The sequence below is a fragment of the Pseudomonas sp. VS40 genome (assembly GCF_018587885.1).
Lineage (GTDB): Bacteria > Pseudomonadota > Gammaproteobacteria > Pseudomonadales > Pseudomonadaceae > Aquipseudomonas > Aquipseudomonas pergaminensis.
On the sequence record NZ_JAGYWD010000007.1, the window covers coordinates 286,863 to 343,916 of the forward strand.

Annotated in this window: 50 protein-coding genes (2 of these 50 running past the window's edge); 20 read left to right on the forward strand and 30 right to left on the reverse strand. The window is 62.3% G+C overall.

What is annotated here, in order from left to right; translation table 11 throughout:
- From purH to KHP07_RS22085, 10 genes are all read right to left on the reverse strand, one after another.
- On the reverse strand, positions 1-582 hold the 5' portion of the coding sequence (gene purH / locus KHP07_RS22040) for a bifunctional phosphoribosylaminoimidazolecarboxamide formyltransferase/IMP cyclohydrolase (RefSeq protein ID WP_214498018.1). The gene continues 1,026 nt to the left of window position 1, outside the view; 582 of the gene's 1,608 nt are visible here — the first part of the coding sequence; the start codon lies at positions 580-582; the stop codon falls past the left edge of the window.
- Positions 583-663: 81 nt separating this feature from the next.
- On the reverse strand, positions 664-984 hold the full coding sequence (gene fis, locus KHP07_RS22045; protein ID WP_003221275.1) for a DNA-binding transcriptional regulator Fis: 321 nt from the start codon (positions 982-984) through the stop codon (positions 664-666).
- The gene (dusB, locus tag KHP07_RS22050) at positions 981-1,994 is read right to left on the reverse strand and encodes a tRNA dihydrouridine synthase DusB (RefSeq protein WP_099493459.1); all 1,014 of its coding nucleotides are present in this window, start codon (positions 1,992-1,994) and stop codon (positions 981-983) included. Before dusB ends, fis begins: the two co-directional genes overlap by 4 nt.
- Before the next feature lie 185 nt (positions 1,995-2,179).
- Positions 2,180-3,412 carry a DUF3426 domain-containing protein gene (locus tag KHP07_RS22055; RefSeq protein WP_214498019.1) on the reverse strand — a complete coding sequence of 411 codons (1,233 nt, stop codon included), beginning with the start codon at positions 3,410-3,412 and terminating at the stop codon, positions 2,180-2,182.
- Between the two features lie 30 nt (positions 3,413-3,442).
- Positions 3,443-4,321 (reverse strand): 50S ribosomal protein L11 methyltransferase, encoded by an 879-nt coding sequence (gene prmA / locus KHP07_RS22060; protein ID WP_099493457.1) that lies wholly within the window; start codon positions 4,319-4,321, stop codon positions 3,443-3,445.
- A gap of 264 nt (positions 4,322-4,585) precedes the next feature.
- Positions 4,586-5,947: an acetyl-CoA carboxylase biotin carboxylase subunit gene (accC, locus tag KHP07_RS22065; protein ID WP_025857634.1), complete on the reverse strand. Its 1,362-nt coding sequence runs from the start codon at positions 5,945-5,947 to the stop codon at positions 4,586-4,588.
- A gap of 17 nt (positions 5,948-5,964) precedes the next feature.
- Complete coding sequence (accB, locus tag KHP07_RS22070) at positions 5,965-6,429, reverse strand: acetyl-CoA carboxylase biotin carboxyl carrier protein (RefSeq protein WP_010213489.1); 465 nt, start codon at positions 6,427-6,429, stop codon at positions 5,965-5,967.
- Positions 6,430-6,453: 24 nt separating this feature from the next.
- Entirely contained in the window at positions 6,454-6,909 is a 456-nt protein-coding gene (gene aroQ / locus KHP07_RS22075; RefSeq protein WP_003171482.1) for a type II 3-dehydroquinate dehydratase, read from the reverse strand.
- Positions 6,910-7,181: 272 nt separating this feature from the next.
- Positions 7,182-9,143 carry a methyl-accepting chemotaxis protein gene (locus KHP07_RS22080; protein WP_099493456.1) on the reverse strand — a complete coding sequence of 654 codons (1,962 nt, stop codon included), beginning with the start codon at positions 9,141-9,143 and terminating at the stop codon, positions 7,182-7,184.
- A 53-nt stretch (positions 9,144-9,196) separates the two neighbouring features.
- Complete coding sequence (locus tag KHP07_RS22085; RefSeq protein WP_214498020.1) at positions 9,197-10,867, reverse strand: response regulator; 1,671 nt, start codon at positions 10,865-10,867, stop codon at positions 9,197-9,199.
- A gap of 388 nt (positions 10,868-11,255) precedes the next feature.
- On the opposite strand from KHP07_RS22085, the gene KHP07_RS22090 reads away from it, so the two are divergent.
- The 5 genes from KHP07_RS22090 to KHP07_RS22110 all read left to right on the forward strand — a co-directional run bounded on the left by KHP07_RS22090 (position 11,256) and on the right by KHP07_RS22110 (position 16,374).
- Complete coding sequence (locus KHP07_RS22090; RefSeq protein WP_371322043.1) at positions 11,256-12,233, forward strand: DUF2333 family protein; 978 nt, start codon at positions 11,256-11,258, stop codon at positions 12,231-12,233.
- A 2-nt stretch (positions 12,234-12,235) separates the two neighbouring features.
- Positions 12,236-12,772, forward strand: a complete 537-nt coding sequence (locus KHP07_RS22095; protein ID WP_099493455.1) for an NUDIX hydrolase — start codon at positions 12,236-12,238, stop codon at positions 12,770-12,772.
- A 181-nt stretch (positions 12,773-12,953) separates the two neighbouring features.
- Positions 12,954-13,325 carry a translation initiation factor Sui1 gene (locus KHP07_RS22100; protein WP_025857628.1) on the forward strand — a complete coding sequence of 124 codons (372 nt, stop codon included), beginning with the start codon at positions 12,954-12,956 and terminating at the stop codon, positions 13,323-13,325.
- 143 nt (positions 13,326-13,468) lie between these two features.
- A complete protein-coding gene (speA, locus tag KHP07_RS22105; RefSeq protein WP_078046681.1) occupies positions 13,469-15,382 on the forward strand; it encodes an arginine decarboxylase in 1,914 nt (637 codons plus the stop codon).
- A 98-nt stretch (positions 15,383-15,480) separates the two neighbouring features.
- Positions 15,481-16,374 carry an alpha/beta hydrolase gene (locus KHP07_RS22110; protein WP_214498021.1) on the forward strand — a complete coding sequence of 298 codons (894 nt, stop codon included), beginning with the start codon at positions 15,481-15,483 and terminating at the stop codon, positions 16,372-16,374.
- On the opposite strand, the gene KHP07_RS22115 is transcribed toward KHP07_RS22110, so the two are convergent.
- Positions 16,319-17,656 (reverse strand): MATE family efflux transporter, encoded by a 1,338-nt coding sequence (locus KHP07_RS22115; protein ID WP_214498022.1) that lies wholly within the window; start codon positions 17,654-17,656, stop codon positions 16,319-16,321. The two genes, KHP07_RS22110 and KHP07_RS22115, sit on opposite strands and share 56 nt — an antisense overlap.
- Positions 17,657-17,906: 250 nt before the next feature.
- Here KHP07_RS22115 and KHP07_RS22120 point away from each other — a divergent pair, with 250 nt between their 5' ends.
- Entirely contained in the window at positions 17,907-22,805 is a 4,899-nt protein-coding gene (locus tag KHP07_RS22120; RefSeq protein WP_214498040.1) for an alpha-2-macroglobulin, read from the forward strand.
- 138 nt (positions 22,806-22,943) lie between these two features.
- Here the strand turns inward: KHP07_RS22120 and KHP07_RS22125 are convergent, their stop codons facing one another.
- Positions 22,944-23,237 (reverse strand): hypothetical protein, encoded by a 294-nt coding sequence (locus KHP07_RS22125; protein ID WP_078046684.1) that lies wholly within the window; start codon positions 23,235-23,237, stop codon positions 22,944-22,946.
- Between the two features lie 218 nt (positions 23,238-23,455).
- On the opposite strand from KHP07_RS22125, the gene pbpC reads away from it, so the two are divergent.
- The 6 genes from pbpC to KHP07_RS22155 all read left to right on the forward strand — a co-directional run bounded on the left by pbpC (position 23,456) and on the right by KHP07_RS22155 (position 30,846).
- The gene (pbpC, locus tag KHP07_RS22130; RefSeq protein WP_078046685.1) at positions 23,456-25,768 is read left to right on the forward strand and encodes a peptidoglycan glycosyltransferase PbpC; all 2,313 of its coding nucleotides are present in this window, start codon (positions 23,456-23,458) and stop codon (positions 25,766-25,768) included.
- 141 nt (positions 25,769-25,909) lie between these two features.
- Entirely contained in the window at positions 25,910-26,218 is a 309-nt protein-coding gene (locus tag KHP07_RS22135; RefSeq protein WP_025857622.1) for a MazG-like family protein, read from the forward strand.
- Positions 26,211-26,960: a methyltransferase gene (locus KHP07_RS22140; RefSeq protein ID WP_214498023.1), complete on the forward strand. Its 750-nt coding sequence runs from the start codon at positions 26,211-26,213 to the stop codon at positions 26,958-26,960. Before KHP07_RS22135 ends, KHP07_RS22140 begins: the two co-directional genes overlap by 8 nt.
- 24 nt (positions 26,961-26,984) lie before the next feature.
- On the forward strand, positions 26,985-27,587 hold the full coding sequence (locus KHP07_RS22145) for a DUF4136 domain-containing protein (protein WP_078046687.1): 603 nt from the start codon (positions 26,985-26,987) through the stop codon (positions 27,585-27,587).
- Between the two features lie 45 nt (positions 27,588-27,632).
- On the forward strand, positions 27,633-28,190 hold the full coding sequence (locus KHP07_RS22150; protein WP_078046688.1) for a DUF4136 domain-containing protein: 558 nt from the start codon (positions 27,633-27,635) through the stop codon (positions 28,188-28,190).
- A 697-nt stretch (positions 28,191-28,887) separates the two neighbouring features.
- Complete coding sequence (locus tag KHP07_RS22155; RefSeq protein WP_214498024.1) at positions 28,888-30,846, forward strand: pilus assembly protein TadG-related protein; 1,959 nt, start codon at positions 28,888-28,890, stop codon at positions 30,844-30,846.
- On the opposite strand, the gene KHP07_RS22160 is transcribed toward KHP07_RS22155, so the two are convergent.
- Both KHP07_RS22160 and KHP07_RS22165 read right to left on the reverse strand, forming a co-directional pair.
- The gene (locus KHP07_RS22160) at positions 30,843-33,569 is read right to left on the reverse strand and encodes a PAS domain-containing sensor histidine kinase (protein ID WP_214498025.1); all 2,727 of its coding nucleotides are present in this window, start codon (positions 33,567-33,569) and stop codon (positions 30,843-30,845) included. The two genes, KHP07_RS22155 and KHP07_RS22160, sit on opposite strands and share 4 nt — an antisense overlap.
- Positions 33,566-34,009 carry a TadE/TadG family type IV pilus assembly protein gene (locus tag KHP07_RS22165; RefSeq protein WP_214498026.1) on the reverse strand — a complete coding sequence of 148 codons (444 nt, stop codon included), beginning with the start codon at positions 34,007-34,009 and terminating at the stop codon, positions 33,566-33,568. Before KHP07_RS22165 ends, KHP07_RS22160 begins: the two co-directional genes overlap by 4 nt.
- Positions 34,010-34,081: 72 nt before the next feature.
- On the opposite strand from KHP07_RS22165, the gene KHP07_RS22170 reads away from it, so the two are divergent.
- Together KHP07_RS22170 and KHP07_RS22175 are read left to right on the forward strand one after the other, a co-directional pair.
- On the forward strand, positions 34,082-34,531 hold the full coding sequence (locus KHP07_RS22170) for a prepilin peptidase (RefSeq protein WP_099493366.1): 450 nt from the start codon (positions 34,082-34,084) through the stop codon (positions 34,529-34,531).
- A gap of 126 nt (positions 34,532-34,657) precedes the next feature.
- A complete protein-coding gene (locus tag KHP07_RS22175) occupies positions 34,658-35,446 on the forward strand; it encodes a response regulator transcription factor (RefSeq protein ID WP_100491579.1) in 789 nt (262 codons plus the stop codon).
- Positions 35,447-35,457: 11 nt separating this feature from the next.
- Here KHP07_RS22175 and KHP07_RS22180 read toward each other — a convergent pair whose 3' ends face one another.
- From KHP07_RS22180 to cpaB, 8 genes are read right to left on the reverse strand one after another with little or no spacing between them, the layout of a single operon-like run.
- A complete protein-coding gene (locus KHP07_RS22180) occupies positions 35,458-35,727 on the reverse strand; it encodes a DUF3613 domain-containing protein (RefSeq protein ID WP_099493364.1) in 270 nt (89 codons plus the stop codon).
- Positions 35,728-35,730: 3 nt separating this feature from the next.
- Positions 35,731-36,447 (reverse strand): tetratricopeptide repeat protein, encoded by a 717-nt coding sequence (locus KHP07_RS22185; protein ID WP_078046695.1) that lies wholly within the window; start codon positions 36,445-36,447, stop codon positions 35,731-35,733.
- A gap of 10 nt (positions 36,448-36,457) precedes the next feature.
- Positions 36,458-37,345, reverse strand: a complete 888-nt coding sequence (locus KHP07_RS22190) for a type II secretion system F family protein (protein WP_099493363.1) — start codon at positions 37,343-37,345, stop codon at positions 36,458-36,460.
- A gap of 1 nt (position 37,346) precedes the next feature.
- Complete coding sequence (locus KHP07_RS22195; protein ID WP_078046697.1) at positions 37,347-38,228, reverse strand: type II secretion system F family protein; 882 nt, start codon at positions 38,226-38,228, stop codon at positions 37,347-37,349.
- A gap of 10 nt (positions 38,229-38,238) precedes the next feature.
- Positions 38,239-39,510: a TadA family conjugal transfer-associated ATPase gene (locus KHP07_RS22200; RefSeq protein WP_078046698.1), complete on the reverse strand. Its 1,272-nt coding sequence runs from the start codon at positions 39,508-39,510 to the stop codon at positions 38,239-38,241.
- Positions 39,507-40,700 carry a CpaE/TadZ family protein gene (locus tag KHP07_RS22205; protein ID WP_078046699.1) on the reverse strand — a complete coding sequence of 398 codons (1,194 nt, stop codon included), beginning with the start codon at positions 40,698-40,700 and terminating at the stop codon, positions 39,507-39,509. Before KHP07_RS22205 ends, KHP07_RS22200 begins: the two co-directional genes overlap by 4 nt.
- Positions 40,697-41,914 carry a type II and III secretion system protein family protein gene (locus KHP07_RS22210; RefSeq protein ID WP_078046700.1) on the reverse strand — a complete coding sequence of 406 codons (1,218 nt, stop codon included), beginning with the start codon at positions 41,912-41,914 and terminating at the stop codon, positions 40,697-40,699. Before KHP07_RS22210 ends, KHP07_RS22205 begins: the two co-directional genes overlap by 4 nt.
- A gap of 19 nt (positions 41,915-41,933) precedes the next feature.
- Positions 41,934-42,881: a Flp pilus assembly protein CpaB gene (gene cpaB / locus KHP07_RS22215; protein ID WP_214498027.1), complete on the reverse strand. Its 948-nt coding sequence runs from the start codon at positions 42,879-42,881 to the stop codon at positions 41,934-41,936.
- A gap of 331 nt (positions 42,882-43,212) precedes the next feature.
- Between cpaB and KHP07_RS22220 the strand changes: the two genes are divergently transcribed.
- Positions 43,213-43,410, forward strand: coding sequence for a Flp family type IVb pilin (locus tag KHP07_RS22220; protein WP_214498028.1), 198 nt, complete (start codon positions 43,213-43,215; stop codon positions 43,408-43,410).
- Between the two features lie 46 nt (positions 43,411-43,456).
- A complete protein-coding gene (locus tag KHP07_RS22225; protein ID WP_078046703.1) occupies positions 43,457-43,858 on the forward strand; it encodes a response regulator in 402 nt (133 codons plus the stop codon).
- Positions 43,859-43,886: 28 nt separating this feature from the next.
- Here KHP07_RS22225 and KHP07_RS22230 read toward each other — a convergent pair whose 3' ends face one another.
- The 4 genes from KHP07_RS22230 to KHP07_RS22245 all read right to left on the reverse strand — a co-directional run bounded on the left by KHP07_RS22230 (position 43,887) and on the right by KHP07_RS22245 (position 49,805).
- Positions 43,887-45,569: a ShlB/FhaC/HecB family hemolysin secretion/activation protein gene (locus KHP07_RS22230; RefSeq protein ID WP_099493357.1), complete on the reverse strand. Its 1,683-nt coding sequence runs from the start codon at positions 45,567-45,569 to the stop codon at positions 43,887-43,889.
- A 186-nt stretch (positions 45,570-45,755) separates the two neighbouring features.
- The gene (locus KHP07_RS22235) at positions 45,756-47,309 is read right to left on the reverse strand and encodes a collagen-like triple helix repeat-containing protein (protein WP_214498029.1); all 1,554 of its coding nucleotides are present in this window, start codon (positions 47,307-47,309) and stop codon (positions 45,756-45,758) included.
- A gap of 301 nt (positions 47,310-47,610) precedes the next feature.
- Positions 47,611-48,459 (reverse strand): MaoC family dehydratase, encoded by an 849-nt coding sequence (locus KHP07_RS22240; protein ID WP_078046706.1) that lies wholly within the window; start codon positions 48,457-48,459, stop codon positions 47,611-47,613.
- Positions 48,460-48,461: 2 nt separating this feature from the next.
- Positions 48,462-49,805, reverse strand: a complete 1,344-nt coding sequence (locus KHP07_RS22245; protein ID WP_214498030.1) for a 3-oxoacyl-ACP reductase — start codon at positions 49,803-49,805, stop codon at positions 48,462-48,464.
- Between the two features lie 114 nt (positions 49,806-49,919).
- On the opposite strand from KHP07_RS22245, the gene KHP07_RS22250 reads away from it, so the two are divergent.
- Positions 49,920-51,197, forward strand: a complete 1,278-nt coding sequence (locus KHP07_RS22250) for an acetyl-CoA C-acetyltransferase (RefSeq protein ID WP_214498031.1) — start codon at positions 49,920-49,922, stop codon at positions 51,195-51,197.
- Positions 51,198-51,321: 124 nt separating this feature from the next.
- Complete coding sequence (locus KHP07_RS22255; RefSeq protein WP_014716761.1) at positions 51,322-52,221, forward strand: PA4780 family RIO1-like protein kinase; 900 nt, start codon at positions 51,322-51,324, stop codon at positions 52,219-52,221.
- Between the two features lie 146 nt (positions 52,222-52,367).
- Here the strand turns inward: KHP07_RS22255 and cueR are convergent, their stop codons facing one another.
- The 3 genes from cueR to KHP07_RS22270 all read right to left on the reverse strand — a co-directional run bounded on the left by cueR (position 52,368) and on the right by KHP07_RS22270 (position 55,414).
- A complete protein-coding gene (cueR, locus tag KHP07_RS22260; RefSeq protein WP_078046709.1) occupies positions 52,368-52,769 on the reverse strand; it encodes a Cu(I)-responsive transcriptional regulator in 402 nt (133 codons plus the stop codon).
- Positions 52,766-54,967, reverse strand: coding sequence for a heavy metal translocating P-type ATPase (locus KHP07_RS22265; RefSeq protein WP_214498032.1), 2,202 nt, complete (start codon positions 54,965-54,967; stop codon positions 52,766-52,768). The genes cueR and KHP07_RS22265 overlap by 4 nt, the downstream gene beginning before the upstream one ends.
- Before the next feature lie 66 nt (positions 54,968-55,033).
- A complete protein-coding gene (locus tag KHP07_RS22270; RefSeq protein ID WP_078046711.1) occupies positions 55,034-55,414 on the reverse strand; it encodes a hypothetical protein in 381 nt (126 codons plus the stop codon).
- Positions 55,415-55,561: 147 nt separating this feature from the next.
- Between KHP07_RS22270 and KHP07_RS22275 the strand changes: the two genes are divergently transcribed.
- Positions 55,562-55,759, forward strand: a complete 198-nt coding sequence (locus tag KHP07_RS22275; RefSeq protein WP_078046712.1) for a heavy-metal-associated domain-containing protein — start codon at positions 55,562-55,564, stop codon at positions 55,757-55,759.
- An 85-nt stretch (positions 55,760-55,844) separates the two neighbouring features.
- Positions 55,845-57,038 carry a Bcr/CflA family multidrug efflux MFS transporter gene (locus tag KHP07_RS22280; protein WP_214498033.1) on the forward strand — a complete coding sequence of 398 codons (1,194 nt, stop codon included), beginning with the start codon at positions 55,845-55,847 and terminating at the stop codon, positions 57,036-57,038.
- Between the two features lie 8 nt (positions 57,039-57,046).
- Here KHP07_RS22280 and KHP07_RS22285 read toward each other — a convergent pair whose 3' ends face one another.
- Positions 57,047-57,054, reverse strand: the final stretch of a protein-coding gene (locus tag KHP07_RS22285) for a hypothetical protein (protein WP_100491570.1). It continues 175 nt past the right edge of the window; the window shows 8 of its 183 coding nt (coding positions 176-183); the start codon falls outside the window, past its right edge; its stop codon occupies positions 57,047-57,049.

Sequence of the window (57,054 nt, forward strand, 5' to 3'; positions counted from 1 at the left end):
GTAGTTGGCGATCATGCCGTCGTAGGCGGCGGTGTGTTCGAACGCCTTGAGCATCAGGTCGAAACGCTGGGCGTAGGTCAGGCCACCGGCCTTCAGGTTTTCGAGCACTTGGGCGTAATCGCTGGCGTTGACCACGATGGCCACGTCTTTGTGGTTCTTGGCTGCCGAGCGCACCATGGTCGGGCCGCCGATATCGATGTTTTCGATGGCGGTCGGCAGGTCGCAGCCTGGCTTGTTGATGGTGGCTTCGAACGGGTAGAGGTTAACGGCCACCAGGTCGATCGGCTTGATGCCGTGCTCGGTCATGATAGCGTCGTCGATACCGCGACGGCCAAGGATGCCGCCGTGGATTTTCGGGTGCAGGGTCTTGACCCGACCGTCCATCATTTCTGCGAAACCGGTGTAGTCCGCCACTTCCACTGCGGCCACGCCGTTGTCCTGCAGCAGTTTGAAGGTCCCGCCCGTGGAGAGGATTTCCACGCCCAGGGCTTCCAGCTCCCGGGCAAATTCGAGGATCCCGGTCTTGTCGGAAACACTGATCAAGGCGCGGCGGATCGGCAGGCGGGTAGTCTGGTCGGTCATTTCAATTTCCATCAAAAGCAAAGGAGTCAGCAAAAAAGGCGACCGTTTTTACGCGGGCGCCTTTCTGGTTTGATTGAATGCTTACAGCAAATCGTATTGCTTGAGCTTTTTGCGCAAGGTGCCACGGTTGAGGCCCAGCAGCTCACTGGCTTTGGTCTGGTTGCCCTTGACGTAGTTCATCACGCTTTCGAGCAAGGGCGCCTCGACTTCGGAGAGCACCAGGTTGTACACGTCCGTGACGGAAGCGCCCTCAAGGTGGGCGAAATAATTGTGCAGCGCCTTCTCGACACTCCCGCGAAGGGTCTGGCCTTCTTCGCTCGGCGTGTTGAGGTGCTGTTTCAAATTGACGTTGTCGCTCACGGGTGCTGTTCCACTCACTAAAGTCTCGGTCATCATCGTCATGCGGCCACCCCCTCTCCGTCCCCTGTCCTCAGGCTCTTGTAACGCTCGCTGAAGAACTCACGAACGTTGGCGCACTGTGCTTCCGTATCATCCAAACGATTGAAGTGGGCGCGAAACTCCCTGGCGCCCGGCAGGGTTGCGAGATACCAGCCGACATGCTTGCGAGCAATGCGTACTCCCATCACGTCTCCATAGAAGGCGTGCAGGGCGGCCAGATGCTCTAGCAGAATACGTTCCACCTCGACCAACTCCGGTGCCGGCAACACTTCACCGGTACGCAGAAAATGCTCGATCTCACGGAAAATCCACGGCCGCCCCTGGGCAGCCCGGCCAATCAACAAGCCATCGGCGCCAGTGGCGTGCAGCACGCGCCGGGCTTTCTCGGCTGAATCGATGTCGCCATTGGCAAACACCGGCATCGACACCGCCTGCTTGATCGCAGCGATGGTGTCGTACTCGGCTTCACCCGTGTAAAGGTCGGCGCGGGTGCGGCCATGCACCGCCAGCGCTGTAATTCCTGCCTGTTCGGCGATCTTCGCCACCGTCAGGCCGTTCTTGTTGTCCCGGTCCCAGCCGGTACGGATCTTCAGGGTGACCGGCACATCGACTGCGGCGACAACGGCCTGCAGGATCTCGGCAACCAACTGCTCATCTTTCAACAGCGCGGAACCGGCGGCCTTGTTGCAGACCTTCTTGGCCGGGCAGCCCATGTTGATGTCGATGATCTGCGCCCCCAACTCCACGTTGGCCCGGGCCGCATCCGCCAGCATCTGTGCATCACCACCGGCGATCTGTACCGAGCGGGGCTCGGGATCACCTTCGTGGATCATGCGCATCCGCGACTTGCGGGTGTTCCACAAGCTCATGTCGCTGGTGACCATTTCCGAGACTACTAGACCCGCGCCCAAACGCTTGCACAGCTGACGAAAGGGCTGGTCGGTGACGCCCGCCATGGGGGCGAGAATCAAGCCGTTCTGCAATGTGTATGGGCCGATGCGTACCGCCGACATAGGACTTCCCTGTTGTGGGGCCGGATCATTAGAGTTCGAAAAAGGGTTGGCATGATACCCGCTCTCGATGACTGGATAAAGGCTGAATTGGATAAAATCTGAACAGTTATTTCTTTATCGCCGTCGGTTTGGTTGCGCGGGGCTTAGTCAATAACCCGCCGTCAAACCTCAGTGCGTGAACCGATTCACTCGGGCGAGTGAAAGCTCAGGCTGTAATTCACGGCTTTATTGCCCGGATCGAGGATATCCAGGGAGATATGGATCGGGGTCTGCGATGGCATTTCGCTTACTCCGGCCAACTCACCGCTGAGGTATTCGGCGGGTTTGAAGCGACGGCTGGCAATCAGGCTGCCATTCAGGTCGGCGAAACGCAGCTCCAGCAGTGGGAAGGGCTGGGAGAAGGTCGCACGGTTGTAGATGATCGCGTCCACCACCAGCGCCCCGGCGAAATCCGGATGGCTGCGCACCACCAGGTTGCTGCTCTTGATGTGCGCGATATCGACCCGCGACGGCACCGTGCAGCCCAGTGTGGGGCACAGTTGCTGGAACCAGGGGCGATAGGCGTCCTGGCGGGCCAGGTCGTCGAATTGGTAGGCAATGTACTGGCCTGCCAGGCCTGCGGCGGCGATCAGGACCAGCAACAGCCAGATCAGGCGACGGCCCCAGCCCGACGGACGTTTTTGCGCGTAGAGATGCAGCGGGTCGTCTTCCAGGTCCTGCAGCACATCGTCATGGACGCTGGCTTCAGGGCGTGGGCGTTTGCGCCGCAAGGGCGGGCGCTCGTCGGGGTCGGCGGCTTCCGCGGCTTTGGTCAGCGGCGTGAACGGCGGGTCGATGTGGTCATCGTCTGGCGTGGAGCGCAGTGGCGGTTCGTCGTCGAGATCGTCAACGTGCAGCGACATCGACGGCTCGGTGCGCTGCCGGGTCGCCGGCGTATGCGGCGGCTCGGTTTCAGTGGCCGGGGGGCGCTCTTCGGGCGGCTCGCTGAACAGGCTGGCGGCCCATTTTTCCTCTTCGGCCTTGACCGTGTCACGGCTGGCACTGAGGGACTCTTCCTTTTGGCGACGATCGGCGCCCGCCTGGCGGCGTTCCGCACTGACGGGCAGTGTGTGTTGAATCTCGCGGCGTTCCAGCTTGGCCAGTTCTTCGTCCAGGTCCAGGTTATCCAGGTCCAGCTCTTCGGCCGTCCACTGTTTCTGGCTGATTGCCCGCGGCGGTTCCGGCTCCGGCTCGGTCGCCGCCGGCAGCTCAGGCGCGGCGGTGCCGGCTGCGCGCTGCTCCAGCAATTGGCGAGCGGCGTTGAACACTTGCAGGCACGAGCCGCAGCGAACCACGCCACGGGCCACGCTCAATTGAGCGTGACTGACGCGAAAACGCGATTGGCAATGCGGGCACTGGGTGACGAAACTGTCGGTCATGCGGCCATCCGATTCAGGCAAGCGCTCATTCTAGCGCCGACGACCGCTGATGCGTACCCAGCCATCACGGTTGGCGATCGGATCCAGCTCGAAATCCTTCGCGTAGGCGGCGGCAACGTCTTCGCCTTGCTCGGCCAGGATGCCCGACAGCGCCAGGCGGCCACCCGGCTTGACCAGGCTCGACAGCTGCGGTGCCAGTGACACCAGCGGGCCGGCGAGGATGTTGGCCACCAGCACGTCGGCCTGCACCTGGGGCAATTGCTCCGGCAGGTAAAGTGGGAATTTGCCTTCCGGGATGTTGTTGCGCCCGGCGTTGTCGCGGGAGGCTTCCAGGGCTTGCACGTCGATATCGGTGCCCACGGCTTCCTTGGCGCCCAGCAGCAGGGCGGCAATCGCCAGGATCCCCGAGCCGCAGCCGAAGTCCAGCACGTGGCTGTCGGTCAGGTCCTGGCCATCCAGCCATTCCAGGCACAGCGCGGTGGTCGGGTGGGTGCCGGTGCCGAACGCCAGGCCCGGATCCAGCAGCAGGTTGACGGCATCCGGCTCAGGCGCGGCGTGCCAGCTTGGCACGATCCACAGGCGCTGGCCGAAACGCATCGGCTGGAAGTTATCCATCCAACTGCGTTCCCAGTCCTGGTCTTCGATGACTTCACTGTGATGCTCGGGCAGCGGGCTGCCGGTGAGCAATTCCATATGGGCCAGCACGGCGGCGGCATCGGTGCCGTCTTCGAACAGGGCCAGCAAATGGGTGTGCGACCACAGCGGGGTGGTGTTCAGTTCCGGCTCGAAGATCGGTTGGTCTTCGGCGTCCATGAACGTGACTGAGACAGCGCCTACTTCGAGGAAAGCGTCTTCATAGGTTTCGGCTTGTTCTGGGCTGATGGCGAGACGGACTTGCAGCCAAGGCATGGCGGGCACCTTTGAAAAAAATGAGTGTGCAGCGGGGTGGGGCTGCGAAAGGGCGCAAGTTTACGCGAGCGGCGGGAGGGGTGTACACATAACAAATGTGGGAGCGGGCTTGCTCGCGAATGCGGTGAGTCAGTGAAGAGTATTTTAGCTGATGCACCGCATTCGCGAGCAAGCCCGCTCCCACAGGGTGATGTATCCATCCAGCAAAACCCAGGGCCCAGAAACAACAAAGCCGCCCGAAGGCGGCCTTGTTGGGTGGAGCACTTACTGGTTAGCCAGCTTGTGTTCCAGGTAGTGAATGTTCACACCACCTTCGCAGAAGCCTTCATCACGCACCAGGTCCCGATGCAGCGGGATGTTGGTCTTGATGCCGTCCACCACGATTTCGTCCAGGGCGTTGCGCATACGGGCCATGGCCTCGTCGCGGGTGGCGCCCCAGGTGATCAGCTTGCCGATCAGCGAGTCGTAGTTGGACGGAACCTTGTAGCCGCTGTACAGGTGCGAATCGACGCGAACGCCGTTGCCGCCGGGTGCATGGAAATGCTTGACCAGGCCTGGACTTGGGATAAAGGTTTTCGGGTCTTCGGCGTTGATGCGGCACTCCAGGGAGTGGCCGTGCATCTTCACGTCGTCCTGGGTGAAGGACAGCGGGTTGCCGGCGGCGATGCTCAGCATCTCCTTGACGATGTCGATACCGGTGACCATCTCCGAAACCGGATGCTCTACCTGCACGCGAGTGTTCATCTCGATGAAGTAGAAACGACCGTTCTCGTAGAGGAACTCAAAGGTACCGGCGCCACGGTAGTTGATGTCGATGCACGCCTTGACGCAGCGAGCCAGGACTTCCTGGCGAGCCTTTTCATCCAGGCCCGGTGCCGGCGCTTCTTCCAACACCTTCTGGTGACGGCGCTGCAGCGAGCAGTCACGGTCGCCCAGGTGGATGGCGTGGCCCTGGCCGTCGGACAGCACCTGCACTTCCACGTGACGTGGGTTGGTGAGGTACTTCTCCAGGTAGACCATCGGGTTGCCGAACCAGGCGCCCGCTTCGGAGCGAGTCTGCTTGGCGGCTTCGATCAGGTCTTCTTCCTTGTGCACCACGCGCATGCCGCGACCACCACCGCCACCGGCGGCCTTGATGATCACCGGGTAACCGACTTCGCGACCAATGCGCAGGGCGGTTGCCTCGTCTTCAGGCAGTGGGCCGTCGGAACCAGGAACGGTAGGTACACCGGCGGCGATCATGGCGTCCTTGGCCGAGACCTTGTCGCCCATCAGGCGAATGGTTTCGGCTTTCGGGCCGATGAAGGCAAACCCGGATTTTTCCACCTGCTCGGCGAAATCGGCGTTTTCCGCGAGGAAGCCGTAGCCCGGGTGGATGCCATCAGCGCCGGTCACTTCAGCGGCAGCGATGATGTTCGAGACTTTCAGGTACGAGTTCGTGGCCAGTGGCGGGCCGATGCAGATGCTTTCGTCCGCCAGTTTCACGTGCATCAATTCGGTATCGGCCGTCGAGTAAACAGCGACGGTCTTGATGCCCTCTTCCTTACAGGCGCGCAGGATACGCAGCGCGATCTCGCCGCGGTTGGCGATCAGGACTTTTTGCAGTTTCTTCGCAGGTTTCAACATCGAAGGCGCTCCGCGGTTCAAACGATGGTGAACAGCGGCTGGTCGTACTCAACCGGCTGACCGTTTTCTACCAGGATGGATTCGATGACGCCGGCTTTTTCAGCCGTGATGTGGTTCATCATCTTCATCGCTTCAACGATGCAGATGGTGTCGCCCACTTTCACGGTTGCGCCGACTTCAACGAAGGCTGGCGAGGTCGGTGCCGGGGTGCGGTAGAAGGTACCGACCATTGGCGACTTGACCACGAAGCCGTTCAGCGCAGGTGCAGCCGGGGCGGCAGGTGCAGCGGCAGCAGCAGGGGCGGCGGCCGGTGCAGCAGCGGCTGGAGCCGGCGCTTGCATCTGTGGCGCGTAGAACTGTTGGGCCGGGGTCTTGCTGTGACGGCTGATCCGTACGGACTCTTCGCCTTCCTTGATTTCCAGCTCGTCGATACCGGATTCTTCCAGCAGTTCGATCAGTTTCTTAACTTTACGGATATCCATGAATCATCAACTCCCAAGGGTCGGTCAGGGGCGCTTGGCCTGTTCTTCAAGCTGTTCCAGGGCGGCCTCCAGGGCCAGTCGGTAACCGCTGGCGCCAAGGCCGCAGATCACTCCTACCGCTACGTCGGAGAAGTAAGAGTGATGGCGGAAAGGTTCGCGTTTGTGCACGTTCGACAAATGCACTTCGATGAATGGGATGCTCACCGCCAGCAGCGCGTCACGTAATGCAACACTTGTGTGCGTAAAAGCGGCGGGATTGATCAGGATAAAGTCCACGCCTTCGCCGCGCGCGGCATGGATACGATCAATCAATTCGTACTCGGCATTGCTTTGCAGGTAGAGCAGATGGTGGCCGGCTTCACGCGCCCTGCGTTCAAGATCGAGGTTGATCTGGTCCAGGGTGACTGCCCCGTAGACGCCCGGTTCGCGGGTGCCGAGCAGGTTCAGGTTGGGTCCGTGAAGAACCAGTAAGGTCGCCATCGGCTGTTCCTTGTTATTGATGTGGGTACGGCAGAACCCGGCGACTATGCCGCAAAGCCTTTGTGACTGTCCAGTTCTATGCAGTAGCCAGCACGATTACCGAGGATAGCGCGAAATTTGTGACTGTGGCCGGTGATCCGGTCATGGGTAATACGCTCGTGAATGCCATGAAGGTCAAATGTGGGAGGGGGCTTGCCCCCGATGGCGGTGGATCCGTTACAGATGCTGAGCAATTGCTCCCACATTTGATCTCTATAAGGCTGAAGATCGTGTCAGACGCGGAAGGCTTGGACGGCCGTGTTGAGTTGCCCACCCAGCACCAGCAAGTGCTCACCCTGGCTGCGGCCCTGCCCAATCCGTAGCAAGTTGTCCTCGCCCAACTGGTGAATCCGCTCACTGTTGTCGCGAATTTCACTGACGGCACCACTTTGCTGCGCGGTCACATCGGCGATGCGCACGGCGGTGTCGGAAATGGTCTGGATCGCGCCGACAATTTCATCCAGCGCGCCGTCCGCCGCCTGCGCCTGCTGGGCGGTGGCTTCGGCATGTTCGACTTGGGCTCGCATGCCTTGCACGGATTGGTGGGCGGCGTTTTGCAGGCCGGCGATCAAGGTCTGGATTTCTGCCGTGGCCCCGGCGGTACGCTGGGCCAGCGAACGGACCTCGTCGGCGACCACGGCAAAACCACGGCCGGCCTCACCGGCGCGCGCGGCCTCGATGGCCGCGTTGAGGGCCAGCAAGTTGGTCTGGTCGGCAATGGCGCGAATCACGGTCAGCACCCCGCCGATGGTGGCGGATTCTTCAGCGAGTTTTTCGATCATCTGCGCGTTTTGCTGCACTTCGCCCACCAGGGCGTGCAGCCCGGTCAGGCTCAGGCCGATCACGCGCTGGCCTTGCTCCACCGCCTGGCCAGCGCTTCGGCTGGCGCCCGCCGCCTGGCTGGCATCGCCGGCGACTTGCTGGATGGTCGCTTCCAGTTCGCCCAGCGAATCGCGGATCTGCGCGGTATCCCCGGCCTGGCGCTCGGCGCCGTCGTGCAGGCCGCTGCTCAGTTCGGCGAGGGCGCGGCTGCTGCCGGCGACTTCCTCGGCATTGCCGCGAATGGTACCAACCAGATCAACCAAGTAGGCCCGCAGGCGGTTCAACGAGGCTTCGATATCGTGCAACTCGCGGTTGGTCTTGCCCAGGGCAATCGGCCGGCTGAAGTCACCTTCGGCCCAAGTCGACAAGGCCGGCGCCAGGTTGGTCAGCACCCGCGCCAGGCGGCGTTGCAGCGTGTCGATCAGCAGTGCGATCAGCAGGATCAGGCCGATCATCACGCCTTGCATCAGGCGCACTTCGCCCTGGATCTTGCCGTGCTGCGCGCGCACCACCGGTTCCAGGCCGGCGATCGCTTGCTGCACGGCATTGATTTTCAGGTGGGTGCTGGCGGCCAGGTCGGCGCGTTGTTGGATCTGTTCACGGGTGCGCTTGAGTTCGGCGGGGTAGCGGGTCAACAGGCTGTTGAGTTCGCGCTTGAGGTCGACGCCGGTGTCCTGGGCTTCGGTTTTTTCGGTGTTTTCCAAGCCCATCAGCGCAGAAAAATCATCGGTGTTGGAGTCGGCGCTGGCCTTCACCCCAAGCAACGGCAATTGTTCCAACACATCAGCCTGGCTGCGGATGTTGCCGACTTCACGCTCCACATCATCGGCCAGCTCCGCGCGACCACTGCTCACCAACTTGTCGCGGGCCAGGGACAGTTTGCCCAGGTGCTGTGCGGCAGCCAGCAGGGGGGGCAGATAGCGTGCAGCTTCGGGGGAATTCACGCCGATAGCGTACTGGCTCAGTTGTTCCAGGTTCGCGCCCAACTCGCGCTCGGCCTGCAGCAGCAAGGCTTGTGGGTCGCCAGCCAGCTTGCCGGCAGCCAGCAAGTCGGTCTTGCTGAATGTGTCCAGGTCTACCAGGCTCGGGCGCAGGTTTTGCGCGAGGTCCGCCGGCAGTTCATCCAGATGCTGCAACACGCCTTCGAGGCTCTGGCTGGCACTGCTCAAGCGCAGCGCATCACCGCTGGCCAGGTAGTCGTCGATATTGCGCGCGGCTTGGTTCTGGAAGGTCTGCGACAGGCTCAGGTAGCGCTCCATCAGCAGGTAAGGCCGTTCCAGCGCCCGTTGCGACCACCACAGCGTCGCCCCGAGCGCCAGGCATACGGCCACTAGAAGAAGGGTATTGAGATTGGTCAGCAGCTTCAGGCGCATGCGTGGTTTCAACCGACGGCAAAAGATAAGTGCCTGAAGTTATTGCGTTTTCATTACAAGGTTATGACCGAATCAGTTGATTCTGGTGAAAAGGTGGCACTTTGCTTTGATGTGCGTGCGGCCTGTACGCGGTTACGCCCGGCATCCTTGGCGCGGTACAGCGCCTCGTCCGCCTGGGCGGCCATCATCAGGCTGTCGGAGCCGTCGCACAGCTCCACCAGTCCGGCGCTGAAGGTGCACCACAAATCCTGGGGCTGGGCCGGGTAATGGATCTCGGCAAAACGCCCGCGAATCTCATCCAGCACCCGGCACGCCGATTCCAGATCGGTATCGGGCATCACGATGGCGAACTCCTCACCGCCGTAGCGCCCGATGTAGTCGGTCTTGCGCAGGCGCTGCTTGAGAAACAGCGCCAGGCTCTTGATCACGCGGTCGCCCATGGGGTGGCCGTGGCTGTCATTGACCCGTTTGAAGTGGTCGATGTCGAGCATGGCAAAGCTCAGTGGCTTGTTCTCGCGGCGTGCGCGGAAGCTGCAGTCTTCGAGCAGTTGCAGGATGTGAGTGTGGTTGTACAACCCCGTCAGGCTGTCGCGCACCATCCGCGCCTTGAGGTTGCGCGCGCGGGCCGCACGGTTGCGCACGGTGGTGATCAGGTGGCGCGGCTTGATCGGTTTGGTGAGGAAGTCGTCGCCGCCTTCGCTCATGGCATCCAGTTGCTTGTCCAGGTCGTCTTCGGCCGACAGGTAGATGATCGGCACACTGACGTAGCGGTCGTTATGGCGGATCACCTTGGCCAGTTCCGTACCGGTGCAGGCAGGCATGTACATGTCGAGGATGATCAGGTCGGGCTGGAAGTCCGCCAGCTCGGCCATGGCCTGGATCGGTTCGATCAACGTGCGGGTGACGATGCCGGCACTGTTGAGCAGCCGCTCAGTGTGCAGCGCCTGGGCCCGCGAGTCGTCGATGATCAACACCTTATAGGGCTCGTACTGGGCGACGCAGGTGAGCACTTCGATCTTTTCCAGCAGGCTGGAGGCTTCCAGCGTACCGGTCAGGAACTCCTGGCCCCCGGCGCGCACGGCGGCCAGGCGGGTAGGGGTGTCGGTTTCGTGCAGGCTGAAAAACAGCAGCGGCAGCTTTTGTTCCAGGCCTTCCTGGGCTTCGACGGCGAGCTTGAGGCCCAGGCCGGTGCCGCAGAAATCCACGTCCATCACAATGGCCGAAGGCAGGCGCTCGGCCATCGACGCGCGAAACGCGGCCACACTGTCGAGGGACTGGGCGCTCATGCCAAAGAACTCCAGCTGCTTGGCCAGGCGCTCGGCGCGGTCGTGATCGGCCAGCATCACGTAGATCGGCTTGCGCATCGGCGGCAGGAAGGTTTGTTCCAGCTGGTCGCCCTGGCGCAGGCCGGTGCGGGACAGGCGCTGCATCAAACGGTTGAGTTCGGTGATCAGGTGGCTGCTCAGGCGCCCACGGTTCTCGTCCACCGCCTTGAGGGATGCACCGATGTGCTGCGCCAACTGGCTGTGTTCCGGTTGTTCGAAACGCTCGGCGAAACGCAGCAGGCGCAAATTGGCTTCGCTGAGTTCGGAAAGGTCGGTGCCGGTCCATTCGCTACGTTGCAGGCGCTGCCAGATCTCAAGAATTTGACGTGCCTGATGAATTACCCGCTGGGCAAAGTGCTGCTTGAGACGCTCACGGCTGGGGTCTTCTGGCTCGGTCATATCCTGACTACTAGTTAGGGTGCATGCTGAGGTCGACTGATGGCTCTATGCTAGCACCTCTTTTCCATGGGATGAGTGTCATACATCAATAAACTACGTGTTCCGCGTATTCAGTTGCTGACTCGATGGTCGCGCAGCGTAAAAAGCGTGCATCCTTTATAGTCCAATGCCTCCTGTGCGCCAGTTTGGCGAAAACCCCCGCACGCGCGGGCACGATGGGGTAGGGTTGTGGTCGGAGTGTTTGAACGCACGCCATCAATTCAAGTGCATGAACTCAAGTGATTGAAAGGATATCGCCATGCTGGACTGGAAAAACCGTGCAGGCAGTGCCAAAGGCCCCGCCCCTGAGCCCAAGTCGGCCAACCGCAGCTATCTTCGTACCGTGCTGATGAGCCGTGCCGTGCTCAGCGTGCTCGGCCTGTACCTGTTGGTCACCGGCGCCCTGGGCTGGTACTGGAGCGAAGAGCCGGCGCTGTTTCCGGTCCAGCAGAACGCACAGATTGCCGCCGAAAAAGACGGCAAGCAGATGGTGGTGGGCTTTACCACCGTCGAAACCCTCAAGACCGTGGTCGGCACCCTGCTGAACAAACCCGGTGGCTACATTTCCAACGACCGCTTCCCGCCTGGCTTGTGGATGGACAATATGCCGAGCTGGGAATACGGCGTGCTGGTGCAGGTGCGTGACCTGACCCGCGCCCTGCGTAAAGACTTTGCCCGTTCGCAGTCGCAGTCGGCCGAAGACGCTGATCTGGCCAAGGCCGAGCCACGCTTCAACTTCGACAACAAGAGCTGGGTGCTGCCGTCCAGCGAGTCCGAGTACCAGGAAGGCATCAATTCCCTGAGCCGCTATGAAGCGCGCTTGTCCGACCCGAATCAGAAGGGCGCGCTGTTTTATGCGCGTGCCGACAACCTGAACAACTGGCTGGGCGATGTCGCTACCCGCCTGGGTTCGCTGTCGCAACGCCTGTCGGCCAGCGTTGGCCGGGTAAAGCTCAACACCGCACTGAAAACCGAAGCGCTGGCGCCGGGTGAGGTGCCGCAGGTCGATGAAGAAGTGGTGGAAACCCCATGGATGCAGATCGACAACGTGTTCTACGAAGCCCGTGGCCAGGCTTGGGCGCTGTCGCACCTGCTGCGCGCCATCGAAGTCGACTTTGCCGACGTGCTGGCCAAGAAAAACGCCACCGTCAGCGTGCGCCAGATCATTCGTGAGCTGGAAGCCTCGCAAGAGCCGGTTTGGAGTCCTATGATTCTCAACGGCAGTGGCTTCGGCGTGTTGGCGAACCACTCGCTGGTGATGGCCAACTATATTTCCCGGGCAAACGCTGCAGTGATCGACTTGCGTCAGCTACTCAACCAGGGTTGATGATGGACGCTACTCAAAAGGAGGCCGCACACCGCGCGGCTTCCGATGCTGAACTGATCTGCTGGGTCGACGAGCGGGACACCCTGCTCGGCACCCTCGTCAGGTCCGACCTGCGCCAGCGCGGCCTGATTGGCCGTTGCACTTTTATCTTCCTGTTCAACTCCCGTGGCGAGCTGTGTGTGCATCGGCGCACGCTAAGCAAAGCCATGTATCCAGGGTTCTGGGACACGGCGGCGGGTGGAATGGTGGCGGCGGGTGAATCCTATTCACTGTCGGCCGCCCGCGAGCTGGAGGAAGAACTGGGCGTCAGCGGAGTGGAGTTGGTCGAGCACGACCATTTCTATTTCGAGGATGGCGACAGCCGGCTCTGGTGTAAATCCTACTCTGCCGTCTGGGATGGGCCACTGCGCCTGCAGCCGGAAGAGGTCATGGAAGCGCGCTTTTTACCTATCGAAACCGTCCTGCAGGAGGCCGAACAAAAGCCTTACTGCCCGGACGCCCAAGAGGGGTTGCGGCGCTATCTGGCGTTGCGTCGCTAAAGTTGCATAAATTGGCGCCATTTGGCTCTTAGCAAGTCGGCTTTTTGTGGTTACACTGCGCGACTTTTCACCCGAACCGCCTTGGCGGTTCGGTAGCGCTGCCCCTGCCTGAGTGGGGCTTCGCGGTCGACAACCTCTTCGAAGGTGTCGATCAGTCTTTGTCCTCCCAAGAGGATTGCCGGTGGCCAAAAAAGCCGCATCCTTCGCCGCCCTTGGTGGCCTGGTATTTTCCACCGACGCAGGTCGACACTGCCCGGACTGTCGTCAGCCCGTGGATTCGTGTACCTGCAAACAGACCCTGATCCCTGAAGGCGACGGTATTGCCCGCGTGCGACGCGAGAGCAAGGGCCGTGGCGGCAAGACGGTGACCACCATCACCGGCGTGCCGCTGGCCGAAGACGCGCTGAAGGAACTCGCCACTGCGCTGAAAAAGCGCTGCGGCACCGGTGGTGCGTTGAAAGACGGTGTCATCGAGATCCAGGGCGATCACGTCGAGCTACTGTTGGCCGAGCTGATCAAGCTCGGGTACAAGGCCAAGAAGTCCGGCGGCTGAGAGCCTCTTCCCGACCTGTGTCTAAACTCTGTCCTGCGCGTGGGGTCCTACCTTGCACGCAGGCAAATCGTCATTTTCATTCTTTAGACTGCGCCAGCCTCAACCAGGGGCGGCGCTTTCGCCTTCATTTATAGGGGACTTCGATGTCCGTACGACGCACACGCAAAGACGATGGCAGCCAATGGACAGTTGCGGACAGCCGCAGTGTTTACGGGATTCGCCATTGGGGGGCCGGGTATTTCGCGATCAATGAAGCCGGTCGCGTAGAAGTCCGTCCGAACGGCCCGAACAGCACGCCGGTCGATCTGTACGAGCAAGTCGACGAGTTGCGTAAAAGCGGCCTTTCGCTGCCGCTGCTAGTGCGCTTCCCCGACATCCTGCAAGACCGCGTGCGCCAGCTCACCGGGGCATTCGATGCCAACATCGAGCGTTTGGAATACCAGAGCAAGTACACCGCGCTGTACCCGATCAAGGTGAACCAGCAGGAAGCGGTGATCGAGAACATCATCGCCACCCAGAACGTGTCCATCGGCCTTGAAGCCGGCTCCAAGCCTGAGCTGCTGGCGGTATTGGCCCTGGCGCCGAAGGGCGGCACCATTGTCTGCAACGGTTACAAGGACCGTGAGTTCATCCGCCTCGCGCTGATGGGCCAGAAGCTCGGCCACAACGTGTTTATCGTGATCGAGAAAGAATCCGAAGTTGAGCTGGTGATCGAAGAGGCTGCCAGCCTCAAGGTCAAGCCACAGGTCGGCCTGCGCGTGCGCTTGTCGTCGCTGGCGTCGAGCAAGTGGGCAGACACCGGCGGTGAGAAGTCCAAGTTCGGCCTGTCGGCGGCGCAGTTGCTGTCCGTGGTCGAGCGCTTCCGCGCGGCGGGCCTGGATCAGGGCATCCGCCTGCTGCACTTCCACATGGGCTCGCAGATCGCCAACCTGGCCGACTACCAGCACGGCTTCAAGGAAGCCATCCGTTACTACGGCGAGCTGCGCAACCTCGGCCTGCCGGTGGACCACATCGACGTGGGCGGTGGCCTGGGCGTGGACTACGACGGTACGCACTCGCGTAACGCCAGCTCGATCAACTACGACATGGACGACTACGCCGGCGTGGTCGTGGGCATGCTCAAGGAATTCTGCGACGCGCAGAGCCTGCCGCACCCGAACATCTTCTCTGAAAGCGGCCGTTCCCTGACCGCCCACCACGCCATGCTGGTGGTGCAGGTGACTGACGTCGAGAAACACAACGACGAAATCCCGACCATCGAAAACAAGGAAAGCCTGCCGGAAACCGTGCAATGGCTGGTGGACCTGCTGGGGCCGACCGACATCGAGATGGTCACCGAAACCTACTGGCGCGCCACTCACTACATGAGCGACGTGGCCACCCAGTACGCCGACGGCAAACTGACCCTGGCCGAGAAAGCCCTGGCCGAGCAGTGCTACTTCGCCGTGTGCCGCCGCCTGCACAACTCGCTCAAGGCCCGTCAGCGCTCGCACCGCCAGGTGCTGGACGAGCTCAACGACAAGCTGGCCGACAAGTACATCTGCAACTTCTCGGTGTTCCAGAGCCTGCCGGACACCTGGGCCATCGGCCAGGTACTGCCAATCCTGCCGCTGCACCGCCTCGACGAAGAGCCGCTGCGCCGTGCCGTACTGCAAGACCTGACCTGCGACTCCGACGGCAAGATCAAGCAGTACGTCGACGAGCAGTCGATCGAGACCAGCCTGCCGGTGCACGGTTTGAACGAAGGCGAGGACTACCTGCTGGGCATCTTCCTGGTGGGGGCTTACCAGGAAATCCTCGGCGACATGCACAACCTGTTTGGTGACACCGATTCGGTGAACATCTACCAGCGTGAAGACGGTTCGGTGTACAGCGCCGGGATCGAGACCCACGACACCATCGAAGACATGCTGCGCTACGTGCACTTGTCGCCGGAGGAGTTGATGACGCATTACCGCGACAAGTGTGCGAGCGCGAAGATCAGTGCGGCGGAGCGTACCCAGTTCCTGGATGCGCTGCGTTTGGGCCTGACACGGTCTTCGTACCTGTCCTCATAACCGCGTACAACGTGCTCTTTGTGGTGAGCGAGCTTGCCTCGCGCGGGGCAAGCCCGCTCACCACATAAGTCAGTCTTCACAGGTCTAAGGGGTTGGCGATGTCGAGAGTATTCTTGCAAGCGTTTACCCTGGCCGTCGCGGCATGCCTTGCGGCCTGTTCCCCCATCAATGTGCTCAACGCACTCACCCCTTCCAGCACGTTTACCAGAACCTCGGCCATCGCCTACGGCGATGATCCCCGCCAGAAACTCGATATCTACCGGCCAGCTCCTGCTATCTCCAACGCCCCCGTGGTGGTGTTCTTCTACGGCGGCAGCTGGAACAGCGGCTCCAGGGACGACTATGGTTTCGTCGGCGAAGCCCTGGCCTCACGCGGCATCGTGGTGGTGATCGCCGATTACCGGCTTTACCCGCAAGTGCGATATCCCGCGTTCCTCCAAGACAACGCCCACGCCGTTGCCTGGACCTATCAACACATCGCCGAACATGGTGGTGATCCCCACCAGCTCTATGTAATGGGGCATAGCTCCGGCGCCTACAACGCGTCGATGCTGGCGCTGGATGCGCGTTGGCTGAAAGAGGTTGGCCTGACGCCGTCAATCTTCAAAGGCTGGATCGGCCTGGCTGGCCCCTATGACTTCCTGCCGATTGAAAACCCTGAGGTGAAACCGGTGTTTTTCTTCCCCGATTCACCGCCGGATTCCCAGCCGATCAACCACGTCAGCGCCAGCGCACCGCCGAGTCTGTTGATGGCCTCGACGGACGACAAGCTCGTCAACCCCACGCGCAATACCGGCGGGTTGGCTGACAAGTTGCGGGCGGCAGGTGCTCCAGTGGAGGTGTTCTATTTCGGCAAGACCAATCACCAGACGCTGGTGGCTGCAATCGCTAAACCGCTGCGCTGGTTGGCACCGGTATTGGACCGGGCGACAGCGTTTATCCAAGCCACTGATCCTGCCGGTTCAAGCGCCAGGCAATCGCCCACAGAGTAAGGCTGCGCAAAGCCATGAACAGCAGGAAGGTTATCCACAGCCCGTGGTTACCCAAGGCCTGCAATGCCCAGGCGAATGGCAATGTCAGCAGCACCGTCAGCAGCATGCCGTTGCGCATTTCCCGCGCGCGGGTTGCGCCGATGAACAGGCCATCCAGCAGGTAACTCCACACCGCAATCAACGGCAGCACGGCCAGATAAGGCAGGTAGAGGTCGGCGGTTTCGCGCACGCTGGGGATGTCGGTCTGCATGGCGATGAACAGGTGGCCGGCAACGGTGAACAGCAGGGCGAAACCGATGCTGGCGATCAACGACCAACCACCGGCCACCACCAGCGAGCGGCGCAGGGACTGGCGGTCATGGGCGCCGATTGCGTGGCCGCACAGGGCTTCTACCGCATGGGCCAAGCCATCCAGGGCGTGGGCGGTCAGCAGCAGGCCGTTGAGCAATAATGCATTGGCCGCCACGGTGGCGTCACCGAGGCGGGCGCCTTGTACGGTGATCATGAAAAACACCGATTGCAGCGCGAGGCTGCGGATAAAGATGTCGCGGTTGACCGCCAGCAACGGGCGCCAGCTCTCCCACGCTTTCAGCGCTGCCCAGGCGATATGACCGGGGTAGGCGCGCAGGGCGTTTTGCGTCATCGCCAGGCCGAGCAGGGCGCCGGTCCATTCGGCAATCACCGAGGCGCGGGCGGAGCCGACCACACCCCAATCCAGGCCGAGTACAAACCACAGGTTCAGGGCGATGTTGACCAGGTTGGTGGTCAGCAGAATCGCCAGCGGCGCGCGGGCGTTCTGCGTGCCGAGGAACCAGCCCACCAGCGCGTAGCTGGCCAACGCGGCGGGCAAACCGAACAGGCGGGTGTGGAAGAATTCGCGGGTCAGTTGATTCAGTTCGGGCGAAGGCTGCATCCACTCCAGCGCCAGGTGGCTCAGCGGAATACCCACCGTGCCCAGGAGCATCGCCAAACCCAGCGCCAGCAACAGGCCTTGCAGCAGGATTTGCCGCAGTGCAGCCCCATCATTGCGCCCGGCAGCCTGGGCGGCGAAGCCGGTGGAGCCCATGCGCAGGAACCCCATGGCCCAGGCGAGAAAGGTATACAGGCTGGCGCCGACGGCCACGGCGCCCAACTGGTGAGCGTGAGGCAGGTGGCCGATGACCATGCTGTCGACCAGCGCCACCAGTGGCACCGAGATATTCGACAGGATCATCGGCGCGGCCAGGGCCCAGACGCGGCGGTGGGTGGGGCGGTGGCGCCAGTCGGTGAGCAAAGTGGGCATGCGGGCTCCTTCAGAGGAACGGCATTGTACCTATCCATCAGGTGCGCAGCAGAACCAATGTGGGAGCGGGCTTGCTCCCACAGGTGAGCTCTTTTGCCTGTGGGATTCGGCTGGCACGCTATCCCTGCCCAGAACCAAACTGCCCTCCGTCGGTCAATGTGACCAGCGCCACATCGGCCCCACGCAGGCTGATATATAGTTCACCCTTCGGACCCCTCTCACTACGAGTGCTCACATGCTTAATAAAAGCGTGCTTAACAAAGGACTGTTTCTTGCCTGTGCGCTGGCCCTGCTGAGCGCCTGCGATTCCTCCGATAAACCGGCTGCCCCGACCGCTCCCACAGCGGCGACAGTGGCCCCCAAACCGGCCAAGGCGGCGGTGGATGTGGCGGCGCTGAAGCAGCGGTACGCCGGGCGTGAGTTAAGCGTGGTGGACGTGTCCGAGGTGCAGCTTGACGGGGCCAGCACCTTGTCGGTGAGCTTTTCCATTCCGCTGGATCCCGACCAGAAATTCGCCGACAAACTTCATTTGGTGGACAGCAAGTCCGGCAAGGTCGATGGGGCCTGGGAAATCTCCGACAACCTGATGGAACTGCGCCTGCGCCATCTGGAGCCGCAGCGCAAACTGGTGCTGACGGTTGATCCCGGTCTCAAGGCGGTGAACAACAACCTGCTGCCCGCCGAGTACATCGCCCGTCTCGAAACCCGTGACCTGCAAGCCACTGTTGGCTTCGCCAGCCGTGGCACGTTGCTGCCGACCCGCTTGGCCGAGGGCCTGCCGGTGATCGCGCTGAACGTCGACAAAATCGACGTCGAGTTCTTCCGCATCAAGCCCGAGTCCCTGCCGTCGTTCCTGGCGCAGTGGGGGCGCAACACCAGCCTGCAAAGTTATGAATCCCGCGAGCTGCTACCGATGGCCGACCTGGTCTACGGCGGCCGTTTCGACCTGAACCCGGCGCGCAACACCCGCGAAACCCTGTTGCTGCCCATCGCCGGTCTCAAGCCATTGCAGCAGCCGGGCGTGTACCTGGCGGTGATGCGTGCTTCGGGCACCTACAACTATTCCCAGCCGGCCACGCTGTTTACCTTGAGTGATATCGGCCTGTCGGTGCACCGCTACGCCAATCGCCTGGACGTGTTTACCCAGGCGCTGGAAGGCGGCAAGGCACTGGATGGCGTTGACCTCGAAGTGCTCGACGCCGAGGGCCGCGTGCTGGGCCAGGGCAAGACCGAGAAGGGCGGCCACGCCGAATTGCCGCTGCCGAAGAAGGCCCAGGTGCTGCTGGCCAAGCAGGGCGAACAGACCAGCCTGCTGCGCCTCGACAGCGCGGCACTGGACCTGGCTGAGTTCGACATCGGCGGCCAACCGTCTCATCCCTTGCAGTTCTTTGTCTTTGGCCCGCGTGATCTGTATCGCCCCGGCGAAACCGTGCTGCTTAACGCCCTGCTGCGGGACAAAGATGGCAATGCCGTCAAACCGCAGCCGGTGAGTGTCGAAGTGCGTCGCCCGGATGAGCAGGTGAGCCGCAAATTCGTCTGGGATGCCGATGCGTCTGGCCTTTACCAATATCAACTGCAATTGGCCGGCGAATCACCGACCGGGCGCTGGCAATTGGTGTTTGACCTGGGCGATGGCAAGCCGCAGTTGTATGAATTCCTCGTCGAAGACTTCCTGCCCGAGCGACTGGCGCTGGAACTCAAGGGCAGCGACACGGCGTTGAGCCCGGCAGACAGCCCGGTGATCCAAGTCAACGGGCGTTACCTGTATGGCGCGCCTGCGTCGGGCAACCGGGTCAGTGGGCAAGTGTATGTGCGGCCTTTGCGCGAAGCGGTCAAGTCGCTGCCGGGCTACCAGTTCGGCTCCGTGACCGAAGAAGAACTGAGCCAGGATTTTGAGCTGGAAGAAAGCGTCCTCGACGCCAAGGGCCAAGAAGAGCTGACCCTGGAAAGCAAGTGGGCCGAGGCCAAGTCGCCGCTGCAACTGATCGTGCAGGCCAGCCTGCAAGAGTCGGGTGGGCGGCCGATCACGCGGCGCCTGGTGCAGCCGATCTGGCCGGCCGAGCAACTGCCGGGCTTGCGCGGGTTGTTTGACGGCACGGAAACCAATGGCGATGGCCCGGCGGAATTCGAAGTGCTGCTGGCCAACCAGGACGGGCAGAAACTCGCCGCGCAAAACCTCAAGGTGCGCCTGGTGCGCGAGCGCCGTGACTACTACTGGAACTACTCCGAGAATGATGGCTGGAGCTATCACTTCAACGAGAAATTCCTCAACCTCGACGAGCAGACCCTGAACATCAAGGCCGGCGACACGGCCAAGGTCAGCTTCCAGGTGGAGTGGGGCCCATACCGCGTCGAAGTGGAAGACCCGCAGACCGGCCTGGTCAGCAGCCTGCGCTTCTGGGCCGGCTACCAAGCCCAGGACAACACCGAAGGCGGCGCCGTGCGCCCGGACCAGGTCAAGCTGGCGCTGGATAAACCCGCGTATGGCGATGGCGACACCGCCAACGTCACCGTGACGCCGCCGGCAGCCGGCAAAGGCTACCTGCTGGTGGAGTCCGCCGAAGGGCCACTGTGGTGGCAGGAAATCGATGTGCCGGCCGAAGGCAAAAGCTTCGCGGTGAAGCTCGACCCGAAATGGTCGCGCCATGACCTGTACGTCAGTGCCCTGGTGATTCGCCCGGGCGAGCGCAAGGCCAATATCACCCCCAAACGGGCGGTGGGCCTGCTGCACCTGCCTTTGGATCGTACCCAGCGCAAACTCGGTGTGACCCTTACAGCACCGGAAAAAATGCGCCCCAAACAACCACTGACCGTGAAAGTCGCCGCCCGCAATGCCGATGGCAGCGTGCCGAAACAGGTGCATGTGCTGGTGGCCGCGGTGGACGTGGGCATCCTCAATATTACCGAATACCCGACGCCGGACCCGTACTCCAGCCTGTTTGGCCGCAAGGCCTATGGCGTGGACCAATTCGATATCTACGGCCAGTTGATCGAAGCCGGGCAGGGCCGCCTGGCCAGCCTGGCGTTTGGCGGTGATGCGGCGTTGGCCAAGGGCGGCAAGCGCCCGGACACCAGCGTGACCATTGTCGCCCTGCAAAGCGCACCCGTGACCTTGAATGAGCAAGGCGAGGGCGAAGTCAGCGTCAATATTCCCGACTTCAACGGCGAACTGCGGCTGATGGCCCAGGCTTGGACCGACGACCGCTACGGCATGGCCGAAGCCAAGACGGTGATCGCTGCACCGCTGATTGCCGAGCTGTCGGCGCCGCGCTTCCTCGCCGGTGGTGACCAGACGACGCTGGCCCTGGACCTGTCCAACCTGTCGGGCAAGGCGCAGAAGCTCGACGTACAACTGAGCGCCGACGGGCAATTGGAGTTGGCAAACGGTGGTGCGCAAACCGTCGAATTGAAACAAGGCCAGCGCACCACCCTGCGCATCCCGGTGAAAGCCTGGGGCGGGTTGGGCCAGGGCAAGGTCAAGGTGACCGTGAATGGCCTGGACCTGCCGGGCGAGAACCTGCCGCCGTTCACCCGTGAATGGACGCTGGGTGTGCGACCTGCATATCCGGCACTGCTCAAGCATTACCGTGCAGTGCTCAAGGATCAGCCATGGAACCTGCCGGTGGGCACCCTGGATCAATTCGATGCCTCGGGGCGCCAGGCGCTGCTGAGCCTGTCGAGCCGGCCACCGCTGAACCTCGGTGCGCAGATCAGCGCACTCAAGGCTTACCCCTACGGTTGCCTGGAACAGACCGCGAGCGGCCTGTACCCGTCGCTGTACGCCGACGATGCATTGCTCAAGCGCCTGTCGATCAAAGGCGAGTCGGACAGCGAGCGCAAACGCAAGATCGAGCTGGGCATCGAACGCCTGCTGGGCATGCAGCGCTACAACGGCAGCTTCGGTCTGTGGGGCGCTGATGGCGAAGAAGAATACTGGCTGACGGCCTACGTCACCGACTTCCTGCTGCGTGCCCGTGACAAGGGTTTTGCCGTGCCGCCTGAAGCGTTGAAGAATGCCAGCGAGCGCCTGCTGCGGTACGTGCAGGAGCGCAACCTGATCGACGTCGACTACAGCGATAACGCCGACCACACCCGCTTTGCCGTGCAGGCCTACGCCGGCATGGTACTGGCGCGCAGTCAACAGGCGCCGTTGGGGGCGCTGCGCAGCATCTTCGAACGGCGAAGCGATGCGCGCTCCGGTTTGCCGTTGGTACAGCTGGCTGTCGCGTTGCAGAAGATGGGTGACCAGCCGCGCGCGGACCAAGCCTTGCTCGCCGGGCTCTCTGCGCAGCGCAATGTCAACGAATGGCTGGCCGACTACGGCAGCCCGCTGCGGGACCAGGCGATGATCCTGGCGCTGCTGGAAGAGAACGACCTGGCCAAGGGCAAGCGTGAGGAGCGCTTGTTCACCCTATCCGACCAGCTGGCGGCCAGCCCCTATCTGTCGACCCAGGAGCGTAACTCGCTGTTCCTGGCTGGGCGCCTGGGGTTCGCCAAGCCGGATGCGAACTGGCAGGTGTCGCTCACCGGCAGTGGCGGCGTGCAGGAATTGAACAACCAGCAGCCGACGCTGGAGTTGGAAGGCAAACTGCTGTCCAGCGACCTGAGCCTGAGCAATCAGGGCGAGACGCCGGTGTACCAGCAACTGACGATCTCGGGTTATCCACAGGTGCCACCGGCGCCTGGCGGAGACAACTTGAGCATCCGCCGCGAATACCTGGGCATGAACGGCCAGCCGCTGAACCTGCGCAACCTCAACAGCGGTGATCTGGTGCTGGTGCATCTGGCGGTCAGCGCCAAGCAGCGTGTGCCGGATGCCTTGGTGGTGGACCTGTTGCCCGCCGGCCTGGAGCTGGAAAACCAGAACCTGGCACAAAGTGCTGCCAGCCTGGAAAACGCCAGCAGCCAGGTGAAGGAGTGGCGTGAGTCGATGCAGAATGCGTCGCTCAAACACCAGGAGTTCAGGGATGACCGCTATGTGGCGGCGATCAATCTGGAAGGCTCTGGCACTACGCACTTGCTCTACTTGGCGCGTGCCGTGACGCCGGGTACATACCGGGTGCCGCCGCCGCAGGTGGAGTCGATGTACCGGCCGAACTGGCAGGCGGTGGGGGAGACACCGGCGGATCTGGTGATCAAGGGGCGGTGAAGGTCTCAGCTTGAAGTGGAGATCAAATGTGGGAGCGGGCTTGCTCGCGAATACGGAGTGTCAATTAGCGCCTCTATTACTGACCCACCGGATTCGCGAGCAAGCCCGCTCCCGCAGGGGATGTGTGGTGGTTTTGGGTTAGTGGACGACCCAGCTCAGGAGCCACAGGCCCAGCAGTAGCCAGATGATGCCCATGATGATCGACGCGCGCATGAAGGCGCGTATGGCCGAGTACAGCAGCATCAGGCCGATGATCAGGGTGATGATGCTGATAATCGAGGTGTCCATGCCCAATGTACGGGACAGGCCATCGATGAAGTTGCCACCGGCATTGGTCAGCGCACCGAACAGGCCGCTGAGTCCGTCGACGATAAAACGGATGATGGAACCGAGCGCCTGGCCCAACCATCCGAAAAAGCTTTCTACCTGCATGTGTGTGTCCTGATGAGAAGGTGGGCGTATCTGTGCTTTTGGTTGTTATTGCGACGGGCTAGTTCCCTATAAGCATAGAGGTTTGCCGGTTTAAACATGGGTTTCATTAATTGTACAGGGTTCAGGGTAGGAGCCGGCTTGCCGGCGATTGCGGTGTGCCTGTGACAAATGTGCCAACTGAGTCGTCACGATCGCCGGCAAGCCGGCTCCTACGGGTTTTGCGTTGGGGTGTAGGGGTTGTTGGGGTGGTGGTTGCGCTGATTTGGCTGGCCGATCGGATTTGGCCGTTGCCGTTGCCCAAGGATGATTTGGCGCGGGTGGTGCTGGCTGAGGATGGCACGCCGTTGTGGCGGTTTGCCGATGCCAATGGGGTGTGGCGGTATCCGGTGCAGACGCGTGAGGTATCGCCCTATTACCTGGACGCGTTGCTGACCTATGAGGACCGTTGGTTCTATCAGCACCCCGGCGTAAACCCGCTGGCACTGGTTCGGGCGACGTGGCAGAACCTCACGGGTGCGCGGGTGGTGTCGGGGGGCAGCACGTTGTCGATGCAGGTGGCGCGGCTGTTGGATCCGCATTCGCGGACCTTCCATGGCAAGTTGCGCCAGTTGTGGCGCACGGCGCAGTTGGAATGGCACCTGTCCAAGGAAGAAATCCTCAACCTCTACCTGAACCGCGCACCGTTTGGCGGTACGTTGCAGGGCGTGGCGGCCGCCAGTTGGGCGTACTTGGGCAAATCGCCGTCACAGCTGACCCAGGCCGAAGCCGCCTTGCTCGCGGTGTTGCCCCAGGCGCCGAGCCGTTTGCGCCCGGACCGCCATCCTCAACGCGCCCAGCAAGCTCGCGACAAAGTGCTGCGCCGCCTCGCTGAGTTCCAGGTGTGGCCGCAGGCCGCCGTCGATGAAGCCCTGGAAGAACCGCTGCTGCTCGCCCCGCGCCTGGAACCGAGCCTGGCGCCTTTGCTCGCGCGCCGCCTGAACCGCCCCGACAGCCCCCCGCTGATCCGCACCACCCTGGATGCCACCTTGCAACGCCGCCTCGAAGACCTGCTGCTGGGTTGGCGTGCACGGTTGCCGGAGCACACCTCCGCCGCCATTTTGGTGGTGGAAGAGGAAACCATGGCCGTGCGTGCCTACCTCGGTTCGGTGGACATCAACGACACCAAGCGCTTTGGCCATGTGGACATGATCAGCGCGCTGCGTTCGCCGGGCTCCACGTTGAAACCCTTCCTCTATGGCATGGCCCTGGATGATGGGTTGATTCATTCCGAATCCCTGCTGCAGGACGTGCCCCGGCGTTATGGCGATTACCGGCCGGGCAACTTCTCCATGGGCTTTACCGGTGCGGTGCCGGCGAGTACGGCGTTGTCCAGTTCGCTGAACCTGCCGGCGGTGCAATTGCTGGAAGCCTATGGTCCGAAGCGGTTCGCCGCCCAGATGCGCATCGGCGGCGTGCCGTTGGCACTGCCGGCATTGGCCGAGCCGAACCTGGCGTTGATCCTGGGCGGCGCCGGCAGCCGCCTCGAAGACTTGGTGAGCGGCTACAGCGCCTTCGCCCGGGACGGCAGGAGTGCCACCCTTCGATTACAGCCGGACGATACGCTGAGAGAACGGCCTTTGCTGTCGCCAGGGGCCGCCTGGATTGTGCGGCGTATCCTCAGTGGCCAGGCACGCCCGGACCGCGACCCGCGTGCCGAGCTGGTGCAACGCCCGGTGCTGGCCTGGAAGACCGGCACCAGCTACGGCTTTCGGGACGCCTGGGCGATTGGCGTGGGGCCGCGCTATTTGATCGGCGTATGGATCGGCCGTCCGGACGGTACGCCGGTGCCGGGGCAGTTCGGCCTCGCCTCGGCCGCGCCGTTGATGTTGCAGGTGCACGACGTGCTGACCAACCGCGACAGCCAGCGCGGTATCAGCGCACCCGTCAAACCGGTGCCGGCCAATGTCGGCGTGGCGGCGATCTGTTGGCCGCTGGGCCAGCCCATGAGCCGCAGCGACCCCAATTGCCGTCGCCAGCGCTTCGCCTGGACGCTGGATAACACCACGCCGCCCACCCTGCAGGCGCTGGACCAACCCTTGAGCGTGGGCTTGATGGAAAGCGTGTGGGTCAATGGCAAGGGCTTGCGGGTCGACGCCCATTGCCCTGGCGCCGAGCACAAGAACATCGCCCTGTGGCCTGCGCCCCTGGAACCCTGGCTGCCCAGGGCCGAGCGCCGCGAAGCGCGTATCCCTGCAGCCGACCCCGAATGCCCGCCACCGGCGCTCGCCGCGTCTTCACCTTTGTCGATCGTGGGTGTGCGCGAAGGCGACCAACTGCGCCTGCCCGCCGCCAGCCAACAGGCCCTGCGTTTGAAAATCTCCGCATTGGGCGGCAGTGGACGGCGCTGGTGGTTTCTCAACGGTGCCCCGCTGGGTGACAGCGCCAACCAAGACTTTATCAACGCCAGTTTCGAGCGCCTGGGCCGCTACCAGCTCAGCGTCCTCGATGAAGCCGGTCAAACGGCCCGGCTTGAGTTCAGCGTCGTCGATTGAATCGCCATCGCCGGCAAGCCGGCTCCTACAAGGGAACGCATTCCAAACTGTAGGAGCCGGCTTGCCGGCGATAGCGGCCTAAAGGTTCACTTGCCTTCAGGGCTAATCCCCCCGAAGCTATCCACCTTCAGGAGCCCCCGCATGAACCTCGAACACCTCACCGAACGCCTGCACCGCATCCGCGATAACAACGACTGGAAGCCATTCCACAGCCCGAAAAACCTGGCCATGGCCGCCAGCGTGGAAATGGCCGAGCTGGTGGAAATCTTCCAATGGCTGACCGAAGACCAATCGCGCCAGCTCCCTGCCGATAAACTCGCCCATGCCGGGCAGGAAGTCGGCGATATCGTGCTGTACCTGCTGTTGCTGTGCAGCGAGCTGGGCCTGGACATGAACGAGGTGGTGCGCGCGAAACTGGCCGACAGCGAACGGCGGTTTGCCCATGAGTGACCGCCATTTCGACCAGCTCGCCACGCGCTTCGCCGAAAAGATCTACGGGGGCGCCAAAGGTGCCATACGCTTGGCGGTGCTCCAGGCCGACCTGACCGAGGCCCTGCCCAAGCGCCCGTTGCGTGTGCTGGATATCGGCGCGGGCCTGGGCCATATGTCGCTGTGGTTGGCCGAGCAGGGCCACGATGTCACCCTGGCCGAACCTGCCGAGCCGATGCTCGAAGGTGCACGCCAACGCTTTGCTGACGCAGGGCAGACCGCCACCTTTATCCATGCGCCCTGGCAAGACCTGTTGGGCCAGCTCACCGAGCCCTACGACCTGGTGTTGTGCCACGCGGTGCTGGAATGGCTGGCCGAGCCCCATGCGATCCTGCCGGTGCTGCACCAGCTCACGGTGCCCGGCGGCTGGTTGTCGTTGGCGTTCTACAACCGCGATGCGCTGATTTACCGCAACCTGCTCAAGGGCCACTTCCGCAAAATGCGCAAGAACGACATGGCCGGCGAAAAGCAGAGCCTCACGCCGCAACAACCCCTTGACCCGCGTGAATTGGCGGCGCAACTCGACGGCTTTTGGCAGGTCGAAAGCCAAAGCGGTGTGCGGGTTTTCCATGACTACATGCCAGTGGAATTCCAGGCGCGCGCGGATTTGCAGGACCTTTTGGAGATGGAACTCGCTCACCGTCGTCACCCAAGCTTTGCCGGACTTGGGCGTTATTTGCACTGGATCTGCCGTCCGGTTTAAGCGGCCCAGTCTGCGGAGGTCGAAATGCGTCGTCTCTGTTTGATCCTGTTGTCCCTCGGGCTGGCCGCGTGTTCCAGCCCCAACCCTTATGTGGCCGCTTCGGCGCCGATCCCGCCGGCGCCTCCCCAGGCTGCCAACACCTTTGATGCCAGCGCCTACCCGGCGCCGGTGCGCGACTACGGTGCTTACCGCAACTGGGCCTGGCGTAACGGCCAACTGCCGGCGGGCACGGCCTGGGCGGATTCGGCGCAAATTGCCGAAGCGGTCAGCGGCGCCCTCGACCAGCGCGGCCTGCGTCCCCTGCACGACAACCGCCCGGCAGACCTGCTGGTGAGCGCCGATGTGCGCCTGGAGAAGCGCCTCAAGCAAGTCCAGGATGACTATGGCTACGGCTATGGCGGTTACAACCGCTATGGCAATGGTTACGGCATGTACAACTCGGTGCCGATCGTGCGCACCTATGAAGTCCAGGTCGTGGTGGTTCGCGTCAACCTGTTCGATGCCCGCACCGGTCAACCGGTGTGGAGTGCCAGCGCGGAAACTGGCAGCCAGGGAAGCCTCAGCGAGCGGGGAGATGCCTTGCGCCAGGCGGTGCAAAAGGCAATGACGGCATATCCTCCCAGTTAACAGCTATTCTCATTTCAAGCGCGGGTCGCTCTTTGGAGAAAAACCATGTTTCGTCGTATCGCTACGCTTGCTGTTGTAGTGCTGCTGGGCGGTTGCCAGACCAGCCAGGTCAACCACGATTTTGACGCCAGCCGGGATTTCGGTGCCTACCGCAGTTGGGCCTGGAAGGACCCGGCGCTGCAATATCGCCCCGATGACCCGCGCATCAAGAGCGACCTCACTGAACAGCGCATCCGGCAGGCCGTGGGTGAACAACTCGACCAGCGCGGCCTGCGCCCGGCCACGTCCGGCACCAAGGCTGACCTGAATGTTCAGGCCTACCTGATTGTCGAGGACCGTCAGCAGCAAGTCACCACCAACTATGGCGGCGCTTGGGGGGGGCCGTGGAATGGCTATTGGGGCGCGCCGATGTACAACGAAACGCGCAACATCACCTACAAAGTCGCCACCATCCAGATCGACCTGCTTGACGGCAAGGATGGCAAGCTCGTCTGGCGCGGCAGCGATGAACAAATGATGGCTACCTCGCCCAACCCTCAGGATCGTGACAAAGCCATTCGCACCACCGTCACTCGTGTCCTTTCCAGCTATCCCCCTCACTAGTTCGCTCGACCTGTAGGAGCTCGCTTGCCTGCGAAGGCGGCCTGACAGCCGGCCGCTCTCTAACTGCAGCCCCGCGCTCCAAATGTGGGAGCTGGCTTGCCTGCGAAAGCGGCCTGACAGCCGACCACAATCTAACTGTCCCCCCCGCGATCCAAAAATGTGGGAGCTGGCTTGCCTGCGAAGGCGGCCTGCCAGCCGACCAGGATGTTGGATCTGACCGGGTACATATCCGTTATTTGGGTAACGGCTGGTATTGGTTCCGCCCTTACGGCGGCTCACTTTTGAAAAGCGCAAAAGTAAGCAAAACGCTCTTGCCCCAACACTCGGCACCTCGCTTAGGCTCGGTGTGCCCGTAATCCGCCAGGTATTTGGGGGGCCGCCGCCACGCGCCATCCATGGCGCGGGGCGGCTAAACCGGCATCCCTGCCGGTTTACCCCCCAAATCCCTGTCGAATTCCGGCCAGCGTGTTTGACGGGGCGCCTAAGATCAAAAGCAGGGTCAAGATCAAGGTCAAGGTCAAGATCAACAGCGACTCGCTTCGCATCGTGGTTACGGGGGGTGTCGTGGGTGTTACAACGTCGTGTCGATATTTATCGTCATCGCCGGTAGGCCAGCGCCCGCATTGATTTGTGGCGACTGGCCAGCCCTTGTCTACACTCCAAATAACTACGGAGAGTAAGCGCTAAGGAGTGCCTGATGTCTCCCCGACTTCGTTCCAGGCAACGTGGTGCGATTGGCTTGATGGCAGCAGGCACCCTGGCGGTGGCCATGGTGTTTATGCTGTTGGCGGTGGACAGTGGCCGCCTGTACCTGGAAAAACGCAAGCTGCAGTCCATCGCCGACACCTCGGCCCTCGAAGCTGCCGGCCGTGGCGGCGTTTGCACCCCCAGCACCACCGCCAACGACTATGCCGTACAGAACGCTACGCGTAACGGGTTTCCGGTGGTCGCCGGCGATAACAGCCGTGGCCTGGCGGTGACCTGCGGTGCGCTGGTGACCAATGCCAGCAATATCCGCGTGTTTACGGTCGATGCCACCAAGAATGACGCCGTGCGCGTGGTGGCCACTCGCAGTGTAACGACCAGCATCGCCAGTGGTATCTGGAGCATGTTCAGCGGTGCGCCGGTTTCCTCGCAGATGATCTTGAGTGCCACCGCCGTGGCGGCGTATGCGCCTCCGGTGGCGCAGTTGACCATTCGCAGCAGCCTGGCATCGGTGAATTCCAGCAATTCCCCGCTATTGAACATGGTCATCGGCAATCTGTTGGGCGGCAGCCTGTCGCTGACCGCTGCGGGTTGGAATGGGTTGCTGACCACGAATGTGAACCTGCTCAGCTACCTGGATCAGTTGGCGATTCAATTGAATGTGACGGCGGGCGACTACGAGGCGTTGCTCAACACGGCTGTCTCCGCAAGCCAGTTGATCGACGCCGCAGTCAAGGTGCTGCAGAAAAACGGATCGGTGGCCACGGCGATCATTAACGACGTGATCTCACTGAAAGCCATCGCCCCCAATACCCAGCTTTTGAAAGTGGGGGATCTGCTCAAAATTGCCAGCGGAACACCCTCCGCAGCCTTGAATACCACTGTGCAGTTGTTTCAGTTGCTGGAGACGGTGGCGCAACTGTCCAATAGCAAGAGCGCGGTGAGCGCGGCAGCCCAGGTGAACATCCCGCTGGTGGGCAACGTCTCGATCCAGACCAAAGTCATTGAGGCACCGCAACTGTCGGCGATTGGTAATCCGGCAAAGGCCAAGGCCGGGCTTTTGAATAATCCGCAGACCGATCAGATTTTCGTACGCACCGCCCAAGTACGCACATTGGTCACCATTGATGCGCCGATCATCAAGGTGGTTTCAGGGGTTTCATCGATCCTTTCCGGCCTGGGCACGCCTGTGTCGAAGGTGGTCGGCGGCCTGTTGAACTTGAACCTGCCGGCAGTGGTGGGCGGCGTCTTGTGCCTGGTGGCGTGTAATGTCGCGGATGTTGATATCACCCAAACACTGTCCATTTATATCGAGGCAGCCAGTGCGCAAAGCTATGTCACGGACTACAACTGTGCCACGCCTGCCACGCCTGCCACCAAGTCGCTGACGGTCAAGTCCACCACTTCATTGGCCACCCTGGGCGTGGGCTATGTTGATCCGGTTGCGGCATTTTCTTCATCGGGCCCCGTCACCGTGCAGCCGGTCAGGCTGATCGATTTTGGCCAGCGCTATTGCATTGTATTGACGCTGCTATGCGGTCCGCGCACAGCGGGCGTGGGCGGAGGATTGAATCTGAAGGCGCTGACGACCGTGGGCGCGCAAACCAACTCGATGCTGTTCTTGCCCGTGGCCGAAATGAACACGACGCCGACTTACAAAAGCCCGCCAGGCACCGCCGATATCATTCATAGCCTGGGAGATACCTTGAACGGCCTGCAGGTCACTTACGTACCGCCCACCGGCAGCACGCCCGGCCCGGCGAACGGTACTGTTACCAGTGCTCTGGCAACCATCGTCAGTTCGGTGGTCAACCTTGTCCAGAACGTACTGGCGCCGATACTCGACCCTATCGTCAACACCTTGCTTTCGGCCCTGGGCATCAGCCTCGGCAACGCTGAAGTTGGCGCCAACCTCACCTGCCACATGGGGCGTGCCTACCTGGTGATCTAAACCACCGGCAACTCCACGCAAAACCTCGCGCCTTGCTCACCATTGGCAACGCTCAAGCGTCCGCCCATGTTTTCTACAATGCCGTAGCTCACCGACAACCCGAGCCCGGTGCCTACGCCAATCGGTTTGGTGGTAAAGAACGGTTCGAAAATCCGCTCCAGCAACCGTGGGTCAATGCCGCCACCGTTGTCTTCTACCCAGATCCGCACATGGCGGCTGTCATGCTCGCAATGCACCGCAATCCAGGGACGGAACCCAGGATCTTTTTCGCGCTGGCTCAACAACGCATCACGGGCATTCACCATCAGATTGATCAGCACCTGCTCAAGCTGGTCGACGTGACCTTTGACCTGCACGGTAAAGTCCGCCGGTGTTACGCGCACTTCCACGCCCTTGCCGCGCAGGCCTTCGCCGAGCAGCGACAGCGTGCCTTCCACCGCCTGCGACGGGTCGAAGGGCTGCTGTTCTATTTCCGAGCGGCGGCCGAACACGCGCATATGGTCCACCACCCGTGCTGCGCGCTGCACCTGGGTGTCGATGCGCTGGAGCTTTTCGGTGAGGTAGTCGATCTGCGCATCGCCGTTGCCCAGGCGCTTGAGTACATTGACGATGGCCATGCGCATCACGTTCAGCGGCTGGTTGATCTCATGGGCCAGGCCGGTGGCCATTTCGCCCAGGGTGGCCATCTTGGCGCTCTGGGTCAGTTGCTGCTGGGAGCGGCGCACCTCGGTGTTGTCGCGGCCGACGGCCTGCACTTCCACCAGCGCGCCCTGTTCGTCAAACACGCCACGGTCCGACCACACCCACCAGGCATGTTCGCGTCCCGGCAACTCCAGGCTGATCTCGGCGGTGCTCACCGGGAATTCCGGGGTCAACTGGCCGATGCGCTGCACAAAGGCCTGGCGTTGTTCCTCCGACAACCAATGGCCCAGGTTCAAGCCCGGCAATTGCGCCGGCAGACACTCCAGGTAATTGGCCAACGGCGTGTTGCCAAACGTCAGGGTCAGGTCCGGACGATAGCGGCAGATCATCGCCGGGGAGTCTTCGACCAGGATGCGGTAGCGCTCTTCGCTGTGCTTGATCTGTTCGGCGGCCAGGGTCGCGTCGGTGACATCCAGCCACAGGCCGACGGCTTCCACCGGCAGGCCGAGGTCGTCGCGCAGCAACTTGGCCTCATCCAGCAACCAGTGGTAGTTGCCCTGTTTGTCACGCAGGCGGTAGCGGCTGCGGACGCTGCCTTCGCGCAGCAATTGACGGCTGCGCTCAAAGTACAGCTCGCGGTCGTCGGGGTGGATCAATGACGCCAGGCTGTCGTGGTTGCAGTCGGCCAACGTCCAGCCCAGCAGCGGCAGCAAGCTGTCACTGAAGAACGCCGGGTGCAGGGCGCCGTTGACGTAGCGCTGCACATAGATCACCGCCGGTGAGCTGGCGATCAGGTTATCCAGGCGCGCATGGGCGGCGGCGGCTTGCAGTTGCTGGTTCTTGATGTCGCTGATGTCGAGCATGAAGCCGATCCAGCGGCGGCTGTCGCCCACGCCCAGCACTTGACCCTGTACCCGATACCAGAGCGGGTTGTGCTCGGCGTCGGTGCGTTGCAGGCGCACGCTGGTCAGCAGCGGTTTGCCCAGGGCTTGCAGGTCGTGCAGGCGGCTGTTGAGTGCCTGGCGGTCGGCAGGGTGGATCAGCTCCAGCCACAGGGCCAGAGGCTGGCGGGTAGGGCCGTCTTCCAGGCTGAGGCTGTGCAGCAACTGCGGGGCGAGCTGGACTTCCTGGGTGGCCGGCAGCAGTTCCCACCAGCCGGTGCCGAGCAGGCCTTGCAAAGCCTCCGTGCGGTCGAGTTGCTGGTGGTAGCGCTGCTCGCGCAGGCGGCTCAGCAGCGGGGCGGCGAGGGCGGCGGTGAGGTTCAGCCAGTCGCGCTCGTTGGTGTGCCGCTCGCCGCTGTAGAGGCCGCAGAGCAACCACGCGGCCACGCCCTGGCTGTCACGGTAGGGCACCAGGAAACCGTCGGTGGTGCCGAAAATGCCGTGCAGGCGTGGGTGGTCGCTGCGCGCCAGGGCCAGGCTCAACGGCGCGTTGCCATTGGCACTGTCCAGGCTGGTGCCCAGGTGCTGGCCGGTCTGCCACAAGGTGGGCGCATCATGGGCGGCGTAGTGGCTGTAGACGCGCCAGCCTTGGTCGTCCTCATCGAGCAAGGCCAGGGCGACGCAAGGGATTCGCCAGCGTTGGGCCAGGCTGCGCAGCTGTTCATTGAACACCTCAGGCAGGCGCGCCAAGCTGCACACGCGCAATTGCTCGCTCATCTGGCAGGCCAGCTGATGGTTTTGCTCGCGGTGTTGGGCCAGTTGCTGGCCGGCGATCAAGTCGCCAACGTCTTGCAGGTGCAAGTTCCAGCCATCGCCCTGCGGCTCGACCCAGCCACGGGTGTGCAGGACCTGGCCGGTAGCGCCCTGGAAATCCAGGTCCAGGCTCTGGTGTTGCCACTCGGCGGGGCTGCCTTCGATACTCAGCGCGCTGTTGGCACACAGCAGTTCACGCAACAGCGGCCGGGGTTCGCCCACGCCGTGTGGCGCAAGCTGTGGGCGCAGGGTACCGCCGATGCTTAGCACGTGGCCCTGGGCATCCAGTTGCACGTGCAGCCCTGGCGTCGGCGTGCCGGGGGCGTCGAGAGCCAGCGCGCTGGTGCGGCCGAGCAGGCGCCCGAAGAGCTTATCCCCCGAGGTCAAAACTGCAGGCTCGAACTGGCATACAAGTTGGCCGGCAAGTTCGGCACAGTGCCGATAACCGGCAACACCAGCGCCGGGAATACGGAATGAAGGCGACTGGTCGGGTATTTGATCGTGACGGTCAGCGTGGTGCCGCTGTAAGTGGCGGTGACTAAATCGTCGGAAAACTGGAAGCTTGCCGGGATCCACTTCAACTGGGTGATCGCCGTGGCCTTGGCGCGTGCGGTTACCTGCGTGGCGTAATTGGTGCCTGCGGCCACCGGGTCCACCGACATGGCCTGGCGCACGGCCTCGGCAGCCGCCTGGTTGAACGACTGCATCATCAGCAGTGGCAGGCTATAGCTGACCAACCCATAGAACACCGCGAAAAAGATCCCGAAGACCAGGGCGAATTCAATCGCCGCAGCACCTTTTTGCTTTTTGGGGAGGCCCGTTTTCATGACTGCGTCTACCCTGACGGCTACTACCTGATATCAGCATAGAATCATTCAGCGAAAAGGGATGTTTTTTACGTGATCCAAAGCGTGGTGATACTGCTCTGGCTGGGGCTCTGTGCGTTGCAGGATATGCGTCAACGGCAAATCGCCAACAGCTTGACCCTGGGTGGGGCACTGCTGGCGTTGATCTACCTGCTCTGGATGGGCCTGACCTGGCTGGGAGCGCCTGCCAGCGAGGGAGGCTGGGCCTTCGCCGTGGCGCTGCTGCTGACCTTGCCCGGCTATGCGCTGGGCCGCTTTGGCGCAGGGGATGTGAAGCTGCTGGCCGCCCTGGCCCTGGCCAGTTCGCTGGACGTTTTGCTGTGGTCATTGATCGGCGCTGCCGTGTTCCAGGGCGCCTGGGTGCTTATCAGTCAAAGGCTTAGCGCGCGTCGAGAGGTGTCGCCTCCGGGAGTGTCAACAAAGCAGCCTTATGCGCCCTTTTTATTGACAGGGTTTGCGCTGTATTGGTTTTGGATCCATTAGTCGCACAAGGCCTCTATCGCTATGTACATAGTCGGAAAGTAGGTCTACGTTTATTGAGTAGATGTATAGGATTCTTCGTCAAAAGGGATAGGTCAATCTTTTGGCTTGCCAGGCATGGAGTAGCGCGTGAACAAGCTTACCTCGGCGGTGAAAGTGCTCGTGGTCGACGATCAGCCGATGATCGTGGAAGAGCTGTGCGAATTTCTTGAAGGCAGTGGCTACCGCTGCGTCCCTTGCGAGTCCAGCCGACACGCCTTGCAGCGCTTCAGCGAAGACGCCGAGATCGGCCTGGTGCTGTGCGACCTGCACATGCCGGACATGGATGGCATCGAGCTGGTGCAGGCCATGCAGAAAGTGGCCGGCAAGCAGCGGGCATTTGAGGCGATCATGCTGACCGGGCGTGCCGACAAACAGGACGTGATCAAGGCCCTGCGCGCGGGGATCTCGGATTACTACCAGAAGCCGATCAACCTCGATGAATTGCTCGAAGGCCTGCAACGCCAGGAAGCGGCATTGGAAGAGCGGCAAAAAGAGCTGCAACTGGGGCACCTGAACCAGAAGCTGCAATACCTCTCCGAATCCATCAATGACCTGTATCAGGACCTCGACAAAGTACGTCGCAGCCCAGGTACCGGCTTGGCGGATGAGGGCGAGTTGGCCGCCGAAGAAACCGGGCCGCTGGAAATCCCGACCATTTTCAACCAACTGTCACCGCGCCAGCTGGATGTGGCGCGCCTGGTGGGCAAGGGCCAGACCAACTACCAGATCGCCTGTGAACTGGGGATCACCGAAAACACGGTCAAGCTCTACGTGTCGCAGGTGTTGCGCCTGACCCATATGCATAACCGCACTCAACTGGCACTGGCCTTGTCGCCGAACAATTCGGCGATGCGCCAACGGGTGACGGCACACTGAATCTTCGGGTGTTATTGGCTCTTCCCGCCCTTGGACGACCCACCGGACTCTGACTCGAAAAACTCCGGGATGGGGTGCTTGTTGCTGTCCAGCCAACGCTGCATGGCATTCTCCCGTTCTGCGGGCGTGGTCCTTTGCGGCGTGGGTGAAGCGACACGCCCATCGACCTGCAAGGCCAGCCAGTTTTCCGTCTCTGCCTGTTGCGGGGACGATGGGCCCGGTTCAATGGCCAGAGCGCTCAGCGGAAGCAGCGCCAGGCCGATCAGGTAATGTGCTTTCATCGATCACTCCTCACTTGATAGCCAGCGTATGGCATCGCTGACCGCCACGACTTTGCGTGCTGGTGCGCTGGGGCCCTTGAGTTTTTGCGCGCGGGCCTGGGCATCGGTGACTTGTTCGGGGCTCAGGCCCAATTGGCTGACCACCTTTGCCGCTTGCCCCCAGTCGTCCTGATAGATCAGCAAAGTCACCAGGTTGACGGCGGCCAACGGGTCGCTTTGCTTGAGCTCGATGGCGGTCATGAATTCAAAACGCGCATCTGCCATGCGCAGTTGGTTGAGGTACACCACGCCCAGGTCATTGCGGATTTTTTCGTCGGTGGGCGCCAGTTGCGCGGCCCGTTGCATATGCGCCATGGCCTGGGCGTTGTCGCCCCTGGCGGCCGCCAATTGCCCCAGACCGTGCTCGCCTTCGGCGTCCATGCAAGTACCGAGCAGGCTGCGGTACAACGGCTCGGCCTCGCTGCGCCCGAGCAGTCGGTAGTTACGGGCCTTGCGCTGGCGCACCTGAGGCAGGGCGTCGGGCATATTTTGCAGATTGGCCAGGCTGGCGTGCAGCTTGCCTTCGTTGGCCAGGTCATCGGACAGGTTGAGCGCCAGCTCCTGCTCGGAACTCGGCTTGGCGCAACTACCGGATGAGGTCAATGCCGACCAGGGTGATTGGCCATCGGTGGCGCAGCCGCCGAGCATCAGCAAGGCCAGGCCGGCAATCAGTACTTTCATCAACGACTCCTTAAAAGTGACTCAACGCGCGCGCGATGCCGATAAAGGCCGGGCCGCCGAGCACGATCAGCAAAGCTGGGAACAGAAACACCATCATCACCACTGACATTTTTGCCGACATCTTCGAGATGTATTCCTGCAAGCGGGTCAGGCGTCGGTCGTCGAGCAATTGCTTGAGCGCCAGCAGCGACTTCATCGCGCCGCCGCCTTGCTGGATCAGTTGCTGGAGGATGATGCAGGTGTCGGTGAACTCATCCACTTCCAGCACGCGCGCGGTCTTGCCCAGTTCCTCACCCAACTCCAGCCCGGAATCGACCCGCGCCAGGATCAGGCGCAATTCGTGCGTGAGGTGGGGAAGCAAACGCTGGGCTTCGTTGCCCAGCACCCGTAAAGACTGTTCAACCGCCATGCCCGACTCAAACAGGATGCGCAGCAACGGAATAAACGTTGAGACTTCCTTGGCGATGGCTTGCTGGCGATGTTTGGCAGCCGCAGCCAGCACACGCTTGGGCAACAGGTAGCCAATCCCCAAGGCAAATAGCGGGGCGATCCATGCAGGGTCCGCATGGGGAAATAGAATTTGCTGGCCCAAGAGGGTCAGGCCCAGAAGCACGATGGGCAAACCGATCTGGAAGGCAGCAAACAGCGAGCGCTGGTTGGCCTTGCGCCACCCGACTCGGTTGAGCAACACCTGGGTCTCCTGGTCCAGGCTGACCGAGCGCTGGGCCAGGGTGCTCCCGCCGAGCTGGCGCATCAGCGTACCGAGCCGGGCATCGCCGCCCATCCGCCCTTGCAGTCGATCAGCGACCCGGCGATCGCGCCGGCGATGCTCCAGCAATTGGCCGGCCACCAGTACCAGGGCGGCGAGCAGCAACAAGGCGCTGGCGAGAAGGGCCATCTCAGACACTCCTCAGCATGCGCCACATGATCAGGGTGCCGCAGATGTCCATGGCCAGTGCGCTGAACAGCATGATGCGTCCGGTGCCGTCGTTCCACATGGTCATCAAATAGTCCGGGTTGACCATGATGAAATAGCCCACGATCAGTACCGGCAACCCACCCAATACATAGGCGGTCATGCGCGTTTCGCCGGTCATGGCCTTGAGTTGGCGGGCACCTTGTTCGCGCTCGCGAATCATCTTGATCAGGTTTTCCAGCAGCTCGCTGGCGTTGCCGCCGTAGCGATGGTTGACCTTCAGCCCCAGGGCGAACAGACGGAACTCGTCCTGTTCGTAGAACTCGGCGAAGTCACTGACGGAGTCCGGCAGGCTGACCCCCATGCGCACGTTGCGCTGCACCCGGCCCATGGCGTCCTTGAGTGGGTTTTCAATGCTTTCGACGCCGCCCAGCACAGCATCGGCCAAGGTTCTGCCGGACTTGAGGCTGCGAACGCTGTGGTCGAGCAACTGCGGCAGCTGTTCGACCATGCGTTGCACGCGCTGTTGATAACGCCAACTGATGTAGACGCGCAGTGCCAGTGGCGGCCCCAGGATCATTGCGATCAGGCCCAGCCCGTCGGCGAACAGCCAACCGAGCAATGCGCCGATCACCCAACCGCTCAGCCATAGGCCCAGGCGATCGGTGGGCTTGCCCAGCCCGGCGCGCGCGAACATGCGCTCAAGCCCGGTCCATTTGGTCGCGGTTTCCTGAATGTCGGGCTGGCCGTCGCCGAGGCGTTCCAGCACGCGGTCCGTCTGGGCCTTGCGCAGGCCGTGGTGAAACTGCCAGAACGACAGGCCGATCAGCAGCAGGCAGACAAGCAGCAATATCGGTCCGGTCATCAAGCGCCCCCTACGACTGCAACGCCGATTCACGGCGCAGTTTGTCGCCGGCCGGGTTGATGGCTTCGCGCAGGAACCCGATGCCGGTGCGCCGGTCCAGGCGGAACAGGGTGTTGGTGACATACACGTCTTCGCGTACGCCGACCACTTCCACCACCTCGCTCACACAGCGGCGGCCATCGGGCATGCGCGTCAGTTGGATGATCACGTCCAGTGCAGCGCAGATCATCTGGCGCAGGGTTTTTTCCGCGACCACTCGGCCGGTCAGGCCCACCAGGGTTTCCAGGCGCAGCAAGGCATCCTGGGCATTGTTGGCGTGCACGGTGCTCATGGAACCGTCGTGGCCGGTGTTCATGGCGGTCATCACGTCGAGCACTTCCACGCCACGGATCTCCCCGAGGATGATGCGGTCCGGGCGCATCCGCAGGGCGTTGCGGATCAGGTCGCTGGAGCGTACTTCTCCATGGCCTTCGGCGTTTGGCGGGCGGGTTTCCAGGCGCACCACATGGGGGTGGCCCAATTGCAGTTCGGCCACGTCTTCAATGGTGACCAGGCGCTCGTGGGGGTTGATCAGCTGGCTGAGAATGTTCAGCAGCGTGGTTTTGCCGGTGCCGGTCCCGCCGCTGATGAGGATGTTGCAGCGCTTGCCCACGGCCTCCTGGAAGAATTCGAAAATGCTTTGGTCGATGGTCTGCATGGCGACCAGGTCGCTGCTCTTGAGCATGTCCTTGCGAAATTTCCGAATCGACAGGCATGGCCCGTCCAGGGCAATCGGCGGGATGATCGCGTTGACCCGGCTGCCGTCGGGCAGGCGCGCATCCACCATCGGCGAGGATTCATCGAGGCGCCGACCCAGTGGCGCGAGGATGCGTTGCATCACGCGCTCCACGTGGTGGTCGTCGATAAAGCGCAGGTCGCTCTGGTGCAGCAGGCCGTCGCGTTCGATAAACACCCGGTGCGGCCCGTTGACCAGGATCTCGGTCACCGAGGGGTCGCGCAGCAGCACTTCCAGTGGGCCGAAGCCGGTGAGTTCGTCGACGATCTCTTCGGCCAGGCGCTCCATTTCATAGCGCGAGATCGCCAGGCGCATACGCGTGATGTATTCGGAAACCTTGTCGATGACAAACTGCGCCAGGGACTGGCGCGTGCCTTCGAGCAGGTTCTTGCCCGACTCTTCGATGGCGTCGATGATGTAGCGATGCAGCACCAGTTTCAGGCCATCGTGATCGCTGTTGCCCCCGGCGCTTCGGGCCGGGCCGCCAAATAATTTTTCGCCGTTCATCGTCCGGACCCCAGGAAGCGTTCAAACCAGCGCATTGAGGGTTTCGCAAGGCCCTCGGAGCGTTTTGCCAGGCGCTCGCCCAAGGTGCGCACAGCTTGGGTCAAAGGTTCACGTGGGGCCAGGGCGAACAGGGTCTGGCCCTGGTTTTTCACATTCAGGCGCAGCTCGGCAGCGAGGGGGAGTACGGCGACGCATTCGAGGCCGAAGCTTTTTTCCAGGGCTTCGGTGTCCGGCGCACAGGCCTTGATGTAGCGGTCCACCACCAGCTTGGCGTGATCGAGCTTCATGCCTTTTTCGCGCCAGCGGTTGATCACCGCGAGGTTGCGGCGGCAGTCCAGTACGCTTTGGTCAGTGCACCACAGCAGCTTGTCGCAGTGGCTGACAAAGGTGCGCAGAGCTTCGCTGTCCGGTTGCCCGGTAATGTTCACGACAATGTGCTGGAAGTGCTGGCGCAGCGCACTGAGCAACATGAACAGCTCGGCGGCACTGGTGAGTTTGAGCGGTTCGTCACCGGTGGCGTACGCCAGGATGCGCAGGCCATCGAGGGCGGTGGTGAAGGCACTGTTGATCAAGGTGGTGTCGAGACGGCGCAAGTGTCGCAATGCATCGCCGAAATTGAACGTGCTCTCCAGGCCCAGCAAGGCCAGGCTATCGCTGCGCGGCAGGCCCAGGTCGAGAAGCAGGGTCTGCTGCCCGCTTTTTTGCACCACCAGCGCCAGGTGGGTGGCCAGCATCGCCCCATCGGCGTTGCTCTGGGTGCCAAATAACACGGTCAGGCCGCCCAGCTGTGTATTGGGCGTGACGGTCGGCAGGCGCTTGCTGAGGCGTCGCACCAGGCCGGCCACTTCGCTGGAGCGTGAGCCGTAGGCGACGAAATCGCGGGCGCCGGCCCGCATGGCGTTGAGTACCAGTTGGTTGTCCATGCCATCGCCGAGGGCAACTACCGCGAGCATCGGCTTGGCTTCCAGGGCACCTTCGATCAGCGCGCTCTGGGCCACTACGTTTTCACGGTCCAGGCCGACAAACACCAGGTTGGCAAAGGTCACGTCCACCAGCGCCAGCAGCTCGTCCAGGCTGCCGGTGCCGGCGCTCACGACTTGGCCCAGGGGCGCCAGGGCACCCTGCAGCCACTCAAGGTCAGTGGCGTTGCGGGTGATGGCGAGGAAGGTCTGACTCAGGCTATCGCTCATTGGGAAAGTCCACTGCGACGGTCGAAATTACCGTTTTCCAGGAAGAACAGCCGGTACCAGTTCGGGTCGTAGGTGCGCAGTTTTTCGCCGGGCAAGGAGGGCAATTGGGCGTTGGCGGCCAGCGGCTGCACCAGGTGCGGCGTGACGATCATCAGCAGTTCCTTTTCTTCGCGGCTGATATTGGAGTCGCGGAAAAACGCGCCGAGGATCGGGATATCGCCCAGCCCTGGAAACTTGCTGATGGTGGAGCGGTTATTGGTGCTGATCAGGCCGCTGATCACAAAACTCTCGCCATCGGCCAGGGACACGCTGGTGTCGGTGCGGCGCACGGTCAGCGCCGGCACCTGGATGCCTTGGATCTGCACCGCATTGCTGTAGTCCAGCTCGCTGACTTCCGGCGCCACCTTGAGGGTGATGCGGTTGCGGTCGATCACCGTGGGGGTCAGGGTCAGGCGGATGCCGAACTCCTTGTACTCGATGGAGATGGTGTCGCTGCCGGCGCTAGGGACCGGCACCGGCACCTCGCCGCCGGCCAGGAAGGAAGCGCTCTGGCCGCTCATGGCCACCAGGCTCGGGCGCGCCAGGGTGTAGGCAAAGCCGCTGCGTTCCAAGGCATTGATCATGGCTTTTACCCGGCCACCGCCAAAGCCGATGTTGAAACTGTCAGCGCTCACCGGCAGTTTGAACACGCCTTCCGAGGGGGACAGCAGGTTGGGGCTGCCGAGGAAAAAATTCGTGCCCGTGCCCAGGAACCGCGTGCTTGCTTCCTTGAGCTTGGTGCGGCTGACTTCCACAAAGCGGATATCGGTCTGCACCTGGCTGGGCAGCAACGGGTCTTCCGACGGCGACAGTGACAGGCTGGTCAATGCCGAGGTGGCCTTGCCCTTGACGAACACCATGCTCTGGCGCGGCGCGCTGGCGCAGGCGGTCCACACCATCAGGCTGGTGGCGCCGGACGAGACACCGGTCAGCAGGAAATGTCGGTCGCCGTTCACCCGCACATCGGCGATTTTCGGATCGCCGATGGCCAGGCGCGTAATGGCTACCGGTGATTGCAGCTCCTGTTGCAGGCCTTCTCCCACTTCGACCACGGCGGGCAACTGGCCCAAGGCGCTGCAATTGCCCGGCGCGGCCAGAGCCATGCCGACCGGCAGGCTCGACAGCATCAGGGCGCAGGCCAGTTGCGTGAACATGGGGGCGTAGCGATGGCTCATTCAAAGCATCCTTGCTCGATCACGGAGTTTGTGGCGCCGCCTGGGCGCCGCGAATCACTTCAATGCCACGGCGCACGCCAGGCTCACCGCCGGCCGCGGCTGCGGCGACGCGTTTGGGCGGGCCGGTCAGGGCCAGTTGCGTGAATTGGTAGAGGTCGCGGTTGGCACTTTCCAGTTTGTCCGGCGATTCGTTTTCACCGGCCCAATAGCGGCTGAGCAGTTGCTCTTCGGCGCTGCGGACGGCCAGGCGCAATATCCCGGCTTGTGCCGCGAGCATCAGGCGACTTAACAGAGGCTCCGGCACCGCCAGCACCACAGTGCGCGCGCCTGCCCGGCGTTGGGCGGCCTGGGCGCGCTCTTCGGCGGTGGCCGGCGGCGGGACGGCGGGTGTGCCATCGTTGGCCAGGCCCAATTGGTCGCCCACGCTGAGCAGGCGCATGGCGGGAAGGACGATCTGGGCCGATTGCTCGGCGTTGCTGGTGTCCTGGCGCAAGAACAACAGTACGTCCACGTAATCGCCTGGGCTCAGTTGGCCGCCGGCGCCGATCACCTCGTCCACGGCCACTGCCAGGGCGCGTTCGTTGGGGCGAATCATGCGTGCGAGGGGGCCGCCGCTGTTAAAGCTTTCTTCGGTGAGCCAGGTGCCGGCGCCGAGGGCGCGCAGTGGCGTGCGGCCGATGGCCTGGTCGAGCTGAGTGAGGCTGCCAGCGGGCACGGTGCGTAGTTTTTCCACCGTCAGGTCGGCGGCGGTCAGCGGAATAAAAGCCGGCACATCATGCACCAGCACCACCACCGGTTGGCGGGTCTGGTCTTCGGCGGCAGCGACGGTGTTTGCAACGGAAACGACAGGTGCAGCTGGGGCGGCGACAGGCTCCGGTGTGCGGCTCAAGACCAGTCCCCAATACCCGGCGATCAACGCCCCGATCAGCAACAAGCCGGCCAGGACCATGCTGATACGACTGTTCATGACGGCTCTCCCTATCCCGTTGCACTGCGCGCCCGCTTAATCCAAACGGGTTAATTCGCAACCTGGCTGTGATGAACATCTAACGATTTGGCTATTTGAAGGTAGCTCAGCTAGGACGAAATGCCATTACCGTAGGAAAAATTTATCTGAACTATAGAAGCAGCGGCTTGGCGTGCAGGTTTATGGCGTCAACGTTGTGACTAATACTTTGTGATTAATCCGTTATTACAGTTGTGAGGCCGAGGTTTGTTGACAATGCTCTAATGGCACGCCGCGATCATCTGGTACTAGAGCCGTTCCGGCTTCCAGTGGCGTTTTAGGGAGAAGTCTTATGTTCCTTGACCTGGTATTGAAACTTTACGTTCAGACGCAACTATTCTTCAGTCGCAAAGAGGGTGCCTCAGGTATCGAGTACGCAATTGTCGTCGCGTTGGTCGCGCTGGTTATTGTCGGCGCCGGAACGGGGCTCGGAACTAAGATCAAAAACATTTTCACCAACATGTCCAGCGGTATGCCGACTGGGACCTGATGTTAGTTGTGGTTTTTTTACGATTATCCCTCTTGCAGGTAATGCCATGAGCGCGTCTTCTTCACGCCAGCAAATTCTATTGGTGGACGATGAAGAGGACGCCTTGATCGAACTTGCCGAATCCCTCGAGAACGAGGGATTTGTCTGTTTTACCGCCAATTCCGTCACCTTTGCCCTGCAAGAATTGACACTTCACCCCGACATCGCCCTGGTCATTACCGACCTGCGCATGCCCGAGGAAAGTGGCATTTCCTTGATCAAGCGACTGCGCGAACACACCTCACGTTCCCACCTGCCGGTGATTGTGATGTCCGGTCATGCCGAAATGGATGATGTGAGCGACATGCTGCGCCTGCAGGTGCTGGACCTGTTTCGCAAGCCGATCTACCTGGTGCGGTTGATCGATACGTTGAACAACCTCTTCCCCCTCCCCAAAGCTAAACTGTAGGCGCCCGGAAAGCCGGGCTCCTGCAGATTCAGAGCTGGTAACTGAAGCTCACCGAATAACGCGGCCGCCGATCGTAGCTGTCCAATGCCACGTCCGACATCGGCTTGGCGACCTCCAGCGCGATGTTGTAGTACTTGGCATCGCCAAAACGCAGCCCCAACGCCGCCGATGACAGGTCGTTGCCCTGCACCGGCAGGTCGTTGAACCAGGTCTTGGCGCGGTCGAACACCACGTAGGGTTGCAGGATCCTCACCCAGTCGCCGGCGCGGTTGTAGCTGTAGTTGACCTCGTAGGCCAGGCCCCAGCCCTTGTCGCCGGTGCCCTGGTCATCGGGATAACCGCGGCCGAAACTCTGCCCGCCGAAGGTGGCGCGTTCGCTGTCGGGCAGGTTGTCGTTGCTCCAGTAAAGCGCGCCGGACAGCACGCCTTGCCAGTTGTCGAACAGCTTGTTGCTCTGTACCCCAGACAGGCGCAGGCGGAAGAAGTCGAGGTCGGGTTTGAGGCCGCCAAAGTCCGTGCGGGTCTTGGCGCCCATGCCATTGATGCCTTGGTACACGCCGCCGCTGATGATGCGCAACTGGGTGGTGTCAGCCTTGCGCCAGTCCCCTTCGAAGGCCAGGGCGCGCAGGTTGGTTTCCAGTTCGAAACGCTGGGGAAAACCTTCCAGTTTGTAGCGGTTGGTCTGGTCCACGGCGTACAGGCGCGTCCCCAGGCTCAACGACTCGCCGGGCGAGGCGATGAAGGGGTGGCTGATGCCGATGGAGTAACGGTCGATCTGCTGGTGTGGCTTGAGTTCCAGGCCGTCGCCCAGTTGCAGGCTGGTGCTTGGGTCGGCGCGGTAGCGTTCACCCGAGAGCGCGAGTTGGGTGCCCTCGGCGTTGATGAATTGGCTGTAGGTCGCGCGGTAGTAGTGCTCTTTGTCTTCGCCTGGCGGGAACAGGCCGCTGATGCTCAGTTGCTCGCCCATGGATGTCCACGAGTTGCTGGTACCGGTCAGCAAGGCCTGGGTACCGCCACGGCTGGCTTCGTTGAGGCTCATGCTGGTGGTGATGGGCTTGCGGCTGGCGTTGATCTGCATGTGGGTGCCGCCATCGGTGGTGCCTGGCGGCGGCACCTGGGCTTGCACGGTTACACCCGGTATAGCGCCCATCAACGTGGTGTAGCGCTCGAACGTCTTGCGCGTGAGCGGGCGTTCGGCCTTGAGTTTCTCGGCCAGTTTGTCGACGTAGGACGAGACCGCGCCAATGTCGCCTTGCAGTTGGTAATCCCGGATGTAGCCTTCGACCAGCACCACGCGCACCAGGCCGTCCTCGAAACGTTGTTCCGGCAGGAAGGCGTACGACAGCAAGTAGCCGTCCTGCTGATAACGCCGGGTGATGCTGCGGGTGGCTTCGATCAATTGCTCCAGATTGGTTTCGTGGCCGATCAGCGGCTCGAATGCCTGCGCAACGTCGCTGAGCGGGTAGACCGTGCCGCCGTCGATCTGCAGTTTGCGGATGGTCACTTTGGTGTCCATCAGCAACGGTTGCCCGGCGGTGGGCGCCGGCGTCGGCACCTGGGTGGGTGTGGCCGCCGGACGGTAGGCGTCGGCGGGCAGGTTGGGCACGGGCAGGTTGCGGATGGTGTCGTTGCTATTGAGGAAACTGGGTAGGGTATCGGCGTGGGCATAGGCACTGAGGGTGAGCAATAACAACGGCGTCAAAGCGCGCATAGGACACTCCATGGTCAAACTGCAGCAGCGTTTCGCAGATTCCCGCCGGGCTCTGGGGGCGCGGTTCGGGTGCTTTCAGGGATCGATCATTGACCCATAAAAAAAGACGAGAGACTTAGTGGGGTCTCTCGTCTCAACCAAGCGTAGGCGCTGTAGGTGAGGCCGTCTAATCGGCCAGGTGCAATTCTATTTTTTGCCGCCCAGGCCGCCTAACAGCCCGCCCAGTAGACCACCATTTGCGCTGCCGCCTGCACCGGCAGAGGCACCGGCGCCCGCGCCGACACCCAGGTTCACGCCACCCCCGAGCAAGCCGCCGCCGGTGTTGGTACCGCCGGTGACCAGGCCGCCGATCGAGGCCACGGTACCGCCCACTGCAGTCACTGTACCGCCGAGGGCGTTGGTGACCGGGTTGGCATTGGTGCCGCTGATTTTGCCGCCCAGGCTGCTGACAGCGCCGCCGACATTCGTCACCAGGCCATTGACGGGCGCACCCAGGCCGGTGGCACCGCCGATGGTTTGGGTCAGGCTTTGCACGCCGCTGGTGACAGGGTTGATAGCGCCGCCGATTTGAGTGGTCAGCCCGGCAATGGGTGCACCGGCCGCTGTGTTGGGGACGCCGCTGCCGCCCAGGAGGGTGCCCAGGGACGCCACGGTGGTGCCGGCTTTGACACCCGTGACGCCGGTCGCGCTGACCACGCCGTTGGTGTTGCCTGCATCCAGGCCGCTGCCGGCCCCGGCGATCACGCCACCGATCAGTTCAGGCAAGCCCAGGTTGTTAGTACCGCCACCTGTACCTCCCCCTGTACCACCGCCGTTGCCGCCGCCACTGTTATCCGCATCCGGGTCGACATAACCGCTGGCCTTGCCGACCACGGTGCCGACACCATTGAGCACATTGCCCACCGCGCCTGTCACAGGGTTGCCGGTGCCGCCGGTGTCGGCGACTTTATCGCCCAGGCCGTCGACGGTATCGCCCACTTTTTTCAGCAAGCCGCCCACTGGAGAATCCAGGCCGGTTGAGGAGCCGACTTTACCGGTGGTGTTTTCCACCAGGGAGACCACGGGCACCAGGACTTTTGCGCCCACGGTGTTGGTGACCGAACCCAGTGGGCCGGTAGTGCTCGCGGTGCTCAGGGTGTCGCCCAGCATGGTCACGGCATTGCCCACCTTGCCGACGACGTTGCCTACCACCGGTGCAGCGCCGCTGACCACCGGCACTTTGCCCAGCAGTGTGGCGACATTAGTGCCGGTGACGGTCACGCCGTCGCCCAGGTCGGAAACCCCGTTGGCCACGCCAGCGACGGTTTTGCCCAATGCATTGCTGTCAGTACCCAGCGTACCCAGGCCATCCGACAGGCCGGTACCGATGCTGCCCACGGCGTTGCCGGTAGCGGTGACCAGGTCGCCAGCGGTTGCACCGACGATTGGCAGGCTGCCAAGGGTGGTGCCCAGGCTGCTGACGGTGCCGCCGAGACCGGTCACGGTATCGCCGACGGTGTCGACCACGGTCGCCGTAACCAGTGGCGTGGTGCCGCCGCCTGGGTTAGTGCCCGGGTCGGTGCCAGGATCGGTGCCGCCACCGGTTCCCTCGCCGCCTGTACCGCCACCTGCGCCAGCGCCAGCATCGGAAGATCCACCACTGTGATGCCCACCTCCACCGCTGCTGCAGCCGCCGAGTGCCAGTGCTACTGCCAGGGCCAGCGCGGTACTTGCTTTCCAAAACACTACTTGAGTTTTCATGATTGAGTTCCTTGCACCTGTACAACCTTGGTTGTCTTCAAACGCTCACTATTTCTAGGGATAGCGATACGTTTGTCCGTGTGGCTATAACAGCCCCGGATGTGCGTTCTCTCAATGCTCAACTTGGTATTAACGATTTATATATTGCGCAGCTGTACCGTTTAAGTAGCTAATGCCAAGGGTATAAGGCGGGGATGTATCAAGATGTATATATGTTTAAAATCAATAGGTTGTATAAAAAAGCGGACTTAAAAAAGTCCGCTATTACTTAGGGTGTATATATACAATTAATCATTTTATTTCAGGCGATTGGCTGCCACTTGCCTACCATATGTTCAATATCGCCTGCGCCTTTGAGCCACAACTCTCCGCTGGAACCGGCGGCGCTGGCCAATAACGTCACTTCACTGGGCAGGCGTACGGGCTTCCTGAACTCGACGTTTATCTCAACATTGGCGGCGGGCAGGTGTTCGCCGAGTGCGGCGAGGGTATGCGCCTTGTTCCACAGTCCGTGGGCGATGGCCTGGGGGAAGCCAAACAGCTTGGCGGTCAGGGCGCTGAGGTGGATCGGGTTGTAGTCACCGGACACCCGTGCATACCGGCGACCGATGTCGGCGGGTGCCTTCCAGCGGGACAATTCGCTGACCTGGGTGGGGGAGGGTTGGGCGTCCTCTTGCGCCTCACCGTCCAGTTTCACGCCTCGGCACAGCATGCGGCTTTCGGCTTCCCACAGCAGGCCAAGGGAGTCTTCGACGGTGGTGATCAGGTCGAAGGTCGCGCCCTTGGGGTGGGGCTTGAGGTTCTGCGCGTGCACACCGACGGACAGCTCACTGACACCCCCCAGCGGGCGATGGATGCGGATACGGTTGCTCAGGTGAATCAGCCCCAGCAGCGGGAAGGGAAAGTGTTTATCGGTGAGCAACTGCATCTGCAGGCCAAACGCGAGGATATGCGGGTACGTCGCCGGCAGGATCGGGCTGTCAGCAAAACCACAGACCTTGCGATAGGCCGCCACGTGCCTGGGGTTGATGCTCACCCGACAACGCAGCCCCTGCTCGGGCAGGGCGCTGCCGGTAATCTTGCGCTTGAGCGCCGCGCGCCAATACAGCGGCGGCAGAAACGGCGTATTGCCCAGTGTCTTCCATTGCATGCTTACGCTCCCAGGAGACTTTGCCCACACACACGCAGCGCTTGCCCGCTGACCGCCCCCGAACCTGGTTGGCCCAGCCACGCCACCGCTTCGGCGACGTCCTGTGGCAGGCCGCCCTGGCCCAGTGAACTCATGCGTCGCCCGGCTTCACGCAAGGCAAACGGAATATGCGCGGTCATCTGGGTTTCGATAAAGCCCGGCGCCACCGCGTTGATGGTGATGCCACGCTCCCTAAGCAGCGGCGCCCAGGCCTGCGCGAGGCCGATCAAGCCCGCCTTGCTCGCCGCATAGTTGGTTTGCCCACGGTTACCGGCGATGCCGCTGATGGACGCCAGCAACACCACGCGGGCGTTGTCGTGCAGGGTGCCGTTGTCGAGCAGCGCCTGGGTCAGTACTTGCGGCGCATTGAGGTTGACGGCGAGCACCGCGTCCCAATATTCCGGCGTCATGTTCGCCAGGGTTTTGTCGCGGGTGATACCGGCGTTGTGCAACAGGATGTCGAGGCCATCGGGCAACTGTTCAATCAATTGGCGGGCGGCGTCTTCAGCGCAGATATCCAGCGTGACGGTGCGTGCCCCCAGGCGCGCGGCCAGGGCTTCGAGGTCGGCCTTGGCCTGGGGCACGTCGAGCAGGATCACCTCGGCGCCGTCGCGGGCTAGGGTTTCGGCGATGGATGCACCAATGCCTCGGGCGGCGCCGGTTACCAGTGCCTTGCGCCCGGCCAGGGGCCGCGTCCAGTCTTCGACCGGTGTGGCGCAGGCCTCCAGGCGAATCACCTGGCCGGAGATGTACGCGCTTTTTGGCGAAAGGAAGAAGCGCAGTGCGCCTTCCAGTTGCTCTTCGGCCCCGTCACCAACATAGAGCAGTTGCAACACACCCCCATTGCGCAGCTCTTTGGCCAGCGAGCGACTGAACCCTTCCAAAGCGCGCTGGGCGCTGGCGGCAAAGGGATCGCTGAGACCTTCCGGCGCACGCCCGAGGATCACCAGGTGCGCGCTGTTATCGAGGTTTTTCAGCAGTGGCTGGAAGAATTCGCGCAGCTGTTTGAGTTGGTCGGTGTGCTGCAAGTCGCTGGCGTCGAATACGACAGCCTTGAGTTTGGGACCGTGGCCGGGAATCCAGGTCGAGGTCTCGCTGCCGTAGGTGTAGATGGCGTCAGTGAGCCGATTGGCGAACGCCTGCACCTGGGTGGTCAGCGCACCGCCGCCCAGCAGCAATGCACCCTCCACTGGGCGCAGGCGCCCGGCTTGCCAGCGTTCCAGGCGTACCGGTGACGGCAGGCCAATGGCGGCGACCAGGCGATGGCCGAGGCTTGAGTTGGCGAAGTCGATATAACGGTCAGACATGGAACGCTCTCCGAAGGCTGGGGTTCAAAGGGTTGACCACCCCGGGGTGGCAGTCGTTCGATTGAGCCTAGGCTAGGCTTGGTGATTCCACCCACAACCATCAGGGAGCTTTCCATGACTCAATTGCGCCGTGTAGCGATCATTGGCGGTAACCGCATTCCTTTCGCCCGCTCCAATGGCCCCTATGCCACGGCGAGCAACCAGGCGATGCTGACCGCCGCCCTGGAGGGCCTGATCGAACGCTACAACCTGCACGGCCTGCGCATGGGCGAAGTAGCTGCCGGTGCGGTGCTCAAGCATTCGCGCGACTTCAACCTCACCCGCGAATGCGTGCTGGGCTCGCGCCTGTCACCGCAAACCCCCGCCTACGACATTCAGCAGGCCTGCGGCACCGGCTTGGAAGCGGCGCTGCTGGTGGCCAACAAGATCGCCCTGGGGCAGATCGAATGCGGGATTGCCGGTGGGGTGGACACCACCTCCGACGCCCCTATAGGCGTGAATGAAGGCTTGCGCAAGATTCTGTTGCAAGCCAACCGCAGCAAGTCCGTGGCGGACAAATTAAAAGTCCTGTTACAACTTCGTCCCCATCACCTCAAGCCAGAACTGCCGCGCAACGGCGAACCCCGTACGGGTTTGTCCATGGGCCAGCACTGTGAATTGATGGCGCAGACTTGGCAGATTCCGCGTGCCGAGCAGGACCAGTTGGCCCTGGAAAGCCACCAGAAAATGGCCGCTGCCTACGCTGAAGGCTGGCACAACGATTTGCTCACGCCGTTCTTGGGCCTGACCCGCGACAACAACCTGCGCCCGGACTTGACCCTGGAAAAACTCGCCGCGCTCAAGCCCGCCTTCGAGCGCAGCGAAAAAGGCACGCTCACCGCCGGCAACTCCACGCCGCTCACGGATGGTGCGTCGCTGGTGCTGCTGGGCAGCGAGGCCTGGGCCCAGGAACGTGGCTTGCCGATCCTTGCGTATTTACGCGATGGTGAAGCGGCGGCGGTGGACTTCGTCAACGGCGCCGAAGGCCTGCTGATGGCGCCGGTGTACGCGGTACCGCGCTTGCTGGCGAGGAATGGTCTGACGCTGCAGGACTTCGATTACTACGAGATCCATGAGGCGTTCGCTGCCCAGGTTTTGTGCACGCTCAAGGCCTGGGAAGATGCGCACTACTGCAAGACGCGCCTCGGGCTGGAGGCACCGTTGGGCGCCATCGACCGCAGCCGCCTGAATGTGAAGGGCAGTTCACTGGCGGCCGGGCATCCGTTCGCTGCCACGGGTGGGCGTATCGTCGCCAACCTGGCCAAGTTGCTGGATGCGGCGGGCAAGGGACGTGGCCTGATTTCGATCTGTGCGGCAGGTGGGCAGGGTGTAACCGCGATCATTGAACGTTGAAACTGGCATATTGGATGCATTCTTAAGTGATCAACGGTCGGTAGCCTCTCCCACCGGCGAGCTGATTGCCGTATAACGAGTGCCATACGCGTATTTGGTAATAAAGGACCCACAATAAAAGCTGATGAAGACTCCTAAACGCATTGAACCCCTGATCGAAGACGGTCTGGTCGACGAAGTGCTGCGCCCACTCATGAGTGGTAAAGAAGCAGCTGTTTATGTGGTGCGCTGCGGCAACGAATTGCGTTGCGCCAAGGTTTACAAGGAGGCGAACAAACGAAGTTTTCGTCAAGCGTCCGAATACCAGGAAGGCCGTAAGGTCCGCAACAGCCGGCAGGCCCGGGCCATGGCCAAGGGCTCCAAGTTCGGCAAGAAAGAAACCGAAGATGCCTGGCAGAACGCCGAAGTGGCGGCCTTGTTCCGCCTGGCCGGTGCGGGCGTTCGCGTGCCCCAGCCGTTCGACTTCCTGGAAGGCGTGCTGCTGATGGAGCTGGTGGCCGACGAGTACGGCGATGCGGCGCCGCGTCTGAACGACGTAGTGCTGGAGCCGGACCAGGCGCGTGAATACCACGCTTTCCTGATTTCCCAGATCGTGCTGATGCTGTGTACCGGCCTGGTGCACGGTGACTTGTCCGAGTTCAACGTACTGCTCACGCCAACGGGCCCGGTGATCATCGACCTGCCCCAGGCCGTCGATGCGGCGGGCAACAACCACGCGTTCAGCATGCTGGAGCGGGATGTGGGCAACATGGCTTCCTATTTCGGGCGCTTTGCCCCGGAGTTGAAGAAGACCAAGTACGCCAAGGAAATGTGGGCCCTGTACGAAGCCGGCACCTTGCACCCGGCCAGCGTATTGACCGGCGAGTTCGACGAGCCGGAAGAGTTGGCGGATGTCGGCGGTGTGATCCGCGAGATCGAAGCCGCGCGGCTGGATGAAGAGCGTCGCCAGGCGATCCGGGCGGCGGATGATGCGCCACCGAGCAAAGTGCCGGACGAGCCGCCGCCACCGCCGTGGATGCAATGATCTTTGGGTAGATGAAGATCAACACTGTGGGAGCGGGCTTGCTCGCGAAAGCGGAGTGTCAGTCTATGCATGTGCTGACTGATCCACCGCCTTCGTGAGCAAGCCCGCTCCCACATTTGGTTTTGCATGTATTCAGATAGATTCCATCAGGCGCAGCAGCTACCCGACGCCAACTCCTTGAGAATCGGACAATCCGGCCGATGATCGCCCTGGCAGTGCTCCACCAGGTCCTGCAGCGTATCGCGCAGCTGTGCCAGCTCCAGAATCTTCTGGTTCAGCTCATCGATATGCTGGCGTGCCAACGCCTTGACATCGGCACTGGCCCGTTGCCGGTCCTGCCACAGGGTCAGCAGCTTGCCGACCTCTTCCAATGAAAACCCCAGGTCCCGCGAGCGTTTGATAAACGCCAGCGTGTGCAAGTCGTCACTGCCATACACGCGATAGCCACTGTCTGTGCGGTGGGCGGCTTTGAGCAGGCCGATGGATTCGTAGTAGCGAATCATCTTGGCGCTGAGCCCGCTCTGGCGTGCTGCTTGGCCGATATTCATGGGCGTTGATCCTCCAGGTCCTTAGGCTTCCACGTCTTCAACAGTAAGGCATTGCTCACCACGCTGACACTGGACAACGCCATCGCCGCGCCCGCCAGCACGGGATTGAGCAGGCCAAAGGCGGCCAGGGGAATGCCAATCAGGTTATACACAAAGGCCCAGAACAGGTTCTGGCGAATTTTCGCGTAGGTCTTGCGACTGATCTCCAGGGCTGCGGGCACCAGGCGCGGGTCGCCGCGCATCAGGGTGATGCCGGCCGCGTGCATGGCCACGTCGGTGCCACCGCCCATGGCGATGCCGATATCGGCGGCGGCCAGGGCCGGGGCGTCGTTGATGCCGTCGCCGACCATGGCCACCACCCCGGTTTTTTTCAACTCGGCGACGGTGGCGGCTTTATCGGCGGGCAGCACTTCGGCGTGCACATCGTCGATGCCCAGGGCGTGCGCGACCACACGGGCGCTGCCACGATTATCGCCGGTGAGCAAATGGCTGGTGATGTGCTGGGCCTTGAGTTGTTCCACGGCCTCCATCGCACCGGGCTTGAGCGTGTCGCCAAAGGCGAACAGCCCCAGCACACGCGGTTGCGCACCTTGCTCGATCAGCCATGACAACGTGCGTCCTTCGGCTTCCCAGGCGTTGGCCGAGTCGGCGAGGTCGCCCGCGCTCAAGCCGCTTTCCTCCAGCAGGCGCCGATTGCCCAACGCCAACTGCCGTCCCTCCAGCGTGCCGGCGATGCCGCGTCCGGTCAGGGATTGGCTGGCCGTCACGTCGGCCACGGGCAGCCCTTTTTCGTTGCACGCATCCAGCACGGCCTTGGCCAGCGGGTGTTCGCTGCCGCGTTGCAGTGCACCGGCATGTTGCAACAGCAGCGATTCGTTGCCATCCACTGCCGCCAGGTGGGCAATTTTCGGCGTGCCGGAGGTGAGGGTGCCGGTCTTGTCGAAGACCACGGCGCTCACCTCGTGGGCGCGCTCCAAGGCTTCGGCGTCCTTGATCAGGATGCCGTGGCGTGCGGCGACACCCGTGCCGGCCATGATCGCAGTCGGCGTGGCCAGGCCCAGGGCGCACGGGCAGGCGATTACCAGCACGGCCACGGCATTGATGATTGCGGTTTCCAGCGGCGCGCCATACAGCCACCAACCCACCAGGGTAGCCAACGCCAGCACCAGCACGGCCGGGACGAAGACTTGGCTGACTTTGTCCACCAGCTTCTGGATCGGTGCCTTGGCGGCCTGGGCGTCTTCGACCAAACGGATGATCCGCGCCAATACGCTTTCAGCGCCAAGGGCCAGGGTGCGCACCAGCAGGCGGCCTTCGCCATTGATGGCGCCGCCGGTGACGGTATCGCCAGGCTGTTTCGGGACCGGCAGGCTTTCGCCGCTGATCAAGGCTTCGTCGGCATGGCTTTGACCCTCGACCACTTCACCGTCCACCGGGAAGCGCTCGCCAGGCTTGACCATCACCAGGTCACCGAGCTTCAACGCATTGATGGCGACGTCTTCTTCGCGCCCTTCAATGACCCGAATCGCCCGCTCGGGACGCAAGGCTTCCAGGGCGCGGATGGCGCTGGCAGTCTGGCGCTTGGCGCGGCTCTCCAGGTATTTGCCCAGCAGCACCAGGGCGATCACTACCGCCGAGGCTTCGAAGTACAGGTGCGGTGCCATGCCGGGGTGAGCGGTGAGCCATTCATACATACTCAGGCCGTAACCGGCGCTGGTGCCGATGGCCACCAGCAAGTCCATATTGCCGGCACCGGCACGCACGGCTTTCCAGGCAGCAATATAGAAGCGCGCGCCGAAGATGAATTGCACCGGCGTGGCCAGGGCGAACTGTGCCCAGGCGGGCAGCATCCAGTGCAGGCCGAAGGGTTCCACCAACATCGGCAGCACCAGCGGCAATGCCAGCAGGATCGCCAGCAGCAGCGCCCAACGCTCGCGCTGCAGGCGCTGGGCTTGATTGGCGTCGGTGGCGGTTTCGCTTTGGGGCAGGGTGGCGATGTAGCCAGCTTTGTCGACTGCGGCGATCAGCACGCCGGGGTCCATCTGGCCCAGCACTTCAACATGGGCGCGCTCGTTGGCCAGGTTGACGCTGACGCGTTGCACCCCCGGCACCTTGCTCAGCGCGCGCTCGACCCGGCCGGCACAGCTGGCGCAGGTCATGCCGCCGATGGGCAGGTCAAAGGTGGTGGATCCATTCATGGGGCAGTCCTCCAGGAGACGTTGCCCGTAGGATCAACCTTGACCTGTGGGGAAGGTCAAGCGCCTTTAATATTCCAATGCGGCGGGCTTGAGGTACATGCCATCCGGGCCTTGGGCGATACGCAACTTGCGTACGTCACCGACCTTGAGCGTGATGTTTTGCGCGGGCGGTGCCAGCATCCCTGGCAGGCAGCCTGGGGATTGGCCTGGCAGCAGCTTCAGGCGCAAGGACAGGTTGCCCGCCGGCAGGTTGAAGGACGTGGCTTGTTCCTGGAACAGCCGGCCCGCCAGTTGGTCATTCAGGTACAAGCCGATTTCGCAGTTGGTCGGCACTTCCAGGCGTTCCCGGGAAATGATCAGCACCGCATAGTCTTCGGCGGCGATAGCCTGCGGCGCAGCGGCAGACAAGCTCATCAGGCCGAGAAGGGCAAAAAACGACCAGCGCATGGCGAATGCTCCGTGGTGTGAATCGAAGATAGGTGAAGCTTGGCCGACGACGCCAATGATTACCAGCCCGGCAGATATTCCCGTAACTTGACCTTGCCATCGTGGCAAGCTTGAGACTGGGTCCAACCTCATCAAAGGAGTCATGTCATGCAAGTATTCAGCGTTGAAGGAATGACCTGCGGCCATTGCGTTCGAGCGGTGACCCAGGCATTACAGGGCAAGGACCCGGCAGCCAGTGTGAAGGTCGACCTGGCGGCAAAGGAAGTGGGCGTCGAAAGCCGCCTGTCTGCCGAGCAAGTGATCGAGGCGATCACCGAAGAGGGCTACAGCGCAAAGCTCGCCTGACGCGAACAAATAGTTAGCGAGCTATCGTGTTCAATGCACCCAAGCGCGGCTAGACTATCGGGCTGCCGTCTTACTTGGGTGCCCGATGAACCTCCGCATAATCCTGATTCTGGGTGCCTTGAGCGCCTTTGCGCCGTTGGCGATCGATTTTTACCTGCCGGGCTTTCCGGCCATGGCCAAGGCTTTCGCGACCGATGAAAAACACATCCAGCTGACCCTGGCGGTGTACTTCGGTGGCCTGGCCATCGGCCAATTGATCTACGGCCCACTGGCTGACCGCTTCGGACGACGCGGCCCGCTGCTCAGTGGTGTCACGCTGTTCACCTTGGCGTCCTTTGCGTGTGCCTTTGCGCCTTCGCTGGAGTGGCTGATTGTTGCGCGCTTTGTGCAGGCCCTGGGTGGCTGCGCGGGCATGGTGATTTCCCGTGCGGTGGTCAGCGACAAATGTGATGCAGTGGGCTCGGCCAAAGTGTTTTCCCAGCTGATGCTGGTCACCGGCCTGGCGCCGATCCTCGCACCGCTGGCAGGCGGGTTGATGGTCGGGCTGTGGGGCTGGCAGTCGATCTTCCTCGCGCTGTCGATATTCAGCGTAATGGCCGCCATTGCCGTGGCAGTCGGGTTGCCGGAAACCTTTCCGGCGCATCAGCCACGTCAGCCGTTGTCCGGGTCGCTGCGTCGCTACGCAGCATTGTTGTCGGACCGCGTCTACTTGGGGTACGCCCTGACCGGTGGCATCTCGATTGCCGGAATGTTTGCCTACATCGCCGGTTCACCTTTCGTGTTTATCCAACTCTACGGCGTGCCTGCCGAGCATTACGGCTGGCTGTTCGGTTCCAACGCTGCGGGCTTTATCCTGGTGGCCCAAGTGAATGCGCGGCTGCTGTCCAAGCGTGGCCCCGCGTTTCTACTGTCGCGCAGTGTGTGGGTCTACCTGGTGGCGGCGCTGACGTTGCTCGGCATTGCAGCCTTGCGCACCGATGCGCTGTGGCCATTGCTGGTGCCGTTGTTTATCTGCATCGCCAGCCTGGGCTGCATTTTGCCCAATACCTCGGCGTGTGCCATGAGCGGGCAGGGAGCACGGGCGGGTAGCGCTTCGGCGTTGCTCGGTTGCATTCAGTTTGGCGTGGCGGCGGGGGCGGCATCGTTGGTGGGGATCCTGCACGACGGCACGGCGATGCCGATGGCCATGGTCATCAGCTTGTGCGGGGTATTGGCGGTGACGATTGCGATGTCGACCCAGCGCCTGCAACGCAAACGGGCCTTGCAGGCACAGGTCTGAAGAGCGGTTCAGCCAG

What these genes read in the sequence shown, in the direction of transcription:
- fis (WP_003221275.1), bottom strand. Translation starts at nt 984, where the DNA reads ATGACGATGATGACCGAGACTTTAGTGAGTGGAACAGCACCCGTGAGC.
- dusB (WP_099493459.1), bottom strand. Translation starts at nt 1,994, where the DNA reads ATGTCGGCGGTACGCATCGGCCCATACACATTGCAGAACGGCTTGATT.
- KHP07_RS22055 (WP_214498019.1), bottom strand. Translation starts at nt 3,412, where the DNA reads ATGACCGACAGTTTCGTCACCCAGTGCCCGCATTGCCAATCGCGTTTT.
- prmA (WP_099493457.1), bottom strand. Translation starts at nt 4,321, where the DNA reads ATGCCTTGGCTGCAAGTCCGTCTCGCCATCAGCCCAGAACAAGCCGAA.
- accC (WP_025857634.1), bottom strand. Translation starts at nt 5,947, where the DNA reads ATGTTGAAACCTGCGAAGAAACTGCAAAAAGTCCTGATCGCCAACCGC.
- accB (WP_010213489.1), bottom strand. Translation starts at nt 6,429, where the DNA reads ATGGATATCCGTAAAGTTAAGAAACTGATCGAACTGCTGGAAGAATCC.
- aroQ (WP_003171482.1), bottom strand. Translation starts at nt 6,909, where the DNA reads ATGGCGACCTTACTGGTTCTTCACGGACCCAACCTGAACCTGCTCGGC.
- KHP07_RS22080 (WP_099493456.1), bottom strand. Translation starts at nt 9,143, where the DNA reads ATGCGCCTGAAGCTGCTGACCAATCTCAATACCCTTCTTCTAGTGGCC.
- KHP07_RS22085 (WP_214498020.1), bottom strand. Translation starts at nt 10,867, where the DNA reads ATGACCGAGCCAGAAGACCCCAGCCGTGAGCGTCTCAAGCAGCACTTT.
- KHP07_RS22090 (WP_371322043.1), top strand. Translation starts at nt 11,256, where the DNA reads ATGAGCCGTGCCGTGCTCAGCGTGCTCGGCCTGTACCTGTTGGTCACC.
- KHP07_RS22095 (WP_099493455.1), top strand. Translation starts at nt 12,236, where the DNA reads ATGGACGCTACTCAAAAGGAGGCCGCACACCGCGCGGCTTCCGATGCT.
- speA (WP_078046681.1), top strand. Translation starts at nt 13,469, where the DNA reads ATGTCCGTACGACGCACACGCAAAGACGATGGCAGCCAATGGACAGTT.
- KHP07_RS22110 (WP_214498021.1), top strand. Translation starts at nt 15,481, where the DNA reads ATGTCGAGAGTATTCTTGCAAGCGTTTACCCTGGCCGTCGCGGCATGC.
- KHP07_RS22115 (WP_214498022.1), bottom strand. Translation starts at nt 17,656, where the DNA reads ATGCCCACTTTGCTCACCGACTGGCGCCACCGCCCCACCCACCGCCGC.
- KHP07_RS22125 (WP_078046684.1), bottom strand. Translation starts at nt 23,237, where the DNA reads ATGCAGGTAGAAAGCTTTTTCGGATGGTTGGGCCAGGCGCTCGGTTCC.
- KHP07_RS22135 (WP_025857622.1), top strand. Translation starts at nt 25,910, where the DNA reads ATGAACCTCGAACACCTCACCGAACGCCTGCACCGCATCCGCGATAAC.
- KHP07_RS22140 (WP_214498023.1), top strand. Translation starts at nt 26,211, where the DNA reads ATGAGTGACCGCCATTTCGACCAGCTCGCCACGCGCTTCGCCGAAAAG.
- KHP07_RS22145 (WP_078046687.1), top strand. Translation starts at nt 26,985, where the DNA reads ATGCGTCGTCTCTGTTTGATCCTGTTGTCCCTCGGGCTGGCCGCGTGT.
- KHP07_RS22150 (WP_078046688.1), top strand. Translation starts at nt 27,633, where the DNA reads ATGTTTCGTCGTATCGCTACGCTTGCTGTTGTAGTGCTGCTGGGCGGT.
- KHP07_RS22155 (WP_214498024.1), top strand. Translation starts at nt 28,888, where the DNA reads ATGTCTCCCCGACTTCGTTCCAGGCAACGTGGTGCGATTGGCTTGATG.
- KHP07_RS22165 (WP_214498026.1), bottom strand. Translation starts at nt 34,009, where the DNA reads ATGAAAACGGGCCTCCCCAAAAAGCAAAAAGGTGCTGCGGCGATTGAA.
- KHP07_RS22180 (WP_099493364.1), bottom strand. Translation starts at nt 35,727, where the DNA reads ATGAAAGCACATTACCTGATCGGCCTGGCGCTGCTTCCGCTGAGCGCT.
- KHP07_RS22185 (WP_078046695.1), bottom strand. Translation starts at nt 36,447, where the DNA reads ATGAAAGTACTGATTGCCGGCCTGGCCTTGCTGATGCTCGGCGGCTGC.
- KHP07_RS22190 (WP_099493363.1), bottom strand. Translation starts at nt 37,345, where the DNA reads ATGGCCCTTCTCGCCAGCGCCTTGTTGCTGCTCGCCGCCCTGGTACTG.
- KHP07_RS22195 (WP_078046697.1), bottom strand. Translation starts at nt 38,228, where the DNA reads ATGACCGGACCGATATTGCTGCTTGTCTGCCTGCTGCTGATCGGCCTG.
- KHP07_RS22200 (WP_078046698.1), bottom strand. Translation starts at nt 39,510, where the DNA reads ATGAACGGCGAAAAATTATTTGGCGGCCCGGCCCGAAGCGCCGGGGGC.
- KHP07_RS22205 (WP_078046699.1), bottom strand. Translation starts at nt 40,700, where the DNA reads ATGAGCGATAGCCTGAGTCAGACCTTCCTCGCCATCACCCGCAACGCC.
- KHP07_RS22210 (WP_078046700.1), bottom strand. Translation starts at nt 41,914, where the DNA reads ATGAGCCATCGCTACGCCCCCATGTTCACGCAACTGGCCTGCGCCCTG.
- cpaB (WP_214498027.1), bottom strand. Translation starts at nt 42,881, where the DNA reads ATGAACAGTCGTATCAGCATGGTCCTGGCCGGCTTGTTGCTGATCGGG.
- KHP07_RS22220 (WP_214498028.1), top strand. Translation starts at nt 43,213, where the DNA reads ATGTTCCTTGACCTGGTATTGAAACTTTACGTTCAGACGCAACTATTC.
- KHP07_RS22225 (WP_078046703.1), top strand. Translation starts at nt 43,457, where the DNA reads ATGAGCGCGTCTTCTTCACGCCAGCAAATTCTATTGGTGGACGATGAA.
- KHP07_RS22230 (WP_099493357.1), bottom strand. Translation starts at nt 45,569, where the DNA reads ATGCGCGCTTTGACGCCGTTGTTATTGCTCACCCTCAGTGCCTATGCC.
- KHP07_RS22235 (WP_214498029.1), bottom strand. Translation starts at nt 47,309, where the DNA reads ATGAAAACTCAAGTAGTGTTTTGGAAAGCAAGTACCGCGCTGGCCCTG.
- KHP07_RS22240 (WP_078046706.1), bottom strand. Translation starts at nt 48,459, where the DNA reads ATGCAATGGAAGACACTGGGCAATACGCCGTTTCTGCCGCCGCTGTAT.
- KHP07_RS22245 (WP_214498030.1), bottom strand. Translation starts at nt 49,805, where the DNA reads ATGTCTGACCGTTATATCGACTTCGCCAACTCAAGCCTCGGCCATCGC.
- KHP07_RS22250 (WP_214498031.1), top strand. Translation starts at nt 49,920, where the DNA reads ATGACTCAATTGCGCCGTGTAGCGATCATTGGCGGTAACCGCATTCCT.
- KHP07_RS22255 (WP_014716761.1), top strand. Translation starts at nt 51,322, where the DNA reads ATGAAGACTCCTAAACGCATTGAACCCCTGATCGAAGACGGTCTGGTC.
- cueR (WP_078046709.1), bottom strand. Translation starts at nt 52,769, where the DNA reads ATGAATATCGGCCAAGCAGCACGCCAGAGCGGGCTCAGCGCCAAGATG.
- KHP07_RS22265 (WP_214498032.1), bottom strand. Translation starts at nt 54,967, where the DNA reads ATGAATGGATCCACCACCTTTGACCTGCCCATCGGCGGCATGACCTGC.
- KHP07_RS22270 (WP_078046711.1), bottom strand. Translation starts at nt 55,414, where the DNA reads ATGCGCTGGTCGTTTTTTGCCCTTCTCGGCCTGATGAGCTTGTCTGCC.
- KHP07_RS22275 (WP_078046712.1), top strand. Translation starts at nt 55,562, where the DNA reads ATGCAAGTATTCAGCGTTGAAGGAATGACCTGCGGCCATTGCGTTCGA.
- KHP07_RS22280 (WP_214498033.1), top strand. Translation starts at nt 55,845, where the DNA reads ATGAACCTCCGCATAATCCTGATTCTGGGTGCCTTGAGCGCCTTTGCG.